This is a genomic window from Streptomyces lydicamycinicus, from assembly GCF_000829715.2.
Classification (GTDB): Bacteria; Actinomycetota; Actinomycetes; order Streptomycetales; family Streptomycetaceae; genus Streptomyces; species Streptomyces lydicamycinicus.
On the sequence record NZ_BBNO01000006.1, the window covers coordinates 226,924 to 283,974 of the forward strand.

At 70.6% G+C, this 57,051-nt stretch carries 52 protein-coding genes (2 of these 52 cut by a window edge); 14 read left to right on the forward strand and 38 right to left on the reverse strand.

The features are described from left to right. The 11 genes from TU31_RS21435 to TU31_RS21485 form a co-directional block, all read right to left on the reverse strand. Positions 1 to 481 carry the start of a DEAD/DEAH box helicase gene (locus tag TU31_RS21435; protein WP_042157121.1) on the reverse strand. It extends 2,336 nt beyond the left edge of the window, so only the first 481 of its 2,817 coding nucleotides appear in the window; it begins with the start codon at positions 479 to 481; the stop codon falls past the left edge of the window. Positions 482 to 1,148: 667 nt separating this feature from the next. After that, a complete protein-coding gene (gene tatC, locus TU31_RS21440; protein WP_042157123.1) occupies positions 1,149 to 2,108 on the reverse strand; it encodes a twin-arginine translocase subunit TatC in 960 nt (319 codons plus the stop codon). 63 nt (positions 2,109 to 2,171) lie between these two features. Then, positions 2,172 to 2,474 (reverse strand): Sec-independent protein translocase subunit TatA, encoded by a 303-nt coding sequence (tatA, locus tag TU31_RS21445; RefSeq protein ID WP_042157124.1) that lies wholly within the window; start codon positions 2,472 to 2,474, stop codon positions 2,172 to 2,174. 226 nt (positions 2,475 to 2,700) lie between these two features. Then, positions 2,701 to 2,904, reverse strand: coding sequence for a hypothetical protein (locus TU31_RS21450; protein WP_042157126.1), 204 nt, complete (start codon positions 2,902 to 2,904; stop codon positions 2,701 to 2,703). A 16-nt stretch (positions 2,905 to 2,920) separates the two neighbouring features. Beyond that, positions 2,921 to 3,175 carry a hypothetical protein gene (locus tag TU31_RS21455; protein WP_042157128.1) on the reverse strand — a complete coding sequence of 85 codons (255 nt, stop codon included), beginning with the start codon at positions 3,173 to 3,175 and terminating at the stop codon, positions 2,921 to 2,923. 55 nt (positions 3,176 to 3,230) lie between these two features. After that, positions 3,231 to 4,181, reverse strand: a complete 951-nt coding sequence (locus TU31_RS21460; RefSeq protein ID WP_042157131.1) for a helix-turn-helix transcriptional regulator — start codon at positions 4,179 to 4,181, stop codon at positions 3,231 to 3,233. A 16-nt stretch (positions 4,182 to 4,197) separates the two neighbouring features. Then, positions 4,198 to 5,166, reverse strand: coding sequence for a helix-turn-helix transcriptional regulator (locus TU31_RS21465; RefSeq protein ID WP_042157132.1), 969 nt, complete (start codon positions 5,164 to 5,166; stop codon positions 4,198 to 4,200). 145 nt (positions 5,167 to 5,311) lie between these two features. Beyond that, complete coding sequence (locus TU31_RS21470; RefSeq protein WP_042157134.1) at positions 5,312 to 5,686, reverse strand: FKBP-type peptidyl-prolyl cis-trans isomerase; 375 nt, start codon at positions 5,684 to 5,686, stop codon at positions 5,312 to 5,314. 57 nt (positions 5,687 to 5,743) lie between these two features. After that, entirely contained in the window at positions 5,744 to 6,652 is a 909-nt protein-coding gene (locus tag TU31_RS21475) for an FKBP-type peptidyl-prolyl cis-trans isomerase (RefSeq protein ID WP_063770815.1), read from the reverse strand. Positions 6,653 to 6,882: 230 nt separating this feature from the next. After that, entirely contained in the window at positions 6,883 to 8,244 is a 1,362-nt protein-coding gene (gene pafA / locus TU31_RS21480; protein WP_042157138.1) for a Pup--protein ligase, read from the reverse strand. Positions 8,245 to 8,253: 9 nt separating this feature from the next. Then, positions 8,254 to 9,513 carry an MFS transporter gene (locus TU31_RS21485; RefSeq protein ID WP_042157140.1) on the reverse strand — a complete coding sequence of 420 codons (1,260 nt, stop codon included), beginning with the start codon at positions 9,511 to 9,513 and terminating at the stop codon, positions 8,254 to 8,256. A gap of 121 nt (positions 9,514 to 9,634) precedes the next feature. Here TU31_RS21485 and TU31_RS21490 point away from each other — a divergent pair, with 121 nt between their 5' ends. Further along, positions 9,635 to 10,741, forward strand: a complete 1,107-nt coding sequence (locus tag TU31_RS21490) for a LacI family DNA-binding transcriptional regulator (RefSeq protein WP_042157142.1) — start codon at positions 9,635 to 9,637, stop codon at positions 10,739 to 10,741. Between the two features lie 42 nt (positions 10,742 to 10,783). Here TU31_RS21490 and prcA read toward each other — a convergent pair whose 3' ends face one another. The 6 genes from prcA to arc form a co-directional block, all read right to left on the reverse strand. Next, positions 10,784 to 11,620, reverse strand: coding sequence for a proteasome subunit alpha (gene prcA, locus TU31_RS21495; RefSeq protein ID WP_042157144.1), 837 nt, complete (start codon positions 11,618 to 11,620; stop codon positions 10,784 to 10,786). Between the two features lie 91 nt (positions 11,621 to 11,711). After that, the gene (gene prcB, locus TU31_RS21500; protein WP_042157146.1) at positions 11,712 to 12,557 is read right to left on the reverse strand and encodes a proteasome subunit beta; all 846 of its coding nucleotides are present in this window, start codon (positions 12,555 to 12,557) and stop codon (positions 11,712 to 11,714) included. Beyond that, entirely contained in the window at positions 12,509 to 12,766 is a 258-nt protein-coding gene (locus TU31_RS37000) for an endonuclease domain-containing protein (protein WP_042157148.1), read from the reverse strand. Before TU31_RS37000 ends, prcB begins: the two co-directional genes overlap by 49 nt. A 210-nt stretch (positions 12,767 to 12,976) precedes the next feature. Next, positions 12,977 to 13,195: a ubiquitin-like protein Pup gene (locus TU31_RS21510; RefSeq protein WP_042157149.1), complete on the reverse strand. Its 219-nt coding sequence runs from the start codon at positions 13,193 to 13,195 to the stop codon at positions 12,977 to 12,979. A gap of 189 nt (positions 13,196 to 13,384) precedes the next feature. Next, positions 13,385 to 14,896, reverse strand: a complete 1,512-nt coding sequence (dop, locus tag TU31_RS21515) for a depupylase/deamidase Dop (protein ID WP_078885885.1) — start codon at positions 14,894 to 14,896, stop codon at positions 13,385 to 13,387. Positions 14,897 to 15,172: 276 nt separating this feature from the next. Next, positions 15,173 to 16,939: a proteasome ATPase gene (gene arc / locus TU31_RS21520; protein WP_042157154.1), complete on the reverse strand. Its 1,767-nt coding sequence runs from the start codon at positions 16,937 to 16,939 to the stop codon at positions 15,173 to 15,175. Positions 16,940 to 17,188: 249 nt separating this feature from the next. Between arc and TU31_RS21525 the strand changes: the two genes are divergently transcribed. Beyond that, a complete protein-coding gene (locus TU31_RS21525; RefSeq protein WP_042157156.1) occupies positions 17,189 to 17,482 on the forward strand; it encodes a ferredoxin in 294 nt (97 codons plus the stop codon). A 45-nt stretch (positions 17,483 to 17,527) separates the two neighbouring features. Here the strand turns inward: TU31_RS21525 and TU31_RS21530 are convergent, their stop codons facing one another. The 3 genes from TU31_RS21530 to TU31_RS21540 form a co-directional block, all read right to left on the reverse strand. Next, entirely contained in the window at positions 17,528 to 18,100 is a 573-nt protein-coding gene (locus TU31_RS21530; RefSeq protein ID WP_078885886.1) for a hypothetical protein, read from the reverse strand. 202 nt (positions 18,101 to 18,302) lie between these two features. Continuing rightward, the gene (locus tag TU31_RS21535) at positions 18,303 to 19,229 is read right to left on the reverse strand and encodes a tRNA (adenine-N1)-methyltransferase (protein WP_042157160.1); all 927 of its coding nucleotides are present in this window, start codon (positions 19,227 to 19,229) and stop codon (positions 18,303 to 18,305) included. Positions 19,230 to 19,304: 75 nt separating this feature from the next. Then, a complete protein-coding gene (locus TU31_RS21540) occupies positions 19,305 to 20,570 on the reverse strand; it encodes a site-2 protease family protein (protein WP_107070728.1) in 1,266 nt (421 codons plus the stop codon). Between the two features lie 218 nt (positions 20,571 to 20,788). Here TU31_RS21540 and TU31_RS21545 point away from each other — a divergent pair, with 218 nt between their 5' ends. After that, positions 20,789 to 21,745 carry a RecB family exonuclease gene (locus TU31_RS21545; protein ID WP_042157161.1) on the forward strand — a complete coding sequence of 319 codons (957 nt, stop codon included), beginning with the start codon at positions 20,789 to 20,791 and terminating at the stop codon, positions 21,743 to 21,745. Between the two features lie 13 nt (positions 21,746 to 21,758). After that, positions 21,759 to 22,430 (forward strand): response regulator, encoded by a 672-nt coding sequence (locus TU31_RS21550; RefSeq protein WP_018087782.1) that lies wholly within the window; start codon positions 21,759 to 21,761, stop codon positions 22,428 to 22,430. Positions 22,431 to 22,525: 95 nt separating this feature from the next. On the opposite strand, the gene TU31_RS21555 is transcribed toward TU31_RS21550, so the two are convergent. From TU31_RS21555 to metH, 4 genes are all read right to left on the reverse strand, one after another. Then, positions 22,526 to 24,124, reverse strand: a complete 1,599-nt coding sequence (locus tag TU31_RS21555) for an ABC transporter substrate-binding protein (RefSeq protein ID WP_042157163.1) — start codon at positions 24,122 to 24,124, stop codon at positions 22,526 to 22,528. 89 nt (positions 24,125 to 24,213) lie between these two features. Then, positions 24,214 to 25,821: an ABC transporter substrate-binding protein gene (locus TU31_RS21560; RefSeq protein ID WP_042157164.1), complete on the reverse strand. Its 1,608-nt coding sequence runs from the start codon at positions 25,819 to 25,821 to the stop codon at positions 24,214 to 24,216. Positions 25,822 to 26,183: 362 nt separating this feature from the next. Further along, entirely contained in the window at positions 26,184 to 26,897 is a 714-nt protein-coding gene (locus tag TU31_RS21565) for an HAD family hydrolase (protein ID WP_042157166.1), read from the reverse strand. A gap of 245 nt (positions 26,898 to 27,142) precedes the next feature. Then, a complete protein-coding gene (metH, locus tag TU31_RS21570) occupies positions 27,143 to 30,652 on the reverse strand; it encodes a methionine synthase (RefSeq protein WP_042157168.1) in 3,510 nt (1,169 codons plus the stop codon). Between the two features lie 261 nt (positions 30,653 to 30,913). Here metH and TU31_RS21575 point away from each other — a divergent pair, with 261 nt between their 5' ends. The 6 genes from TU31_RS21575 to TU31_RS21600 all read left to right on the forward strand — a co-directional run bounded on the left by TU31_RS21575 (position 30,914) and on the right by TU31_RS21600 (position 37,880). Beyond that, positions 30,914 to 31,678 carry an IclR family transcriptional regulator gene (locus tag TU31_RS21575; protein ID WP_042157171.1) on the forward strand — a complete coding sequence of 255 codons (765 nt, stop codon included), beginning with the start codon at positions 30,914 to 30,916 and terminating at the stop codon, positions 31,676 to 31,678. Positions 31,679 to 31,907: 229 nt separating this feature from the next. Then, positions 31,908 to 32,696: an MIP/aquaporin family protein gene (locus tag TU31_RS21580; RefSeq protein ID WP_042157173.1), complete on the forward strand. Its 789-nt coding sequence runs from the start codon at positions 31,908 to 31,910 to the stop codon at positions 32,694 to 32,696. A 49-nt stretch (positions 32,697 to 32,745) separates the two neighbouring features. After that, positions 32,746 to 34,287 carry a glycerol kinase GlpK gene (gene glpK, locus TU31_RS21585; protein ID WP_042157174.1) on the forward strand — a complete coding sequence of 514 codons (1,542 nt, stop codon included), beginning with the start codon at positions 32,746 to 32,748 and terminating at the stop codon, positions 34,285 to 34,287. Positions 34,288 to 34,289: 2 nt separating this feature from the next. Continuing rightward, positions 34,290 to 35,894 carry a glycerol-3-phosphate dehydrogenase/oxidase gene (locus tag TU31_RS21590; protein WP_042157176.1) on the forward strand — a complete coding sequence of 535 codons (1,605 nt, stop codon included), beginning with the start codon at positions 34,290 to 34,292 and terminating at the stop codon, positions 35,892 to 35,894. Positions 35,895 to 36,086: 192 nt separating this feature from the next. Continuing rightward, entirely contained in the window at positions 36,087 to 37,148 is a 1,062-nt protein-coding gene (locus TU31_RS21595) for a glycoside hydrolase family 18 protein (protein WP_042157177.1), read from the forward strand. Positions 37,149 to 37,208: 60 nt separating this feature from the next. Beyond that, a complete protein-coding gene (locus tag TU31_RS21600; protein WP_042157180.1) occupies positions 37,209 to 37,880 on the forward strand; it encodes a FadR/GntR family transcriptional regulator in 672 nt (223 codons plus the stop codon). 83 nt (positions 37,881 to 37,963) lie between these two features. On the opposite strand, the gene TU31_RS21605 is transcribed toward TU31_RS21600, so the two are convergent. From TU31_RS21605 to TU31_RS21640, 8 genes are all read right to left on the reverse strand, one after another. Beyond that, complete coding sequence (locus tag TU31_RS21605; protein WP_042157182.1) at positions 37,964 to 38,749, reverse strand: 3-oxoacyl-ACP reductase family protein; 786 nt, start codon at positions 38,747 to 38,749, stop codon at positions 37,964 to 37,966. A gap of 156 nt (positions 38,750 to 38,905) precedes the next feature. After that, entirely contained in the window at positions 38,906 to 39,763 is an 858-nt protein-coding gene (locus tag TU31_RS21610) for an amidohydrolase family protein (protein ID WP_078885888.1), read from the reverse strand. Positions 39,764 to 39,785: 22 nt separating this feature from the next. Continuing rightward, positions 39,786 to 40,787, reverse strand: a complete 1,002-nt coding sequence (locus TU31_RS21615) for an aldo/keto reductase (RefSeq protein ID WP_042157186.1) — start codon at positions 40,785 to 40,787, stop codon at positions 39,786 to 39,788. A gap of 9 nt (positions 40,788 to 40,796) precedes the next feature. Further along, positions 40,797 to 41,831 carry an ABC transporter permease gene (locus TU31_RS21620; protein WP_078885889.1) on the reverse strand — a complete coding sequence of 345 codons (1,035 nt, stop codon included), beginning with the start codon at positions 41,829 to 41,831 and terminating at the stop codon, positions 40,797 to 40,799. Further along, a complete protein-coding gene (locus tag TU31_RS21625) occupies positions 41,828 to 43,420 on the reverse strand; it encodes a sugar ABC transporter ATP-binding protein (RefSeq protein ID WP_078885890.1) in 1,593 nt (530 codons plus the stop codon). The genes TU31_RS21620 and TU31_RS21625 overlap by 4 nt, the downstream gene beginning before the upstream one ends. A 4-nt stretch (positions 43,421 to 43,424) precedes the next feature. Beyond that, entirely contained in the window at positions 43,425 to 44,456 is a 1,032-nt protein-coding gene (locus tag TU31_RS21630; protein ID WP_042157190.1) for a sugar ABC transporter substrate-binding protein, read from the reverse strand. Between the two features lie 55 nt (positions 44,457 to 44,511). Next, the gene (locus TU31_RS21635; protein WP_042157193.1) at positions 44,512 to 45,309 is read right to left on the reverse strand and encodes an SDR family NAD(P)-dependent oxidoreductase; all 798 of its coding nucleotides are present in this window, start codon (positions 45,307 to 45,309) and stop codon (positions 44,512 to 44,514) included. Beyond that, complete coding sequence (locus tag TU31_RS21640; RefSeq protein WP_042157577.1) at positions 45,306 to 46,649, reverse strand: enolase C-terminal domain-like protein; 1,344 nt, start codon at positions 46,647 to 46,649, stop codon at positions 45,306 to 45,308. The genes TU31_RS21635 and TU31_RS21640 overlap by 4 nt, the downstream gene beginning before the upstream one ends. A gap of 261 nt (positions 46,650 to 46,910) precedes the next feature. Here TU31_RS21640 and TU31_RS21645 point away from each other — a divergent pair, with 261 nt between their 5' ends. Then, complete coding sequence (locus tag TU31_RS21645) at positions 46,911 to 48,029, forward strand: PAC2 family protein (RefSeq protein WP_078885891.1); 1,119 nt, start codon at positions 46,911 to 46,913, stop codon at positions 48,027 to 48,029. Positions 48,030 to 48,216: 187 nt separating this feature from the next. Here the strand turns inward: TU31_RS21645 and mshC are convergent, their stop codons facing one another. The 4 genes from mshC to TU31_RS21665 all read right to left on the reverse strand — a co-directional run bounded on the left by mshC (position 48,217) and on the right by TU31_RS21665 (position 51,872). After that, positions 48,217 to 49,446 (reverse strand): cysteine--1-D-myo-inosityl 2-amino-2-deoxy-alpha-D-glucopyranoside ligase, encoded by a 1,230-nt coding sequence (gene mshC, locus TU31_RS21650; RefSeq protein ID WP_042157195.1) that lies wholly within the window; start codon positions 49,444 to 49,446, stop codon positions 48,217 to 48,219. Between the two features lie 126 nt (positions 49,447 to 49,572). Continuing rightward, positions 49,573 to 50,457, reverse strand: a complete 885-nt coding sequence (locus tag TU31_RS21655) for an SCO1664 family protein (RefSeq protein WP_042157197.1) — start codon at positions 50,455 to 50,457, stop codon at positions 49,573 to 49,575. Positions 50,458 to 50,462: 5 nt separating this feature from the next. Beyond that, positions 50,463 to 51,053, reverse strand: a complete 591-nt coding sequence (locus TU31_RS21660; RefSeq protein WP_078885892.1) for a DUF3090 domain-containing protein — start codon at positions 51,051 to 51,053, stop codon at positions 50,463 to 50,465. A 120-nt stretch (positions 51,054 to 51,173) separates the two neighbouring features. After that, on the reverse strand, positions 51,174 to 51,872 hold the full coding sequence (locus TU31_RS21665; RefSeq protein WP_042157581.1) for a histidine phosphatase family protein: 699 nt from the start codon (positions 51,870 to 51,872) through the stop codon (positions 51,174 to 51,176). A 136-nt stretch (positions 51,873 to 52,008) separates the two neighbouring features. Here TU31_RS21665 and corA point away from each other — a divergent pair, with 136 nt between their 5' ends. Next, the gene (gene corA / locus TU31_RS21670) at positions 52,009 to 52,995 is read left to right on the forward strand and encodes a magnesium/cobalt transporter CorA (protein WP_042157582.1); all 987 of its coding nucleotides are present in this window, start codon (positions 52,009 to 52,011) and stop codon (positions 52,993 to 52,995) included. A gap of 33 nt (positions 52,996 to 53,028) precedes the next feature. On the opposite strand, the gene TU31_RS21675 is transcribed toward corA, so the two are convergent. Then, complete coding sequence (locus TU31_RS21675) at positions 53,029 to 53,817, reverse strand: hypothetical protein (RefSeq protein ID WP_042157201.1); 789 nt, start codon at positions 53,815 to 53,817, stop codon at positions 53,029 to 53,031. A 269-nt stretch (positions 53,818 to 54,086) separates the two neighbouring features. Then, positions 54,087 to 55,142 carry an LLM class F420-dependent oxidoreductase gene (locus TU31_RS21680; protein WP_042157203.1) on the reverse strand — a complete coding sequence of 352 codons (1,056 nt, stop codon included), beginning with the start codon at positions 55,140 to 55,142 and terminating at the stop codon, positions 54,087 to 54,089. Positions 55,143 to 55,269: 127 nt separating this feature from the next. Between TU31_RS21680 and TU31_RS21685 the strand changes: the two genes are divergently transcribed. After that, positions 55,270 to 56,253, forward strand: a complete 984-nt coding sequence (locus TU31_RS21685; protein WP_042157205.1) for an aldo/keto reductase — start codon at positions 55,270 to 55,272, stop codon at positions 56,251 to 56,253. After that, positions 56,250 to 57,051: the 5' end (the start) of a helix-hairpin-helix domain-containing protein gene (locus TU31_RS21690; protein ID WP_042157207.1), read on the forward strand. The gene runs 1,955 nt beyond the window's last position; the window shows 802 of its 2,757 coding nt (coding positions 1-802); it begins with the start codon at positions 56,250 to 56,252; its stop codon lies beyond the right edge, outside the window. Before TU31_RS21685 ends, TU31_RS21690 begins: the two co-directional genes overlap by 4 nt.

The following is a 57,051-nucleotide window of genomic DNA, read 5'->3' on the forward strand; positions in this document are numbered from 1 at the left end:
CACGGAAGCGGTCGGAGAGGTAGTGCACCTCGTCCATGACCACATAGCCGAGGCCGACCAGCGACTGCGAACCGGCATAGAGCATGTTCCGCAGCACCTCGGTGGTCATCACGACCACCGGAGCCTCGGAGTTGACGCTGTTGTCGCCGGTCAGCAGACCGACCTTCTCGGCACCGTAACGCCTGACCAGATCCTGGTACTTCTGGTTGGACAGCGCCTTGATGGGCGTGGTGTAGAAGCATTTTCGGCCCTGCTCCAGGGCCAGATGGACGGCGAATTCGCCGACGATCGTCTTGCCGGATCCAGTAGGAGCCGCGACCAGCACTCCCTGGCCGGCCTCCAAAGCCTGACACGCCTCGATCTGGAACGGATCCAGCCCGAAGTCGTACATTTCACGGAAAGGGGCGAGTGCGGTGGCCTGCTCGGCCGCCCGGAGCTTGGCGGCGGCATAGCGCTCAGCAGGGGACATGTCCTCGGTCATCGTGCTTACGAGCCTACCGGCCGCCTCTGACAACGACCCGATCTTTATGCCGCGCTTTTGCCGTGGGCTGGGCGCCGGGCGCCTACGCGTTGTGGGTGGCGGGTCGGAGGGGACGCCCGGTACCCCGTCCTCGGCGCGGGCGGCCCTGGTCCCAGAAGTTGGGAGCCCCGGCGTTCGCTCCGGTCCTGCGGGCGGGGCACCGGACATCCCCTCCGACCACCGTCCGTGCGCGGCCCTCCCGCCGTACCGATGACCGTTACGGCGGCCGTGCAGCGGCACCCCTTGGCAGGCATCTGGCCGAGCTGTCCGCCGCAGCTTGGGCGCGGGCCGAGGTGGTCTGTGACGGACGGTGCCACCGTCCGGCAGCCGGCAACGCTGGACGGTCGGAGGGGATGTACCGGGGCCCGCCCGCAGGACCGGAGCAAACACCGGGGCAATCAATCCCACGCACCCGCGTCGCCCGCGCCGAGGACGGGCCCCGGTGCGTCCCCTCCGACACCCGCGGCAACCACGCACCCCGCAACGACGCCAACCACAACGCGGCCGCACCAAACAACGCACGGCGCCCCCTTAGGGGCGCGGGGAACTGCGCGCCCAGCCACAAAACACCCGCAGCCAAACGACGGACCGATCACCCCCGACGCCGACTACGCCAAGCCACAACCCATCACGTGAAGTCGTCGTACCCGCCACGGCGCCCCGCACCGTTCTCGCCCGCCTCACCACTCGCCTGCTCCGGCAGCATCCGCCGGGAGGCAACCGGCTCGATCTCCCCGACCTCGTCGGGCGTCAGATCGAGCTCCGAGGCCTCGTCATCGCTCAGCCCCGCGTCCGGGTTGCCGAGCTTGCGGCGACGGTCGTTGAAGAGGCAGATGCCGACGGCGCCGAAGTACAGCACCACGATCGGCGCGGCCAGCAGCCCCATGGTCAGCGGATCACCGGTCGGCGTGGCGAGGGCCGCGAACACCGTGATGCCCAGCACCATGAACCGCCACCAGCTCAGGATCCGGCTGCCGGTGAGCACCCCGCCGAAGTTGAGCAGCACCAGGAGCAGCGGCAGCTCGAAGGCGAGGCCGAAGACCAGAACCATCCGCGTGACGATGTCGAAGAACTCGTCAGCGGGGAAGAAGTTGGCCCAGTCGCTGGGGGTCAGGCCGACCAGCGCGCCCGCGGTGGTCGGCAGGACCGCGTAGGCGAGGTACGCGCCGCCCAGGAAGAGCGGGGCACCGGCACCGACGAAGCCGAGGGCGTACTTCTTCTCGTGCCGGTGGAGACCCGGCGCGAGGAAAGCCCAGAGCTGGTAGAGCCACACCGGGGTGGCGATGACGACACCGGTGGTGAGGGACACCTTGAGCATGATCGTGAACGGTGCGAGCAGACCGTTCGCCACGACCTGGGCACAGGGGTGGGTGCGCGGGCCGGAGGGTTCCTTGGAGCAGCCGACCGATTCGATGACCGGGCCCGTGACGAAGTGGGCGATCGCGTCGTACTGCCACATCGCGATGACGGTGATCACCATGATCGCCAGCACCGATTTCAGCAGCCGGTTACGCAGCTCACGCAGATGCGCCGCGAGCGGCATCCGCCCCTCGGGGTCCTTCTCCTGCTTGCGGGCAGACTTGAGCAACCCACTTCCTCGTCTCGTACATCAGCCGCCGCCGACCGGGCCGGGGCGACTGGATCGGATCGGTCAGCTCTGGTTGGTGCGGTTCGGCTCGGCCACGGGGCGCGAGCTGCTCACATCACCGGGAGCCGCCTGAATCGTACGAGGAGCCTGCTGAGCAGCATCGGCGGAAGCCTCGGAGGAGGTGCCGGAGGTGGCGCCACCGTCCGCGTCGCCGCCCTCCTTCTTCATCGCCTTGGCCTCGCTCTTGAGGATGCGAGCGGACTTGCCGAGCGAACGCGCCATGTCCGGAAGCTTCTTCGCACCGAACAGCAGCACAATGACGACGAGGATCAGAATGATCTCGGGGGCCCTCAAGTTGCTCAACATCTGCGACTACCTTCTCGCCGGGGCGGCGTCTGCTGTGGTGCCTGCCGAATGGGGTCGGACTGGCGTCCTGGTGCTGGCTCGCTCGATCGTAACGTTCGGTGGTGAACGCCGGGCAATGCCCGTGCATCTTCCGAATTGCCTCGACTGTCGCGCGCCGTGAACCGCAGAGGAAAGCCTACCCTTCTGCTCTCCGGCGGAGCAGGGCGCGCATCCGGACCGCGACATCTCAGTCGCGGCCCGCCTCGTGCATCCGGGAGGCGAGCGGCACCGCCGCCCGTTCCAGGTCTTCGCTGGCCCGCTGGATCCGCTCCGAGGTGGCCCCGACCTGGCGGGCCAGCCGTCGCACTTCGACGAAGACGCGGACGGCGAGGATGCCGAGCACGGCGAGCCCGGCGAAGCCGAGGGCGATTGCGATCATGGGCCAGAGCATGGGACGAGCCTAACGGTCAGCCCGTGTGCAGCCGCAGCGTGCGGACCCCGCCGCCGGTGAGCAGCTCGATGATCCGCTCGCCGGCCGGTTTGCGCACCGCGCGGCGGCAGTCGGGGCAGGTGAAGGAGTAGAAGGTGGTGCGGCGGCTGGCGCCGATCGCCAGCCGGAACGCGTCCGAGGCCAGTTCGAAGCGGCCCCGGCAGTCCGGGCAGGCTGCCTTGTAGAGCACCGGAGCGGGCCGGCCCGGCAAGGTGGTGGTCACCATCGTCATCCTTCGCTGCCTCGTCCTTCGCCCCGGGCCGCACGGCGCGCCCGGCCCGCCGCGCTCACTCGCCGTACGCCGCGAGGGCCTGCTCGGCGGCCTGCCGCGCGCTGTCGGCGAGGGCCTGCGGCGCCACGATCCGGCCGTCCCGGCCCAGCCGCAGGGCCAGCCGCCGCAGGGAGGCCGGGTCGGGGGTGCGCAGGGTGATGCGCAGGCCGCCGTCGGGCAGTTCCTCGGCGCTGTCGTGCGGGTAGTACTCGGCGACCCAGCGGCCGCCGGGCCCGACCTCGACGGAGACCTCGGGGTCCTCGGCCGCGGGCTGCACCAGGCCCTCCGACAGGTCACGCAGCTCGACCGGGGGAGGGTCGGCGGGGGCGTCCAGCAGCTTGATCTCGGCGACCCGGTCGAGCCGGAAGGTGCGCCGGGCCTCCGAGAGCCGGCACCAGGCTTCCACGTACGTGTGGCCGACGGCGAAGAGCCGGATCGGGTCCACCTCGCGCTCGGTCAGCTCGTCGCGTGCCGGGGAGTAGTAGCGCAGCCACAGCCGCCGCCGCTCGGCGATGGCGCGGTCGACGTCGGCGAACACCCCGCCCTCGGATTCGAAGGTCACCGAGAGCCGGGAGCTGGCGCCGGCCGCCTCACCGGCCGCCGCCTCCAGCTTGGCGGTGGCCCGCAGCAGCGCCTGCCGGTCGCCCTCGCGGAGTCCGGGCAGGGTGGCCACCGCGCGGGCCGCGACCAGCAGGGCGGTGGCCTCGTCGGCGGCCAGCCGCAGCGGCTCGGCGACATCGTCGGGGTTGTGCCACCAGATACGGTCGCCGTCGGTGTCGATGTCCAGGAGGTCGCCGCCGCGGAAGCTGGTGCCGCACATCGGCAGGACGTCGAGGTCGGCGATCAGCTCGTCCTCGGTGATGCCGAAGGCGCGGGCGACGTCCCCGACGCGGGCGCCGGGGCGCTCACGCAGGTAGGTCACCAGGGACAGCATCCGGCGGGTCTGGTCGATGGCGTTCGTCGCCATGGGTCTCGTATCCCTCTCAGCCCTTGGCCACGGCACGCAGCCGGTCGATGACATCGGCGCGCAGTTCCGCGGGTTCCAGGACGACCACGTCGGGGCCGAACTCCACGAGCCAGGCGTCGAGTCCGTGCCCGTTGGGGATCTCCAGCTCGTCCCAGCCGTCGCCCAGCTCGCGGACGGTGAGCGCACGGGCGCGCAGCGGGTACCCGTGCTCGGCCCGCAGCCTGATCCGGGCGGTGCCGGTGGCGGTCTCGCCGGCCCAGCTCTCGACGGTCTCGCGGACGGTGACGTGATCGGGCACCGGCGCGGTGAACGCCCCTTGCCGGGAACGGACCTTGCCGGTGATCCGGGAGAGCCGGAAGACCCGCTCGGCCTGCCGCTCGCGGTCCCAGCCGGCGACGTACCAATGGCCCCGCCAGCATTCGAGGATCCAGGGTTCGACCTGCCGCTGCTCGGGGTGGGCGGCATTCGACTTGCGGTAGTCGAAGACGACCGGGCGGCGGTCGCGGCAGGCCAGCATCAGCGGCTCGAAGGCGGCCTCATGGGCAGGGATGCGGGGTTCCAGCGCGCTGTGCGGCTGTCCGGCGTCGTAGTCGGCACCGTCCCCGGCCAGCGGCATTCCGGCGGCGCGCAGCTTCTGGAGCGCGCCGCTGGCGGCGCCCGCCAGCCGGGCCTGCTGCCAGATCTTGGCGGCGAGCCCCAGGGCGGCGGCTTCCTCGGCGTCCAGGGTGATCGGGGGCAGGCGGTTGCTGTCGCGGCGGGCGAGATAGCCGATGTCGCCCTCGATGCCCTCGACGGTCTCGATGACCAGGCCCAGCTCGCGCAGATCGTCCTTGTCCCGCTCGAACATGCGGTTGAACGAGTCGTCGCTGTTCGCCTCGATATAGGCCTCGATGGACGACCGCAGTTCACGTTTGGTCAGCGGGCGTCGCGTCCCCAGCAGGCACAGCGCCAGATTCATCAGCCGCTCGGCCTTGGCAATGGCCATCGACGCCCTTTCTCGTTTGAACTTCCGATCGTTGACCGTACCGCTCGCGGTGGCCAGGGCAAAAGCCGGACGAGGGCCCGTGCCATCGCGGCACGGGCCCTCGGTCACGTCAGCAGCGGTCGCGCGGGGCGACCGGCACCTGGTCTCAGACGGACACCAGGTCGCAGACGAAGATCAGCGTCTCGCCGGGGGCGATCCGGCCGCCGCCGGCGCCACGGTCGCCGTACGCGAGGTGCGCGGGGATGGTCAGCCGGCGGCGGCCGCCGACCTTCATGCCCTGCACGCCCTGGTCCCAGCCGGCGATGACCTGGCCGGCGCCCAGCTGGAACTGGAGCGGCTTGCCGCGGTTCCAGCTGGCGTCGAACTCCTCGCCGGTGCTGAAGGACACGCCGACGTAGTGGACGGAGACGGTGTCCCCGGCCTTGGCGACCGGCCCGTCGCCCTCCCTCAGGTCCACGATCTCGAGCTCGGTGGGAGCCGGGCCCTCAGGAAAGTCGATCTCGGGCTTGTCGATGCTCACGGATGTGCTCCTACTTACGAATCTTTACGATTACGGCGCCAGTCTCGCAGATCAGCGTCAGTTCACGCTGAGGACATCCACCGAGAACACCACGTCGGAACCGATGGACTTCTGCTGGTCAGCGGTCAGCTTGCTCTTCGGCACCACGACCAGCACCCGGCTGCCGGCCTTCTTGCCCTTGAGCCCTTCCTTCCAGCCCGGCAGCTGTGCGACCGGCACGTCCTGCGCCCCGGGCTGCCCCGGCGCCCAGGTGTCGGCGACCACCTTGCCGTCCTTCCAGGTGACCGCCGTGTAGTGGGCCCGCACGGTGCTCTTCGCATCGACCGTCGCGCCCTTGCCCTTGATGATCGTCGCGCTCTCGACGTCCTTCGGCGCGTCCTGGCCCTTGGGGAGGGTGATCTTCGGCGCCTTGCCGTCGATGTTGGTGCCGACCTTGGGGAGATCGCTGTTGTCCTGCGCGACCGGCTTGCCGTCGATCTTGCTCGGCATGATCTTCTTGAGGTCGACGACGAAGACCAGCGTGGAGTTGGCCGGGATGTTCTGCTGGGCCTGCGCGCCGTAGCCCTTGTCCGGCGGGATGACCAACTCGACTCGGCTGCCGAGCTTCTGGCCCACCAAGCCCTCGTCCCAGCCCTTGATGACCTTGCCGCTGCCGATCTCGAAGGTCGCCGGCGCGCCGCGGTCCCAGCTGTTGTCGAAGGCCTTGCCCTCCCAGGTCTGGCCGAGGTAGTTGGCGTTGAGGGCCTCGCCCTTCTTCACCGCCGGCCCGTCGCCCTTTTTGAGGACCTTGACCTGAAGCTTCTTGGGCGGGGCGCCCTCACCCTTGTCGACCTTGGGCTTGGCATCCGCCTGCCCACTCACCTTCGGCGCTGAGCCGCCCTCGGATGAGTCGTCATTGCCGCAGGCCGCTGCGGAAACGAGGAGCAGGGGCACGGCGATCAGGGCTGCGATTCGGCGTCGGCGCACGTATATCCCTCAAAACGGGCTGCGATCAATGAATGGACGGAGCCACTCTAGCCACGCCACGGGAAAGTGGCGGGGCCGTGTCACACGGACCCCGCCACTTTCCCATCCGGTCAGCACTCTCACCGGCACCACACGCTCGGAACGCCGTCACTCGACCGGGTCGGATCCGCACTCTGAGTTACCCACGGAATCCTCTCCGATACCGGCAGCGGCATACGACCCGCAGCTGGTCACATTCCTGCGATCAGCTTCTCCACCCGGTCGTCCACCGAGCGGAACGGGTCCTTGCACAGCACCGTGCGCTGCGCCTGGTCATTGAGCTTGAGGTGCACCCAGTCGACCGTGAAATCGCGGCGCTGCTCCTGCGCCCGGCGAATGAAGTCGCCACGCAGCCTGGCACGGGTGGTCTGCGGCGGCACCGACTTGCCCTCGAAGATCTTCAAGTCATTGCAGATCCGCGCCGCTTGGCCCTTCCGCTCCAGGAGGTAATAGAGCCCCCGCCGACGGTGGATGTCGTGATACGCGAGGTCTATCTGCGCCACTCGGGGGTGCGACATGGTGATGTTGTTCTTCGTCCGGTACCGCTCGATGAGCTGATGTTTCATCACCCAGTCGATCTCGGTCGAGACACGGTCGAGGTCCTCGTCCCGGATCGCTTCGAGCGTACGGCCCCACAGCTCCAGGACCCGCTCGACGAGGCCGGTACGGATTCCGCGGCGGTCGCAGAAATCCACGGCCTTTTCGTAGTACTCCTGCTGGACCTCCAGCGCGGATGCCTCGCGCCCGCTGGCCAGCCGCACCTTGCGCTGCCCGGTGATGTCATGGCTGACCTCACGAATGGCCCGGATCGGGTTCTCCAGCGTCAGATCGCGCATGACCGTGCCCGCCTCGATCATGCGCAGCACGAGATCGGTGGCCCCGACCTTCAGCATCATGGTCGTCTCGGACATGTTGGAGTCACCGACGATGACATGGAGCCGGCGATAGCGCTCGGCGTCCGCATGCGGCTCATCGCGGGTATTGATGATCGGCCGGGAGCGGGTGGTCGCCGAGGAGACGCCCTCCCAGATGTGCTCCGCACGCTGGCTGACGCAGTAGACGGCGCCGCGCGGAGTCTGTAGCACCTTGCCCGCGCCGCACAGCAGCTGACGGGTGACGAGAAACGGAATGAGGATGTCCGCGAGCCGGGAGAACTCGCCGTGGCGGGCGACGAGATAATTCTCGTGGCAGCCGTAGGAGTTTCCCGCCGAATCGGTGTTGTTCTTGAAGAGATAGACGTCGCCCGCGATTCCCTCCTCATGCAGGCGGCGCTCGGCGTCGACGAGCAGGCCTTCGAGAATGCGCTCGCCGGCCTTGTCGTGGGTGACCAGCTCGGTCACGTTGTCGCACTCGGGAGTTGCGTATTCCGGGTGCGAACCCACGTCCAAGTACAGGCGGGCGCCGTTCCGCAGGAAGACATTGCTGCTGCGGCCCCATGACACGACACGGCGGAAGAGGTACCGCGCCACTTCGTCAGGCGACAGTCGGCGCTGTCCCCTGAACGTGCACGTGACGCCGTACTCGTTCTCCAGCCCGAAAATGCGGCGGTCCATGACTGAACATTACGCCTGACGGCCTGCTCTGAAACCGGGTTCGGCCGCACCGTTTCGATCATTTTCCGCCGTGGCGGTCCCGGCCGTCCCCCGTACGGGATCCCCGAGAAATCGCTTCGTCGACAAAAGCACGAGCATCGCGGCGATCCCGCCGGCCCCCGCCACCGCGAAGCCCGCGCCCGCGCCGCCGCTCTCCACCGCCGGGCCCACCACCGCGGATCCCACCGCCGCTCCGACGCCGAACGTCGTCACCAGCCAGGAAAACGCCTCCGTCACCGTGCCCTTGGGCGCGTGCCGGTCCACCACGACGAACGCACAGGCCAGCGCCGGCGCCAGGAACACACCGGCGACACCGGTCAGCACCGTCATCCCGACCACGTCCGGCACCAGCACCAGCGGCACATAGCCCACCGCCAGCAGACAGACCAGCAGCCGCAGCCGGCTCTCCGGCCGCCCCGGCCACTCCCGGGCGCCGTAGACGAGGCCGCCGGCCAGCGCGCCGACACCGAGCGCGGACAGCAGCGCGCTGGAGACCATTCCGCCGCCGTGCTCATCGGCGTACGCCACCGCCGCGACCGCGATCGCCCCCATGGCCAGCCCCACGAAGAGGAACGCCCCGATCAGCACCAGCATCCCGGCCGAGCGCAGCGCCCCCAGCCAGTGCGCCTCCCGGGGCCCGCTGCGCCACTGCCGGGAGGGCGCGGAGACGACGACGGAGAGCGCGCCGAGCACTCCGAGCAGATTGATCACCAGCAGTGCCGCCCCCTCCGACCAGGCCGCCACGCACAGCGTCACCAGCAAGGGCCCCACCGCGAACATGACTTCCTGGGCCACCGCATCCAGGGCGTAGGCGGCGTGCACCCGGTCCGCGCGCTTGAGGACCCCGGGCCACAGCGCCCGCAGACCGCCTTCCAGGGGCGGGGTGAAGAATCCGGCGATCACCATGGCGGCGTAGGCGAGCCACAGCACATCCAGGCCGACGGCCGCCAGCAGCACCATGCCGAGCGCGGAGAGCACCGAGGCGGGCAGCATCACCCGCGGCTGTCCGTGGAGGTCCACGGCCCGGCCGAGCAGCGGCTGACCCATGGCGTTACAGACGCCGTAGACGGCGGACAGCGCACCGGCCAGGGCGTAGCTGCCGCCCTCGGCGCGGACGAAGAGGACCACGGCCAGCGCCGCGGTGGCGTTCGGCAGCCTGCCGACCAGCGTCCCCGCCAGGAGCCGGGCCGCATGCCGGGTCCTGAGCAGCTCCGCGTATCCCGCGGCCATCCGCGCCCCTTTCCTGTCCGGCCGGACCGGACGTGTTACGTATAACCTTCGGCGTTATACGTACCATGACGCCAACCCGCGGTCCACTCGCGGTGGCCGAACGTGAGGAGCAAGACACCCGGTGAGCAGCAACGAGGCCGCACCGTCCCCCGGTGCGCACACGGCCGGCGCCGCGCGCCCCGGCGGCCCGGCAGCCGCCCGCGTCACCAGCCGGGACGTGGCCCGCGCCGCCGGGGTCTCCCAGGCCGCCGTCTCGCTCGTCCTGGGCGGCAAATGGCGCGGCCGGGTCTCCCCCGGCAAGGCGGAAGCCGTCCGCGCCGCCGCCCGCGAGCTGGGCTACCGGCCCAACCTCGCCGCCCGCAGCCTGCGGATGGGCCGCACCCGCACGGTGCTGCTGGTCGTCCCCGCCCTGACCACCGAGTTCTTCGCCCGCGTCTACACCGGCGCGGCCCGGGTCGCCGCCGAGCACGGCTTCGGCGTGGTCCTCTACCCCTCCCCCGAGGGCATCGGCCCCGCCCGCGACCCGTTCGACTCCGCCGCGGCCACCCTGGACGGGGTGATCGCCTCGTCCATGGCCGCCGAGGCGCTCACCGCGCTCCGGGACGCGGATCTGCCGCTGGTCATGCTGGACAGCGACCCCGCCGACGACCGGGCCGGCGCCACCGTCAACCTCGATATCGCCCACGGCGTACGACAGTTGACCGGCCATCTGACCGCCCTCGGCCACCGCCGCATCACCCACCTCGCGGCCGATGTCCGGTCCTGGACCTTCGAGGTGCGCGCCCGCGCCGTCGCCGAGAGCCTCCAGGGCGTCCCCGGCGCTCTGCTGCGCCGTCAGCCGGCCGCCCTCGGCGTGGACGCCGGGCTGCACGCCGCGCACGCCGCCCTCACCGGGCCCGGCCCCCGCCCCACGGCGCTCCTCTGCGACGACGACATCATCGCCGCTGGCGCCTGCAAGGCCGTCCGCCGCCTGGGCCTGCGCGTCCCCGAAGACGTCTCCGTCACCGGCTTCGACGACCTGGCCCTGGCCGTCGCCGTCGAACCCGAGCTGACGACCGTACGGCTGCCCGCCGAGGAGTTCGGCGAGGCCGGGATGCGGGCCCTGATGACGGTGCTCGACGGACGCCCGGCAAACGCCCCCACGCTGCCCGTGGAACTGGTCACCCGCGGCTCCACGGCCCCGCCCCAGGACGCCCCCGGACATGCCACACGCCCCGGCGGGCAGTGACCCACCGGGGCGCGTGAACCGGGCCTCGAAAGCGGTACCTCGTCAGAGCAGCGGGCCGGACTCCCCGTCGGAGTCGTCCTTGCCCTTGGCGCCCTTGCCGCCGGTTCCCTCGTCGGACGCCCCGGCCTCGCCGGCACCGGCGTCCGCGTCCGCCGCCGGCTCCTTGGCGCCCGCGGCTGCGTGCTCGTCCAGGAGCCGCGACAGCTGCCGCCCCAGGATCCGCTTGAACTTGCGCTGCTGCGGTCGCGTGCGGTCGAGCGTGGCGACCTCGAGCTGTTCGGCGGTCAGGGTGCGCTCACCGCCGTTGGTGTCCCGCGACAGCGACTCCACCGCCAGCTTCAGCGCCTCGGCCAGCGTCATGCCGTCGCGGTGCCGCTGGTCGAGATAGCTGCTGATCTGGTCGGCATTGCCACCGACGGCCACCGACCCGTGCTCGTCCACGATCGAGCCGTCGTGCGGCAGCCGGTAGATCTGGTCCTCCTCGGGCGCGCTGCCGACCTCGGCCACGATCAGCTCGACCTCGTACGGCTTCTCGGCGGCGCTGGAGAAGATCGTGCCGAGCGTCTGGGCGTAGACATTCGCCAGGCCCCGCGCGGTCACGTCCTCCCGGTCGTAGGTGTAACCCCGCAGATCGGCATAGCGCACACCGCCGATCCGCAGATTCTCGAACTCGTTGTATTTGCCGACGGCCGCGAAGGCGATCCGGTCATAGATCTCGCTGACCTTGTGCAGGGCGCGGGAGGGATTCTCGGCGACGAAGACCACGCCGTCGGTGTATTGCAGCACCACGACACTGCGGCCGCGCGCGATGCCCTTGCGGGCGTATTCGGCGCGATCGGCCATGGCCTGCTGGGGTGAGACATAGAACGGCGTCGACACCGGCTATCCGTCCCTTCCTGTCAAGAGCTCTCTCAGTGGCTGGGGGCACACCCAGCGGGAGCTGGGGGAGCATTGCGGAACATCCGTCCCGTCAGAGCAGCGCGGCGCGCGGACCGTCGGGCTGCTCCATGCGGCGCTCATGAATGGCACGGGCGACCTCCGCGACCTCGGATTCGGTCAGCTTCTTGAAGCCGTCCTCGGTGATCACCGTGACGATCGGGTAGATCCGCCGCGCCATGTCCGGTCCGCCGGTCGCCGAGTCGTCGTCCGCGGCGTCATAGAGCGCCTGGACGACGGCCGTGACCGTCTGATCCTCCGTGAAGTCCTCCTGGAAGAGCTTCTTCAGGGCGCTGCGCGCGAAGAGCGAGCCGGAACCCGTCGCCGCGAAACCATGCTCTTCCGAGCGCCCGCCGGTGACGTCGTACGAGAAGATACGGCCCTTCTCGCGGTCCAGGTCATAGCCGGCGAACAACGGCACCACGGCCAGGCCCTGCATGGCCATCCCGAGATTGCTGCGAATCATCGTCGACAGACGATTCGCCTTGCCCTCCAGGGAGAGTTGGGCACCTTCGACCTTCTCGAAGTGCTCCAGTTCCAGCTGGAAGAGCTTGACCATTTCCACCGCGAGGCCTGCCGTGCCCGCGATGCCGACCGCCGAATACTCGTCGGCCGGGAAAACCTTCTCGATGTCACGCTGCGCGATGACATTGCCCATGGTCGCCCGCCGGTCACCGGCGAGCACCACGCCCCCGGGGAACGCCGCGGCGACGATCGTCGTGCCGTGCGGCGCCTCGATGGCACCCTGTACCGGCGGCAGCGGGCGATTGCCCGGCAGCAGATCGGGCGAGTGCGCGCCGAGGAAATCCATGAACGACGAGGATCCAGGCGTCAGGAAGGCAGCTGGTAGACGCCCGGTGCTTCGAGTATTGGCTTCCACACGTTTCCTTCCGGATATGCGATGGCCCTGCGCATGGCGACGGGGTCATCCCTCAACTTGCCGAGTGCCGAGTTGCAGTTGATGCACCGTACGCCTCGGACCTTACCCGTATCGGGGGTGTGATCCACATGCCCGGGGCCCGGCTCGGGACGGATCGGGCGGAGACCGGGCGCTCCGTGATCATCGCGCCCGCCCGGCGGCGCCCGCACCCGCCGGGGCCGGCGGACCGGCTTTCGGTGTTCGGCATTCCCACCGCTGCGGCGGGCACGTGCCGTGGTGCGTTCCCGGGCGTACGAGGTGCCGCGGTCCTGGCGGCCGTCGCATCTCCCCGGCTGTCGCCCGAAGGCTGCGCGCGGTCATTCCCTTCCGCACCGCGCGCAACGCTTCGGCCCCCCTGCATCGAACGTCTCCGGTCCGCTCTACTCCCCGCCCTTTTGCACGAAGCTCCGAACGAAGTCCTCGGCGTTCTCTTCGAGCACATCGTCGATTTCGTCCAGGACGGAATCCACGTCGTCCGACAATTTTTCCTGGCGTTCCTTGAGGTCTTCCGAAGCCTCCGCGTCCTGCGTCTGCTCCTCGACCTCTTCGGTGGAACGCGTGGCCTTGGCCTGTCCGCCGCCGCTGTCCTTGGTCGCCATGTCCCTCACCCCGCTCGGTTCGCCCCGCTCGATGTGACCTTCAAGATCCGACCCTACAAGCAGGGTCCGACATCGGCCCTGCACTTGTTGCAACGCCCGGGAGTCACCTCGATGATTCCCGCCCCGCGACGATTTCAGCCGTGGATCGGCCGCGGATCGCCACGAAATTTGTCGTGCACCTGCCGCGGCTCAGCGACCGGAGAGCGTCCTGACCAGCTCCTCTGCGGTACGGCAGCGGTCAAGGAGCTCCTTGACGTGCTTACGGGTCCCCCGCAGCGGCTCCAGTGTGGGAACCCGTTGCAGGGAGTCACGACCGGGCAGATCGAAAATGACCGAATCCCAGGAGGCCGCCGCGACATCGTCCGCGTACTGCTCCAGGCAGCGGCCGCGGAAGTACGCCCTGGTGTCCTCCGGGGGCTTCTGCTCCGCCCGGGTGACGTCCGGCTCGTCCAGGAGCCGCTTCATCTTGCCGCGGGCCGCCAGACGGTTGTACAGGCCCTTGTCGGGGCGCACGTCGGCGTACTGGAGGTCGATGAGGTGCAGCCGCGCCGCGTCCCAGTCCAGGCCGTCCCGGCGCCGGTAGCCCTCCATGAGCTCACGCTTGGCGACCCAGTCCAGCTCGCCGGACAGGCTCATCGGATCGTTCTCCAGCCGGCCGAGCACGTCCTCCCACCTGGTCAGGACGTCCTTGGTCTGGTCGTCCGCATCCGCTCCGTAACGGTCCTCGATGTATTTGCGGGCCAGCTCGAAGTACTCCATCTGGAGCTGGACGGCGGTGAGCGTGCGGCCGCTGCGGAGCGTGATCAGATGTTGCAGGGTGGGGTCGTGGGAGACCTGGTGGAGGGTGCGGACGGGCTGGTCGACGGCCAGATCGACGGCGATGAACCCGTCCTCGATCATGGAGAGCACCAGCGAGGTGGTGCCCAGCTTCAGATAGGTCGAGATCTCGGAGAGGTTGGCGTCGCCGATGATCACGTGGAGCCGGCGGTATTTCTCCGCGTCCGCGTGCGGTTCGTCGCGGGTATTGATGATCGGCCGCTTGAGCGTCGTCTCCAGGCCGACCTCCACCTCGAAGTAGTCGGCGCGCTGGCTGAGCTGGAAGCCGTGCTCGTGGCCGTCCTGGCCGATACCGACCCGGCCGGCGCCGGTGACCACCTGGCGGGAGACGAAGAACGGCGTCAGGTGCCGCACGATGTCCGAGAACGGGGTCTCCCGTTTCATCAGATAGTTCTCGTGCGTGCCGTAGGAGGCGCCCTTGTTGTCGGTGTTGTTCTTGTAGAGGTGGATGGGCTGGGCGCCGGGGACCTGGGCGGCCCGATCGGCGGCCTCGGCCATGATCCGCTCGCCGGCCTTGTCCCACAGGACGGCGTCGCGCGGATTGGTGACCTCGGGGGCGCTGTATTCGGGGTGGGCGTGGTCGACGTAGAGCCTGGCGCCATTCGTGAGAATCACATTGGCCAGGCCGATGTCCTCGTCCGTGAGCTGGCTGGCGTCGGCGTTTTCCCGTGCGAGGTCGAAGCCGCGGGCGTCCCGCAGCGGGTTCTCCTCCTCGAAATCCCAGCGGGCACGGCGTGCCCGGTGCATCGCGGCCGCGTAGGCGTTGACGACCTGGGACGAGGTGAGCATGGCATTGGCGTTCGGGTGGCCGGGGACGGAGATCCCGTACTCCGTCTCGATTCCCATTACTCGCCGTACAGTCATGCGGCCCTCCTAGCCCGGCGGCGCCCCCGGATGGGGTCGGCGCTCAAGTACCGCTGTGCTTCCGGTCCGTGTGCGTGCCCCACGCCCGCACAGCGTGACGCAGCGGTACCGATGAGCCTAGAACGCCTTAGCGGCGCTGGGGAGATCATTACAGTCATTGCTCCAGTCCGGTTTTCCCTGGTTCACCGCGCCCTTATAGGGAGCGGTTCTGGCGCCCCCGGAAAAGCGTCCGGCTGCGGACGCCCCGTGCAGGACATCCGCAGCCGGAGAGCGGTGTTACAGGTATTGGCCGGTATTCGCCACCGTATCGATGGAGCGACCGGTGTCTGCGCCCTGCTTTCCGGTCACCAGCGTACGGATGTATACGATCCGCTCGCCCTTCTTTCCGGAGATCCGGGCCCAGTCGTCCGGGTTGGTGGTGTTGGGCAGGTCCTCGTTCTCCTTGAACTCATCCACGCATGCCTGGAGGAGGTGGGAAACCCGAAGCCCCTTCTGATTGTGTTCGAGGAAGGCCTTGATGGCCATCTTCTTCGCACGTCCTACGATGTTTTCGATCATCGCACCGGAGTTGAAGTCCTTGAAGTAAAGGACTTCCTTGTCACCATTGGCGTAGGTGACCTCCAGGAAGCGATTTTCCTCGGATTCCGCATACATCTGCTCGACGACCGACTGGATCATTCCGCTCACTGCGGCCTTCCGCGAGTCGCCGTGTTCGGCGAGATCGTCGGAGTGCAGCGGCAGCCTTTCCGTGAGGTACTTCGAGAAGATGTCCTTGGCGGCCTCCGCGTCCGGGCGCTCGATCTTGATCTTCACGTCGAGACGGCCGGGGCGCAGGATCGCCGGGTCGATCATGTCCTCGCGGTTCGAGGCGCCGATCACGATCACGTTTTCGAGGCCCTCGACACCGTCGATCTCGGAGAGCAGCTGCGGGACGATGGTGTTCTCCACGTCCGAGCTGACGCCGGAGCCACGGGTGCGGAAGAGGGAGTCCATCTCGTCGAAGAAGACGATGACGGGGGTGCCCTCGCTCGCCTTTTCCCTGGCGCGCTGGAAGACCAGCCGGATGTGCCGCTCCGTCTCACCGACGTACTTGTTGAGCAGCTCGGGGCCCTTGATGTTGAGGAAGAAGCTCTTCCCCGCGGGCTGCCCGGTCACCTCGGCGACCTTCTTGGCAAGGGAGTTGGCGACCGCCTTGGCGATGAGCGTCTTGCCGCAGCCGGGTGGGCCGTAGAGCAAGACACCCTTGGGCGGGCGGAGTTCGTGCTCCTTGAAGAGGTCGGGGTAGAGGTACGGAAGCTCGACCGCGTCCCGGATCAGTTCGATCTGGCCGCCCAGACCGCCGATCTTGGTGTAGTCGATGTCCGGGACCTCTTCGAGGACGAGTTCCTCGACCTCGCTCTTCGGGATGACCTCGTAGACGTAGCCGGAGCGGGGCTCGAGGAGCAGGGCGTCGCCGGGGCGGATGGTGATGTCCAGCAGCGGCTCGGCGAGCCTCACCACCCGCTCCTCGTCGGTGTGCCCGATCACCAGGGCGCGCTCGCCGTCCTCAAGGATCTCCTTGAGGGTGACGATGTCGCCGGCGCTCTCGAACTCCATGGCCTCGACCACGTTGAGCGCTTCATTGAGCATGACCTCTTGGCCGCGCCTGAGGTCCTCGGTCTCCACACTGGGGCTGACATTCACCCGGAGCTTTCTGCCGCCGGTGAAAATGTCGACCGTGCCGTCATCGTTCGTCTGAAGGAAGACCCCGAAGCCGGCCGGCGGCTGCGCGAGCCGGTCCACTTCCTCCTTCAGGGCGACGATCTGGTCGCGGGCCTCGCGGAGAGTATTGGCGAGACGCTCGTTCTGCGCCGAGACGCCGGCCAGGTTGGTCTGCAGCTCGACGATCCGCTCTTCGAGAATCCTCGTGTGACGCGGAGAGTCGGCGAGCTTGCGTCGCAGGACGGCGATCTCCTGCTCAAGATAGGCAACCTGGCCGGCGGGATCTTCAGACCCTCGCCCCGGCCGGATGCCGCGGTTGATGTCGTCGTCGTGGGCTGCCACGGTCCTCACCTCCTCCAAGGAGCTGGACGCTTCCTGACCCTACCTGGGCCGGTGCAGGTTGAAACCCCTAGATCGAAAAGACTGTCGGGGCGTGTCCGATCTTCACCCTTGCGCACGTCCTCACGCCAAGGGAATACCCACCCAACAACATCGGAAAGCGAGCGGTTGTATCGTCGACTTGGTCAACACCCGTCAGGGCTGGCGCCACTTAGACAAAAACGGTTCACGTACGCAGGAACGGCAGGCGAGATGACCGCGCAGGACGAAGCCCCAGAGCTGGAAGTATGGATCGACCAGGATCTGTGCACCGGGGACGGCATCTGTGCGCAGTACGCGCCGGAGGTCTTCGAGCTCGACATCGACGGTCTGGCCTACGTCAAGAGCACCGATGACGAGCTGCTCCAGGACAAGGGGGCCACAACGCCCGTCCCGCTGAAGCTGCTCGATGACGTGCGAGATTCCGCGAAGGAGTGCCCCGGGGACTGCATCCACGTCCGCCGCGTCAAGGACCTGGTCGAGGTCTACGGCCCGGACGCGGAGTAGCCCCGCCGGAGCGGAACGCTCCCGGCGCGCACACCGTGTGACCGGTCAGATGCGCCGGGTGCTCACGGCGGCGGGGAGTTCGCTCTGGACGAACTTCCCGCCCTTCCATTGCCACTTGACGCTCTTGCGCACGTCCGGGCAGCAGCGCGGGACGTCGCGTGTGGAGTAGCCCAGGACCGCCGCCGAGATCGCGCCATCCTTGACGGCGAGGGTTTGGACGCTGCGCTGCTGCGCGGGCGCGAGGAGTGTCGCCACGACCCGCGGGGCGGCCCGGCGCCCGGCCGGCTGCGCGAGGACGTAGACGCCGCTGGGCGGGGAGCCCATCCCGCTGTGGCAGCGGACCACCGCGACGGTCTCGGTCGTGCCGTCGCCGTCGAGGTCTCCGGAGGCCTTTTTCACCACGTCGAGGCGGTTGGGGCCGCAGTCGACCGGGAAGCTCACCTTGCTCGGGTCAGGGGCCGCGGCGGGGTGCCGGCCGGTGGCGGCGGGGGTGGTCGTGGCTGTGGCGTCGGAGGGCTGGACGAAGGACGCGGCCGCGACGACCGCCGAGATGGCGGTGGCGGTGGCGAGCCAGTGCATGGGGCGCGGCTGGGTGTGCAAGAGGTCCTGGCCTGCCATGGGCTGCACGCGGGCTAACTCCTGTGAAGTGCTGTGGCGGTGGGAGTGCCCAGCATCGTTCCACAGGAGGGGGCGGCAAGGAACCAGCAGGGCCGGAGTTTTCCGTGCAGATCCGGGGTGGAAACGGAGCGGCGCCGCCGGCGGATTCCCGTGCGGGAACTCGTCGGCGGCGCCTGGTGGTTCGGTGGCCGGTTCCGGCCGGTCAGCCGCGGTCGGTGGAGCCGCCGCCGGATGCCGCCGCCGCGTCCTTGCCGGGGCCCGTGTAGTCCTCGCCGTACGCGCCCTTGGCGGGGCGGCGGCGGCGCAGCGGGGGCTCGACGCCGTCGGCGAGGCGGCGGGCGGTCAGCAGGAAGCCGGTGTGGCCGATCATGCGGTGGTCCGGGCGGACGGCGAGGCCCTCGACGTGCCAGGTGCGGACCATGGTTTCCCAGGCCGACGGCTCGTTGAAGGTGCCGTGCTCGCGGATCGCCTCGACGGTGCGGGCCATCTGCGTCGTCGTCGCGACGTAGGCGCAGAGGATGCCACCGGGAACCAGGGCCTTGGAGACGGCCTCCAGGCACTCCCAGGGGGCGAGCATGTCGAGGATGACGCGGTCGACGTCGGTGTCGGAGAGGTTGTCCTGGAGGTCACCGACGGTGAGCGTCCACGCGGGGTGCGGACCGCCGAAGTAGCGCTCCACGTTCTGCGTGGCGATCTCGGCGAAGTCGGCGCGGCGCTCGTAGGAGTGCAGCATGCCGTCGTCGCCGATGGCGCGCAGCAGGAAGCTGCTGAGCGATCCGGAGCCCACACCTGCCTCGACGACGCGGGCGCCGGGGAAGATGTCGGCCATCGCCAGGATCTGCCCCGCGTCCTTGGGGTAGACCACGGCGGCACCGCGGGGCATGGACAGGACGTAGTCGGGGAGCAGCGGGCGCAGCGCGAGGTAGGCGACGTTCCCGGTGGTACGGACAACGCTGCCCTCGGGAGCACCGATCAGCTCGTCGTGGGGGAAGGCTCCCTTGTGGGTGTGGAAGCTTTTTCCCTCTTCGAGCGTGAAGGTGTAGTGGCGTCCCTTGGGGTCGGTGAGCTGGACCTGGTCCCCGACCTTGAAGGGCCCGCGACGGCGGGCGGCACCGGTCGGTTCGGACATGTGACCAGCCTACCGGCCCGTCGGGGCCGCGCCGACCAGTGGGCGGGCGCTGCGCGGCCGATGGGCGGCCGGGCCCTACGCCCCCACCTTCCGGGCCATGGCCGAGACGAAGGCCCGCTCGACGTCGCCGGTGGACAGCACGCCGTAGATCTCACCGGTCTCCTCGACGACGAGGTACTCGGTGGCGGGGGTGGCCCGCAGGTATTCCAGGAGGTCCTCGCCGGCGAGTTCGGCGGAGACCCGCATACCGTCCTTGAGGTCCTGGGAGAGGGTGCCCACGGGGACCCAGGGGCGCCGGTGGTCGGGGACACCGACGATGGCGGCCTCACGGACGAGGGCGGTGGGCGTGCCCTGGCGGTCGACGACGACCAGGGCGCGGGCGCCGGCGTCGTTGGCGCGGCGCAGCGCCTCGGAGAGCGGGGTGTCGGTCTCGACGGGGACGGCGCGCCGGGTCAGGGTGCGGGCGGTGAGGTCGGGGAGGCGTTCGCGCAGCCGGGCCATGCGCAGGCTGTTGCCGGCGCCGGTCCAGATGATGGCGGCGAGGATCGCGGCGAGCAGCGCGTCGGTGAGCGAGTCGGCGCCGCCGATCTCGGGGCGGGCGGTGCCGAGGGCGCCGGTGTGGGTGAGCAGCGGCAGTCCGATGAGGACGGTGACGGCGAGCGCGCGGCCGACCCAGGCGGCGGCGATGGTGCCGCTCATGGGCCGGCCGGTGATCTTCCAGACCAGGGCGCGCAGCATCCGGCCGCCGTCCAGCGGGAGGCCGGGCAGCAGATTGAAGACCGCGACGATGAGGTTGGAGATCATCAGGCCCGCGAGCAGGACCCCGGGGACGGTGCCGGGCTCGACCAGCTGCATGCCCGCGTAGAAGACCCCGGCGAGGACGAGGGAGAGCAGCGGGCCGACGAAGGCGAGGACGAACTCCCTGCCGGGGGTCTCGGTCTCCTTCTCGATCTCCGAGACGCCGCCGAAGAACTGGAGCTGGATGCGGCGTACGGGGAGCTTGAAGCGGATCGCGGCGACGGTGTGGGCCAGCTCGTGGACGAGCACCGAGGCGTAGAAGGCGACGGCGAAGAAGAGCGAGACCAGATAGCGCGCTACGCCGAGCTCGGGCAGCACGCGCTCCAGCTGGCCGCCGAAGACCCAGGTGATCAGGGCGGCGACGAGGAACCAGCTGGGCGCCACGTAGACGGGCACGCCGAAAGGACGGCCCATCAGGATGCCGCCGCCGCTCTTCTTCTTGCCCGGGGTGGGTCCCTTCGGTGCGTTGTTGCGCTCGGGCGGCTCGGGCGGCTGGGGCCGCACGGACTCCTCGGGGTCCTGCGACTTCCCGCTCTCGTCCACGGCGTCCCCTCATTGACTACGGCATTCGCCCCTGCGCGGCCTGATATCTCGATCATGCAGGGCGAAGGGGTCCGCCGTCGATGGTATGCGGAGCGGCCCGGCCCGGTCCGCCGCGGGGCCCCAGGGGGTGTCTCGCAGGCTCACGGAGACCGGAGAGACACCCCCTTCGCCCGTGACCCGTCCGCGCCTGTCAGTGGCGGGCCGTAGGGTTTTGTGGCATGGGATGGAGCACGGAGCAGGCCGGGGCGGACACGCAGAGCGGGCGGAGCGACGGCGAGCCGGGCGCGGCGGCGGCCGGGGCGGGGCCCGGCGACGGGGAGCGGGCGCGGCCGCCGGTGGCGCTGTCGCCGTCGCGGGCGAGCGATTTCATGCAGTGCCCGCTGCTGTACCGCTTCCGGGTGATCGATCGGCTGCCGGAGAAGCCGAGCGCGGCGGCGACCCGGGGCACGGTCGTCCATGCGGTGCTGGAGCGGCTCTTCGACGCTCCGGCGGCGGAGCGTACGGCGGCCGGGGCGCGGGCGATGGTGCCGGGCGAGTGGGAGAAGCTGCTCGCCAAGCGGCCGGAGCTGGCCGAGCTGTTCGCGGACGATGCGGAGGGCGTGCGGCTGGCGGGGTGGCTGGCGGAGGCCGAGGCGCTGGTGGAGCGGTGGTTCTCGCTGGAGGACCCGACGCGTCTGGAGCCGGCGGACCGTGAGCTGTATGTGGAGACCGTGCTGGATTCGGGGCTTCAGCTGCGGGGCTTCATCGACCGGGTGGATGTCGCGCCGACCGGCGAGGTGCGGATCGTCGACTACAAGACCGGCAAGGCACCGCGGCCGCAGTTCGCCGAGGGCGCGCTGTTCCAGATGAAGTTCTACGCCCTGGTGGTCTGGCGGCTGCGCGGTGTGGTGCCGCGGCGGCTTCAGCTGGTCTATCTGGGCAGCGGCGACGTGGTGACGTACGACCCGGTCGAGGCCGATCTGCGGGGCGTGGAGCGGAAGTTGCTGGCGCTGTGGGAGGCGATCCAGCAGGCGACGGTGAGCGGCGACTGGCGGCCGCGGCCGACGAAGCTGTGCGGCTGGTGCGACCACCAGGCGCACTGTCCGGAATTCGGCGGCACTCCCCCGGTGTATCCGCTCCGGGTGCGCCCGGCGGAGGGCGGTGTGCCGCCGCAGGGCAGAATGGGAGACATCTAACGAAGGAGAGCTCGTGGCCATCCGCGTCCTGCTGGTCGACGACCAGCCCCTGCTGCGTACGGGATTCCGGATGATTCTGGAGGCGGAGCAGGATCTGGCGGTCGTCGGGGAGGCCGGGGACGGCCTCCAGGCACTGGAGCAGGTGCGGGCACTTCAGCCCGATGTGGTGCTGATGGACATCCGGATGCCCCGGATGGACGGGGTCGAGGCGACCCGGCAGATCACCGGCCCGGCGAAGGACGGCCCGGCGAAGGTGCTGGTGCTGACGACCTTCGATCTGGACGAGTATGTCGTCGAGGCGCTGCGAGCGGGGGCGAGCGGCTTTCTGCTCAAGGACGCGCCGGCCAATGAGCTGGTGCAGGCGATCCGGGTGGTGGCGGCGGGCGAGGCGATGCTCGCGCCGAGCATCACCCGCCGGCTGCTGGACAAGTACGCGGGCCATCTGCCGTCGGGCGAGGAGCCGGTGCCGGACACCCTGCACACTCTCACCGAGCGCGAGGTGGAGGTGCTGAAGCTGGTGGCCCGCGGTTTGTCGAACGCGGAGATCGCCGCGGATCTGTTCGTGAGCGAGACGACCGTCAAGACGCATGTGGGGCATGTGCTGACGAAGCTGGGGCTGCGCGACCGGGTGCAGGCGGCGGTGTACGCGTACGAGAGCGGTCTGGTGCGCCCCGGCGCGCAGTAGTGCGGCGGGGCCTGACGGCCCGGCAGACGGACGACGGCGGGGCCGGCCCGGGGAGATTTCCCGGGCCGGCCCCGCCGTGGTGTGCAGACGTCCGGTCAGTCCTCGGCCGGCTTGCTGATCTCCCAGAAGCGGAAGACGGTCGACGGGTCCAGGGTCCATTCCAGACCGGAGACCCCTTCCCGGGCCACCGCGTACTGCTTGCCCTGCCAGATCGGGATCATCGGCACGTCCTCGGCGACGATGTCCTGGAGCTCCCGGAACTGGTCCTTGGTGGCGCCGCGGTTCGGCTGGTCGGCCGTCTTGGGCAGCAGCCGGCCGGTGATGGTGGGCGAGCTGTAGTTGTTGGCCACCACACTGTCCTTGCCGAAGAACGGCGCGGTGAAGTTGTCGGGGTCCGGATAGTCGGGGATCCAGCCCTTGACGTAGGCGCCGAACTTGCCGTCGGCCATGCCCTGCTCGTACTCCTCGGTGGGCAGGGTCCGCACCTTGGCGTTGAACAGCCCGCTGGCGTTGAGCTGTTGGGCGATCTCCTCGAAGGCCGGGACGGTGCCGGGGCCGTAGCGCTCGGGGGTGGCCCACAGCGTGAGCGGCACCTTGCCGTTGTAGCCGGCGGAGCGCAGCGCGTCCTTCGCCTTGTCGGGCTTCGGGCGGTCGCCGTAGGTGTTGAAGAAGGAGGTGCTGTGGCCCGTGATGCCGGCCGGGACGATCGAGTACAGCGGCACCGCGGTGCGCTGGTAGACGTCCCGGACCAGGGTCGAGCGGTCCAGGAGGTAGGCGATCGCCTTACGGACGCCGAGCTTGCCAGCGACCGGGTCCTTGAGGTTGAAGACCAGGTGCATGACCTCGGCGCTGGCGCCCTCGACGACCTGGGTGCCGTGCTGCTGCGACAGCGAGGCGTTGTTCAGCTCCGCGATGTCCTTCATGGCCAGACCGCGGTAGGCGACATCGACGTCGCCCTTCTCGACGGCCTTCTTGAGCGCGTCGGGAGCGTTGAAGAACTTCACGGTCATCCCGGAGTTCTTGACCTTGGCCGGGCCCTCGTAGGAGCCGTTGACGGCGAAGACGGCCTTCTGGGAGTTGTAGTCCTTGAGGGTGTAGACGCCCGAGCCGACGGCCTTGCCGTCGGTGCGCAGCCGGTCGGCGGGGTACTCCGCGTGGTCGACGATGGAGCCGGCGCCGGAGGCTATCTTCATGGGGAAGGTCGCGTCGGGCGTCTTCAGATGGAAGACCACGGTCTTGGTGTCCGGGGCCTCGACCTTGTCGAGCGCGGAGAACATCGGCGCGGGGCCGTCCTTGTCCTTGATGCGCAGGGTGCGGTCGAAGGAGTACTTGACGTCCTTGGACGTCAAGTGGTGGCCGTTGCTGAAGGTGAGACCGTCCTTCAGGGTGCAGCGGTAGACCTTGCTCTCCCTGTCGGTGAAGCCACAGCGCTCGGCGGCTTCCGGCTCGGGGGTGGTGCCTCCCTTGGGGAAGCTCAGCAGGGACTGGAAGACGTTGTTGAACAACAGCCAGGAGCCGGGCTCATAGCCCGACGCCGGGTCGGTGGACACGACCTTGTCCGTCATTCCCATGACCACGGGCTCGCCGTTGCCGGCCGCCCCCGAGTCGTCCGTGCCGCACCCGGCGACCGCGAGCAGAGCTGTGGTCAGCCCCGCCCCGATCGGGGCGGCCAGCCACTGGTCACGCTTCCTCACTAAACGGTCCTCACGTTCTGGGTCGTGCCTGTCGGGCCGCGGCGGGGACGCCACGGCGGTGGTGTGCTGCATGGGTGGAATCCGCCGGCTCAGTCGGCGACGCCGCGGCTGAGCTCCCAGATCTGGAGCCCCGATGCGGAGTTGAGGGCCCACTCGAGGCCGGTGATGTCATCGCGGGCGGCGACGTACTGCTTGCCCTGCCAGAGCGGGAGGAGCGGTACGTCGTCGGCGATGATGTCCTGCGCCTGCTTGAAGTCGGCCCCCGCGGCGTTGCGGTCGGACTGCTGGCGGCTGGACGGGATCAGCTGCGACTCGATCTTACCGTTGCGGTAAGGGGAGCCGAGGAAGTTCTGCTTGCCGATGAAGGGCGCGATGTAGTTGTCGGCATCCGGGATGTCCGGGAACCAGCCCATGTTGTAGACGGAGTACTTGCCGTCCAGGGCGTCGGTGCGGAACTGCTGCCAGCTGTCGATGCCCTTGATGCTGATGTCGAACAGCTTGGTGCGGTTGAGCTGGCTCTGTAGCGCACGGACCTCCTTGACGGTGCTGGATCCGTAGTGGTTCGTGGTGTACGTGAGGGTGAACTTCACCGGAGAGGTGATGTTCGCCTGCCGCAGCGTCTTGCGGGCGGCCGCGACATCGGGGTCCCCGTACTTGTTGAAGAACGAGTTGATGTGCCCGGTGAGGCCCGTGGGCACCATCGAGAACAGCGGGTCGCCGGTGTACGAGTAGACGTTCCGCACCAGGTCCGAGCGGTTGATGAGCTGCGCCATCGCCTGCCGTACGGCCTTGTTGGAGACGGCCGGGTCCTTGGTGTTGAAGGCCAGGTAGCGGATCTCCTGACCGGGCATCTCCTGGAGCATGATGCCCTTGTCGCGGGCGTTTTTCAGGCCCTTGACCTGGTCGGGCGCCAGACCGCGGTTCATCACGTCGATGCTGCCCCTGCGCAGCGCCTTCTCCGTGGTCACCGAGTCGTTGAAGAAGCGCATCTCGACCTTTTCGTTCCTCGCCTGCACCCCGCCCTTGTAGGAGGGGTTCCTGGTGAAGACGGCCTTGGTGATGCGGTTGTCGCTGCGCACGGTCTTGAGGGTGTACGGGCCGGAGCCGACCACGTCGAAGCCGCTGTAGAGGCGGCCCTTGGGGTACACCTCGGGGTCGACGATCGCCGCGGCGGGCGTGGTGAGCTTCTGCGGGAAGGTGGCGTCCGGCTTCTTGAGGTGGAAGACCACCTCGCTGTCGCTGGGCGCCTCGACCTTGTCGATGCCGTCGAGCAACGACACCGGACCATTGGTGTTGTTGATGGTCTTCATGCGGTCGATGGAGAACTTGACGTCCTGCGCCGTCAGGGCATGCCCGTTCGAAAACTTCAGGCCGTCGCGCAGGGTGCAGCGGTACTGCTCGTTCTGGGTGTCACGGAACCCGCAGGACCGGGCGGCCTCGGGCACCGGGGCGGTCCCGGACCGGGGCAGCCGCATCAGCGTCTGGAGCGTGCTGCGCATGACGTTCCACGCGTCGACGTCATAGGCCTGCGACGGGTCGAGCGGCGCGGGGGCCGCCTTCGTCGCCTCGATGTGGGTGGCGACACCCACGACGATCGGATCGACGCCCTCGCCGGCACCGTCCGAGCCGCCGCAGGCAGCAAGAACGGGGGCGAGGAGACCGGCCAGCGCCGGCAGCACCAGGGTCTTGCGATTCATCGTCGGCAGGTTCCTTATCAGCGCAGCAGTGTTGCTCGCGTCGACATTAGTAGGAACGGCCAGCCGCATTGGGACTCAATGGAGTTGTATCGATATGGCACCTGGATAACGATGGCAAGCTGCTCGATATCCGGACGGCGGAACGATTCACACGTTGCTCCACCAATCCGGACACTTACCCCCGCGGAAAGCACCCCGGAGACCCCCTGGAACACCTGTGGGGCCCGCTGTCGACGGCCCGGCACGTGAGAAACGTCACGCGTTCAAGGATCCATGGCGAAGCAACAATTCAGTCAGCGCATTCGTCACGGAAAATGAGCGGACCGCTCCCCTCGGTTCCCGTCGCCTTTCCCGGAGTACGCTCAGTGCACGATGCCGCGGCTTTCCGTGATGAGCGTCCGGAGAAATGGCAGATCAACTTCTTCCAGCGAAGGCACGACCGTACGCCCCAGGGCCGGCGGGATCGGCGTCACCGAGGGCACCGCGACGACCGGGCAGCCCGCCGCCTCCCCCGCCGTCACCCCGGTCAGGGTGTCCTCGATGACCGCACAGCAGGCCGGGTCCGCCCCCAGCCGCGCGGCGGCCGTCAGATACGGCTCGGGGTGCGGTTTGGTGCGCTCCAGGTCATCGCCGGCCAGGGTCAGCCGGAAGTTCTCCGGGCCGAGTGAGTGCAGCATCTGGTCGACGACGGCGCGGTGCGAGGCGGAGACCAGGGCGGTGGGGATCCCGTGCGCGGCCAGCTCGGCCAGCAGCCTGCGGGCGCCCGGCATCAGCGGGACACCGCGCCCGATCCGCGCCAGGAAGGCGGCGTTGAGCAGCACGCTGAGCTCGGTCAGGCTGATGTCGACGCCGGTGACCTGAATCAGATAGCCGGCGCTGCGGGTCATCGGGCCGCCCACCACGACCTCGCGGTGCGCGTCGTCGAGGATGTGCCCGAGCTCGGCGAAGACTTCCGCCTCCGCCTCCCACCAGAAGCCCTCGGTGTCGACGAGGGTGCCGTCCAGATCGAGGAATACGGCCTGGAGGGTCGCGGCTTCGGCCGTGCGGGTGCCGACTGCGGGGATGCTGCTGGTCATCCATCCACCTCCGTTACGACGTCCCCCAAGGGACGAAAGGGCCGGTCGCCATCCCCGGCTGGGGATACGACCGGCCGCCACCGGACCGATAAGTGTACGACGGTACGCGCCGGAATGCGTGGTGATACAGGTCAGGGCCGTCCCGGGAGTGCCCCGGGACGGCCCTGACCTGCTCACGCAGAGTTACCGTGTGGTGCTGCCGTGACCGGAGGCCATGGCTGGGCTCCGGTCAGGGCGTCCGCCCGTTACCGCGCGTTGAAGTACTTGGCTTCCGGGTGGTGGATGACGATGGCGTCGGTGGACTGCTCGGGGTGGAGCTGGAACTCCTCGGAGAGCTCGACACCGATCCGCGCCGGCTCCAGCAGGTCGGCGATCTTGGCGCGGTCCTCCAGGTCGGGGCAGGCACCGTAGCCCAGCGAGAAGCGCGCGCCCCGGTACTTGAGCGCGAACATGTCCTCGACGTCCGCGGGGTCCTCGCCGGCGAAGCCCAGCTCGGCGCGGACCCGGGCGTGCCAGTACTCGGCCAGCGCCTCGGCCAACTGGACGGACAGACCGTGAAGTTCGAGGTAGTCACGGTAGGAGTTGGCCTCGAAGAGCTCGGCGGTGGCGGCGCCGATCCTCGAACCGACGGTGACGACCTGGAGGCCGACGACATCGGTCTCGCCGGACTCCTCCGGGCGGAAGTAGTCGGCCAGGCACAGCCGCCGGCCGCGGCGCTGACGGGGGAAGGTGAAGCGGGTGCGCTCGGTGCCGTCCTCATGCAGCAGGATCAGGTCCTCGCCCTTGGACACGCAGGGGAAATAGCCGTGCACGACGGCGGCTTCGAGCAGGTTCTCGGTCTGGAGCTTGTCGAGCCAGCCGCGCAGCCGCGGGCGGCCCTCGGTCTCGACCAGCTCCTCGTACGTCGGCCCCTCGCCGGTGCGGGCCTGCTTCAGGCCCCACTGGCCCTTGAACAGCGCGCCCTCGTCCAGCCAGGAGGCGTAGTCGGCCAGCTGGATGCCCTTGACGACCCGGGTGCCCCAGAACGGCGGCGTCGGGACGGGATTGTCGACGGCCACGTCGGAACGCACCGCGCCCTCGGGCTCCTCGACCTCCGGCACGGCGGTGTCCCGCTTGGGCACCCGGCGCTGCTTGAGCTCGGGGAGGCTGGCGCCGGGCACCCCGCGCTTGACCGCGATCAGGGCGTCCATGAGGCGCAGCCCCTCGAAGGCGTCCCGGGCGTAGCGGACCTCGCCCTCGTAGATCTCGTGCAGGTCCTGCTCGACGTAGGCGCGGGTGAGGGCGGCGCCGCCCAGGATGACGGGGAAGTCGGCCGCCATCTTGCGCTGGTTGAGCTCCTCCAGGTTCTCCTTCATGATCACCGTGGACTTGACCAGGAGTCCGGACATCCCGATGACATCGGCCTTGTGCTCCTCGGCGGCTTCCAGGATCGCCGAAACCGGCTGCTTGATGCCGAGGTTGACGACGTTGTAGCCGTTGTTGGACAGGATGATGTCGACGAGGTTCTTGCCGATGTCATGGACGTCGCCGCGGACGGTGGCCAGCACGATGGTGCCCTTGCCCTCGTCGTCGGACTTCTCCATGTGCGGCTCCAGGTAGGCCACCGCGCTCTTCATGACCTCGGCGGACTGGAGCACGAACGGCAGCTGCATCTGACCGGATCCGAACAGCTCACCGACGACCTTCATGCCCGCCAGGAGGGTCTCGTTGACGATGTCGAGCGCGGGCCGCTCCCCCAGCGCCTCGTCGAGGTCCGTCTCCAGGCCGTTCTTCTCACCGTCGATGATGCGCCGCTGGAGGCGCTCGTCCAGCGGCAGGGCCAGCAGCTCCTCGGCCTTGCCGGCCTTCAGCGACTTGGCGGTGGCGCCCTCGAACAGCTCCATCAGCTTCTGGAGCGGGTCATAGCCCTCGCTGCGCCGGTCGTAGATCAGGTCGAGGGCGGTCTTGACCTGCTCCTCCTCCAGGCGCGCGATCGGCAGGATCTTGCTCGCGTGCACGATCGCCGAGTCCAGACCGGCCTTGACGCACTCGTCGAGGAACACGGAGTTCAGCACGATCCGGGCGGCCGGGTTGAGACCGAAGGAGATGTTCGACAGGCCCAGGGTCGTCTGGACGTCCGGGTGACGCTTCTTCAGCTCCCGGATCGCCTCGATGGTGGCGATGCCGTCCTTGCGGGACTCCTCCTGGCCGGTGCAGATGGTGAAGGTCAGACAGTCGATGAGGATGTCGCACTCATGAATGCCCCAGTTGCCGGTCAGATCGTCGATCAGCCGCTCGGCGATGGCGACCTTGTGCTCGGCGGTGCGGGCCTGGCCCTCCTCGTCGATGGTCAGCGCGATCAGCGCCGCACCGTGCTCCGCCGCCAGCGCCGTGACCTTCGCGAACCGCGACTCGGGCCCGTCCCCGTCCTCGTAGTTGACGGAGTTGATCACCGCACGGCCGCCGAGCTTCTCCAGGCCGGCCTGGATGACGTTCAGCTCCGTGGAGTCCAGCACCACGGGCAGGGTGGAGGCGGTGGCGAAACGGCCGGCCAGCTCCTCCATGTCCGCGACGCCGTCCCGGCCGACGTAGTCGACGCACAGGTCGAGCATGTGGGCGCCCTCGCGGATCTGGTCGCGGGCCATCTCCACACAGTCGTCCCAGCGCCCGTCCAGCATCGCCTCGCGGAACTTCTTCGACCCGTTGGCGTTGGTCCGCTCGCCGATCGCGAGGTAGGAGGTGTCCTGGCGGAAGGGCACGGTCTGGTAGAGCGAGGCGGCGCCCGGCTCGGGGCGCGGCTCGCGCGGCGGCGGGGCGATCCCGCGGACCCGCTCGACGACCTGGCGCAGATGCTCGGGGGTGGTGCCGCAGCAGCCGCCGACCAGCGACAGGCCGTACTCGCCGACGAAGGTCTCCTGGGCGTCGGCCAGCTCGGCGGCGGTCAGCGGGTAGTGCGCGCCGTCCTTGCCCAGTACGGGCAGGCCCGCGTTGGGCATGCAGGCGATCGGGACCCGGGAGTGCCGGGCCAGGTAGCGCAGGTGCTCGCTCATCTCGGCCGGGCCGGTGGCGCAGTTCAGGCCGATCATGTCGATGCCCAGCGGCTCCAGCGCCGTCAGCGCCGCGCCGATCTCGGAGCCCAGCAGCATCGTGCCGGTCGTCTCGACGGTGACCGAGCAGATGACCGGGAGGTCGCTGCCGGTGGCCTTCAGGGCGCGGCGGGCGCCGAGGATGGCGGCCTTGGTCTGCAGCAGGTCCTGGGTGGTCTCCACCAGCAGCGCGTCCGCACCACCGGCGATCATGCCCTCGGCGTTCTGCTGGTAGGCGTCACGCAAGGTGACGTAGGGGGCGTGGCCGAGGGTGGGGAGCTTGGTGCCGGGGCCCATCGAGCCGAGCACATAGCGCTGCTGCCCGGTCGAGGCGGTGAACTCGTCGGCGACCTCGCGGGCGATGCGGGCACCGGACTCCGACAGCTCGAAGACCCGCTCGGGGATGTCGTACTCGGCCAGCGCGGCGAAGTTCGCGCCGAAGGTGTTGGTCTCCACGCAGTCGACACCGACCGCGAAGTACTCCTCGTGCACGGACCGCACGATGTCGGGCCGGGTCACATTGAGGATCTCGTTGCAGCCCTCCAGCTGCTGGAAGTCCTCCATGGACGGGTCCTGTGCCTGAAGCATGGTGCCCATCGCGCCGTCGGCGACCACCACCCGCGAGGCCAGGGCCTCCCGCAGGGATGTGGCGCGGGACGTGCTGATGGACGTTGGCGTGTTCGAGGCCATGGAGATGCTCCCGTGGTTGCGACGGCTGTCGGCTTTGCACCCCCCTTGAGAGGGCGCACCCGGCCAGCGTAGCTGCCGGTCCGGTACACGTGTTCCCCGTTTCACGCCGTGGACAGCACCACTCCACCCCCCTGCCTGCACTATCTGTGTTCGTTGACAGACTCCGGTGCGTTTATCAAGAAACGCGAGATCGCTGACTCAAGTCGGCATGGGCCGATATCGTTCAGCATTGTCGAACCGCATACTTCCGGAGGTTGCCCGATGGCACGCACCATCCAGTCGCTGGAGCGCGCCGCAGCGATGCTGCGGCTGCTCGCAGGAGGGGAACGGCGGCTGGGGCTCTCCGACATCTCCTCCTCGCTGGGACTGGCCAAGGGCACCGCGCACGGAATCCTGCGCACGCTCCAGCAGGAGGGCTTCGTCGAGCAGGACGCCGCCTCCGGCCGCTATCAGCTGGGCGCGGAGCTGCTCCGGCTGGGCAACAGCTACCTGGACGTGCACGAGCTGCGCGCCCGCGCCCTCGTATGGACCGACGATCTGGCCCGCTCCAGCGGCGAGGCGGTCTATCTGGGCGTCCTGCACCAGCAGGGCGTGCTGATCGTCCATCACGTCTTCCGTCCGGACGACAGCCGGCAGGTGCTGGAGGTGGGCGCGATGCACCCGCTGCACAGCACCTCGCTGGGCAAGGTGCTGTGCGCGTACGACCCGGTCGCGCACAGCGAGGTCGTCGAGGCGGAGCGGGAGGCGATCACCCCGCGCACCGTGACCGGCCTGGGCGACATCGAGGGGCTGCTGGACCTGACCCGGGCGCGCGGCTGGGCGGCGGACGTGGAGGAGACCTGGGAGGGGGTGGCCTCGGTGGCCGCGCCGATCCATGACCGGCGGCGGATGCCGGTGGGCGCGGTGGGCATCACGGGGGCGGTGGAGCGGGTCTGCAACGACGGCGAACTACGGCCGGAAATCATCGCCGCTGTGAGGGATTGCGCACGCGCAGTATCCCGGGATCTTGGTGCAGGGCGATTCTGACCAGATTCACCCCTTAAGTTCACCTAAGTTTTTCGCCACGGAACCCTTGACGGGGTTCTACCGGTGAACAAAACTGCCGTTCGTCGGTCGGCATTGTCGAACACCTAACGGCAATATTCGCTATGGTGGGGCATTGCCGCGGGCCGACCACCGCCCTCTAGGAGGGCGCGGACCACCGGACGGGACCCGGGGTTCGCCTTCCCCTGGACGAAGGACAAAGGAGTCGCGGGTGTCCAGCTCCGACATCTTCATCAGCGAGACCATCGGTACCGCTGTTCTGCTGTTGCTCGGCGGTGGCGTCTGCGCCGCCGTCACGTTCAAGCGCTCCAAGGCGTTCAACGCCGGATGGGTCGCCATCGCCTTCGGGTGGGGCTTCGCCGTCCTCACGGGTGCCTACATCGCCGCGAAGTCCGGCGCACACCTCAACCCTGCGGTCACCATCGGCCTCGCCATCAAGGGCGGGATCCAGTGGAGCCAGGTGCCGGTCTACCTCGCCGGCGAGATGCTCGGCGCCATGATCGGCGCGGTCCTGGTGTGGGTCACCTACATGGGGCAGTTCCAGGCCCATCTGAGTGACCCCGAGGTCCTGGCCGACCACACCAGCGAGGAGGGCCTGGTCGACCAGTCGGCCGCGCCGAAGGCCGGACCGGTCCTCGGCATCTTCTCCACCGGTCCGGAGATCCGGAACGTGGCGCAGAACCTGCTCACCGAGATCATCGCCACCGTCGTGCTCGTGCTGTCGATCCTCACGCTCGGGCTGAGCGACAACGGCAAGGGCGTCGGCGTCATCGGCACGCTCCTGGTCGCCCTGGTCGTCACCGGCATCGGTCTGTCGCTGGGCGGTCCGACCGGGTACGCCATCAACCCGGTCCGTGACCTCGGTCCGCGCATCGTGCACGCACTTCTGCCGCTGCGGAACAAGGGCGGTTCAGACTGGGGCTACGCCTGGATCCCGGTCGTCGGCCCGCTCATCGGCGGAGCCCTCGCCGGAGGCATCTACCAGGTGGCGTTCGCCTGAGCCGCCGGACCGACCCGTCTCCGCCCGCACAGACTTCTTGGAGCAACCCATGAGCGACACCCCCAGCACCTCCTCGCACGGCCACGGCCCGTTCATCGCGGCCATCGACCAGGGCACCACGTCCAGCCGCTGCATCGTCTTCGACAAGGACGGCCGGATCGTCTCGGTCGACCAGAAGGAGCACGAGCAGATCTTCCCGAAGCCGGGCTGGGTGGAGCACGACGCCACCGAGATCTGGACCAACGTCCAGCAGGTCGTCGACAGCGCCGTCCACAAGGCCGGGCTGACCGCCGCCGACGTCAAGGCGATCGGTATCACCAACCAGCGCGAGACCACCGTCCTGTGGGACCGGACCACCGGTGAGCCGGTCCACAACGCCATCGTCTGGCAGGACACCCGCACCGACGCGCTCTGCAAGGAGCTCGGCCGCAACGTCGGCCAGGACCGCTTCCGCCGCGAGACCGGTCTGCCGCTGGCCTCGTACTTCGCCGGTCCGAAGATCCGCTGGCTGCTCGACAACGTCGAGGGCCTGCGCGAGCGCGCCGAGCGCGGCGACATCCTCTTCGGCACGATGGACTCCTGGGTCATCTGGAACCTCACCGGCGGCGTCGACGGCGGTGTGCACGTCACCGACGTCACCAACGCCTCGCGCACCATGCTGATGAACCTCCACCGCCTGGAGTGGGACCAGAAGATCCTCGCGTCGATGGAGATCCCGGCGGCGGTCCTGCCGGAGATCAAGTCCTCCTCCGAGGTCTACGGCCGCACCACCGGCGGTGTGCTGGCCGGCGTCCCGGTCGCCTCGGCGCTCGGTGACCAGCAGGCCGCGCTGTTCGGCCAGACCTGCTTCGAGCAGGGCGAGGCCAAGTCCACGTACGGCACCGGCACCTTCATGCTGATGAACACCGGCCACGAGCCGGTCAACTCGTACAACGGTCTGCTGACCACGGTCGGCTACCGCATCGGTGACCAGCAGCCGGTCTACGCCCTGGAAGGCTCCATCGCCGTCACCGGCTCGCTCGTCCAGTGGATGCGCGACCAGATGGGGCTCATCAACAGCGCGGCCGAGATCGAGACCCTGGCCAGCACGGTCGAGGACAACGGCGGCGCGTACTTCGTGCCGGCCTTCTCCGGCCTGTTCGCCCCCTACTGGCGCTCGGACGCGCGCGGTGTCATCGCGGGCCTGACCCGCTATGTCACCAAGGCGCACATCGCGCGTGCCGTACTTGAGGCCACCGCCTGGCAGACCCGCGAGATCACCGACGCCATGACCAAGGACTCCGGCGTCGAGCTGACCGCGCTCAAGGTCGACGGCGGGATGACCTCCAACAACCTGCTGATGCAGACCATCTCGGACTTCCTGGACGCCCCCGTGGTGCGCCCGATGGTCGCCGAGACCACCTGCCTCGGCGCTGCCTACGCGGCCGGACTGGCCGTCGGCTTCTGGTCCAGCACCGACGAACTGCGCGCCAACTGGCGCCGGGCCGCCGAGTGGACCCCCCGGATGGATGCGGCCACCCGTGACCGCGAGTACAAGAGCTGGCTCAAGGCCGTCGAGCGGACCATGGGCTGGATCGAGGACGAGGAGTAAACATGAGCACCCTGCAGAGCGTCCCGGCACTCGGGACGCACCCGGCCAGTGGTTCGCACGCGAGCCGTGCCGAGACCCGGGAGCAGCTTTCCCAGGCGACGTACGACCTCCTGGTGATCGGCGGCGGCATCCTGGGCATCTCCACCGCCTGGCACGCCGCACAGGCCGGACTGCGGGTGGCCCTGGTGGACGCCGGTGACTTCGCCGGCGCCACCTCCTCCGCCTCCTCCAAGCTGCTGCACGGCGGTCTGCGTTACCTCCAGACCGGCGCGGTCAAGCTGGTGGCGGAGAACCACTTCGAGCGGCGTGCGGTGTCCCGTCAGGTGGCACCGCACCTCGCCAACCCCCTGACCTTCTACCTGCCCGTCTACAAGGGCGGCCCGCACGGCGCGGCCAAGCTCGGTGCGGGCGTCTTCGCCTACTCGGCGCTGTCCGCGTTCGGCGACGGGGTCGGCCATGTCATATCCCCGGCCAAGGCGCAGCGCGACGTGCCGGAGCTGCGGACGGACAACCTCAAGGCCGTGGCCGTGTACGGCGACGACCAGATGAACGACTCCCGGATGGCCCTGATGACCGTCCGCGCGGCGGCCGCGGCCGGCGCCACGGTCCTCAACCACGCCGAGGTCACCGGACTGCGCTTCACCCAGGGCCGGGTCACCGGCGCGGAGCTCAAGGACCGTACGGACGGCCAGGAGTTCGGCGTCAACGCCCGCCTGGTGCTCAACGCCACCGGCCCGTGGGTGGACCACCTGCGCAAGATGGAGGACCCGAACGCGGCTCCCTCCATCCGGCTGTCGAAGGGCGCCCACCTGGTCCTCAAGCGGACCGCGCCCTGGAAGGCGGCGCTGGCCACCCCGATCGACAAGTACCGCATCACCTTCGCCCTCCCCTGGGAGGACATGCTGCTGCTGGGCACCACGGACGAGGAGTTCGAGGGCGACCCGGCGGATGTCGCGGTCACCGAGAAGGACACCGCCCAGATCCTGGACGAGGCGGCCTTCTCCGTACGTGACCAGCAGCTGTCGCGCGATCTGATCACCTACTCCTTCGCGGGTCTGCGGGTGCTGCCCGGCGGCCCCGGCGACACCTCCAAGGCCAAGCGCGAGACGGTCGTCACCGAGGGCAGCGGCGGCATGCTGTCGGTCGCCGGCGGCAAGTGGACGACCTTCCGGCACATCGGCCGTACGGTCATGAACAAGCTGGCGGCGCTGCCCGGCCACCCGCTGGCCGAGGACATGGAGCCGATCGCGCATCTGCCCAAGAAGCTCCCGCTGCCCGGTATCGCCAACCCGAACGCGGTCGCGCACCGGCTGCTCGTCGACGGCGGCACGCCCGGCCCCCGGATGGCCCCGGAGACCGCGCGGCACCTGGCCACCCACTACGGCTCGCTGTCCTTCGACATCGCCCGGCTGGCGAACGACAACCCGGCGCTGGCCGAGCGCATCCACCCCGACGCTCCGGAGATCTGGGCGCAGGTCGCCTACGCCCGCGACCACGAGTGGGCCGAGACGGTCGACGATGTGCTGCGCCGCCGTACGACCCTGATGATCCGCGGTCTCGACACGGAGGACGTCCGGGCCAAGGTGAAGGACATGCTGGCGGGCTGACGCCGGCACAGCACGGCTGACGGCACGCCACGGCGTGTGCAGTGAGTGACGATGGGGCGGTCCACGGGGCCGCCCCATCGCCATGTCCGCGTGCGGAGCAGGGGCGGGGCGGCCGTCGGCGGTGACTGTCAGTGGCGGCTGCGATGATGTGAGCAGGAATCAACGGGGGTTGGGGAACGGGGGGAGTCCGGCATGCGGCGGCGGGGGACGGCGAAGGCCCGGCCACGGTGGCGGCGGGCGGTGAAGTGGGCGGCCTGGACGGTCGCGGTGCTGATCGTGCTGCCGGTGACGCTGGCGGGCACGGCACTGCGCGCCCAGTACGCGGGCGAGGCCGCCCCGGAGGCCAGGACCCGCGGCCGCGACGCGCTCTGGCTCGGTCATGCCTGGGTGGACGGCCGGCGGGACGCCTCCGACGTGGCGGCGCTGCGCCGCCGCATCCAGGGCACCGGCATCCGTGATCTGTACGTCCACGCCGGGCCGTTGGAGCGCGACGGCACCCTGCCGCCGGCCCGCGATGCCTACCCGCGGGCCGGCCGGCTGATCTCCGCGATACACCGCGCGCTGCCGTCGGTGCGGGTGCACGCCTGGCTGGGCGACCGGCTGGTCTACGAACCGGGCGAGCGCGGCGGGCTCCGGCTGTCGGACGCCTCGGCCCGTGCGGCGATCGTGGCGAGCGCCCGTCAGGTGCTGGCGGCCGGGTTCGCCGGGGTCCATCTCGATCTGGAGCCGCTGCGTTCCGGCAATGCCGACTATCTGCGGCTGCTGGACCGGCTCGGGCCCGTGGTCCGGGGCCGGGGTGCGGTGCTGTCCGTCGCCGTCCACCAGATCGACCCGCTGCCCGGACTGCACAGCGTCAGCGGGGCGCTGACGGGCCACCGCAAGTGGATATCCCAGCGGTTCTTCGGGCAGGTGGCGCGCCGGGTCGACCAGATCGCCCTGATGTCGTACGACACCGGGCTGCCGGCCGAGAGCCTCTACGGCGGTTATGTGGCGCAGCAGACCCGGCTGGCGCTGGCGGCGACGGGGCCGCACACCGAGCTGCTGATGGGGCTGCCGTTCTTCCACACCGAGAGCATCGGCCATCACGCCTCCGCGGAGACGGTACGGGCCGCGGTGCGGGGCATACGTCTGGGGCTGACCCGTGAGGACCCTGGCCGCCGGCGGTTCGGAATGGCGCTGTATGTCGACTTCGCCGCCACGGACGAGGACTGGGCCGCGTACGGGAAGGGCTGGGGCCGACGGCACCGGTCATAATGAGCGCCCAGACATCGGATGTCTGAGCGGTATCCGGGCGGGTCCAGCGGGGAGGTCGGCATGGCGGTCACCGACGAGGCCATCGAGAAGATCAAGGGCATGATCGTCTCCGGGGCGCTGCGGCCGGGCGACCGGCTGCCGAAGGAGAGCGAGCTGGCGGCCGAGCTCGGACTGTCCCGCAACTCCCTGCGCGAGGCGGTGCGCGCGCTCTCGCTCATCCGCATCCTGGACGTGCGCCAGGGCGACGGCACCTATGTCACCAGCCTCGATCCGCAACTCCTGCTGGAGGCCATGAGTTTCGTGGTGGACTTCCACCGCGACGACACGGTGCTGGAGTTCCTCGCCGTCCGCCGCATCCTGGAGCCGGCCGCCACGGCGATGGCGGCCGGCCGGATCGGGACGGCGGAACTGGACGCCCTGGAGGCCCAGTTGGACGCGCTGGGGCCGAGCCCCTCGGTCGAGGATCTGGTCGCCTGCGATCTGGAGTTCCACCGGGGGATCGTCGCGGCGTCCGGCAACTCCGTGCTCTGCTCGCTGCTGGACGGACTGTCCGGGCCGACCACCCGGGCCCGGGTCTGGCGGGGGCTGACGCAGAAGGACGCGGTGGCCCGCACCCTGACCGAGCACCGGGCGATCCTCGGCGCGCTGCGCGACCGGGACGCGGAGGCGGCGCGGGCCTGGGCGACCGTGCACATCGCGAGCGTGGAGCAGTGGCTGCGCGCCTCGCTGTGAGGCCGGCCGGCATACGGGGCCGTGCCCGCCGGCACCGCACGCCCGCCGCCGCACGCCGGCCGGCGCCCGCCGCCGCGCCCGGGTCAGACCGCGAAGCCGCCGTCGACCGCGATCGAGGCGCCCGTGATGTACCGTCCGCCGTCGCCCGCCAGATGGGCCACGGTCGCCGCGACATCCGAGCCCCGGCCATAGGCCCCCAGCGCGGTGAGCCCGGCCTGCATCGCCGCGCTCTCGCCGTCGGCGGGGTTCATATCGGTGTCGATCGGGCCGGGGTGCACGAGGTTGGCGGTGATGCCGCGCGGCCCCAGCTCCTTGGCCAGGGTCTTGGTCAGGCCGGTGAGCGCGGCCTTGCTGGTGGCGTAGAGGGTGCCGCCGGGGAAGGCGACCCGCTCGGCCATACAGCTGCCGATGGAGATGATCCGCCCGCCCTCGGTCAGATGCGCCGCCGCGGCCTGCGCCGTCAGGAACGGCGCCCGGACATTGGTCCACAGCACCCGGTCGACATCGTCGAGGGAGATCCCCTCGAACGGTCCGAGCACGCCGATGCCCGCGTTGTTCACCAGGATGTCCAGCCGCCCGAACCGGTCCACGGCGCCGGCCACCGAAGCCCGGATCTCCTCCGCGTCAGCGCTGTCGGCCCGTACCGCCCAGGCATGTCCGCCGGCCCGCTCGATCTCCTTGACCACCTGGTCGGCCTGGTCCTGCCCGCTCCGGAAGGTCAGGGCCACCGCCGCGCCGTCGGCGGCCAGCCGCAGCGCGATCGCCCGGCCGATCCCCCGGCTGCCGCCGGTCACCAGGGCCGCCTTGCCGGCGAGCGGCCGGGGGCCGTTCGCCGCCGCCGTCGTCTCCGTCAGCACCGTCGCCGTCATCGTCATCACCTTCGCATCGAGTCGTCGTGGTCGGGCGCGGCCGTGCGGAATGCCCTGGCTTCCGTACGGGCGGCACCGTTCGCGGGTGTTTCCCCGCGGTACGACTCGATCTTCCGGCGCGGCGGGGGCCGGGGCTGGCGGAATCCGGACGCCACGTCAGCGGCCGGGCAATTCCGTCTCCGAACGCACCCCGACCCCGTAGACCCGCCCGGCCGTCCCCCCGAAGACATCCGACCGTTCCGCCGCCGAGAGCTGCCCGGTGGCCGCCTCGGCGAGCGCCACCACGTCCTCGTAGCCGGCGGCCAGGGTGCACACCGGCCAGTCGGAGCCGAACATCAACCGGCCGGGGCCGAAGGCGTCCAGGACGTGCCGGGCGTAGGGCAGGATCTGCTGCGGCCGCCAGGCGTCCCAGTCGGCCTCGGTGACCAGTCCGGACAGTTTGCAGCTGACGTTCGGCAGCGCGGCGAGGGCGGTGACGGCGTCCGCCCACGGCTGCCACTCCCCCGTGACGACCGGCGGTTTGGCGGCATGGTCCAGTACGAAGGCCAGCTGGGGCAGGGCGCGTACCGCGGTGTGTGCGGCGGGCAGTTCGCGCGGGGTGACCAGCAGGTCATAGACCAGTCCGGCGTCGGCCAGGACGGCCAGACCGCGCAGCACGTCCGGGCGGGTGAGCCAGTCGGGGTCCGGTTCGTCCTGCACCTGGTGCCGGATGCCGACCAGACCGGCGGGCAGCGCCGCGAGGACCTCGGCGAGCGCCGGGTCGCGGAGGTCTGCCCAGCCGATGACCCCGGTGACCGGGCCCTCCCCCGCGGCGACGGTGAGCAGTTCGGCGGTCTCTTCGTACGAGGACGACGACTGGACGAGGAGGGTGCCGTCGAGACCGTGCTCGGTCAGATGCGGGGTGAGGTCGGCCAGCGCGTAGCTGCGGCGGATCGGGTCGGCCCAGGGCCCGTCCATCCAGGGCTGTTCGCGCCGGCTGAGGTCCCACAGGTGGTGATGGGCGTCGATACGCATCAGGGGCGCGCTCCGGGCTCGCTCAGTCGTTCAGGGGCAGCGGCAGATCGGGGTCGAGCAGGCCGCGGGCGACGAGCGTATGCCACAGCCCGTCGGGGATGTCATGGGTGAACAGCCTTGCGTTCTCGGCCATTTCGTCCGGTGTGGCGGCTCCGACCACGGCCGCGGCGACGGCACGGTGCCCGAAGGGGAAGCGGAGCGCCGCCGCTTTGAGGGGCACATCGAACTCCGCGCAGACGTACGCAAGTTGACGCGCCCGGTCGAGCACCGCGCCAGGCGCCGGTGCGTAGTTGTAGGGCGCGCCGGGCGACGGGTCGGCCAGCAGACCGGAGTTGTAGACGCCGCCGACGACGACCGAGGTGCCGCGGCGGGCGCAGACCGGCAGCAGATCGTCGAGGGCAGTGCGCTCCAGCAGGGTCCAGCGGCCGGCGCACAGCACCACATCGACATCGAGGTCGGCGACCAGGCGGGCCAGCGCATCGCTGTGGTTCATGCCGAACCCGACGGCCCGGACCACTCCCTGTGCGCGCAGCTCGGCGAGGGCCGGGAAGCCGGTCTCGTACACCTCGCGCAGCCGGTCCTCGACATCGTGCAGATAGACGATGTCGACGGCGTCCACCCCGAGCCGGGTCAGGGACGCGTCGAGCGTGGCCCGGATGCCGTCGCGGGAGAGGTCCCACACACGGGCCCGCGCGGGGGTGTCCACGAAGCCCTCGCCCGCAGCCCGCTCCCCCGGGGCGAGCGGCCGCAGCCGGCGGCCGACCTTGGTGGAGAGGGTGTAGGTGGCGCGGTCCTGGCCGCGCAGCGCCCGGCCGAGGCGCTCCTCGGACAGGCCGACGCCGTAGTGGGGGGCGGTGTCGAAGTAGCCGGCACCGGTGGCGAGGGCGGTGCGGACGACCGCACGCGCCCGCGCCTCCGGGACGGCGCGGTAGAGGTTGCCGAGCGGCGCACAGCCCAGCCCCAGCGGCGGGACGGTGACGCCGGTACGCCCCAACTCCCTTGGCCGGTACGGTGGATGGCGCATGGCGGCCGCTCAGTCCTGCTTCTCGCCGCTGGTGAAGCGGGAGATCACCAGCGCGACGATGATGATCATGCCGTTGAGGAACTGGGTCCACAGCGGTGGCACCCCGCCCAGCGTCATCACATTGATCACCAGCTGAAGCGTCAGGACACCGGTGAGCGCGCCGAAGAGGGTGCCCCGGCCGCCCTTGAGGCCGATTCCGCCGATCACCGCGGCGGCGAAGACCTGGAAGATCCAGCCGTTGCCCTGGCTCGCGGAGACCGCGCCGTAGTGGCCGGTGTAGAGAATCCCGGCGAAGGCGGCGAGCACCCCGCCGACGGCCAGCACGATCCAGGTGAGGCGGTCCACCCGGATACCGGCCGCGCGGGCCGCCTCCGGGTTGCCGCCGATGGCGTACAGCGCCCGTCCGTGCCGGAGGTAGCCCAGGGCCGCGCCACCCAGCGCGAAGAGGGCGAGACAGATCCAGACGGCGGCCGGCACGCCCAGCCAGTCGGCCTTGCCCAGATAGGCGAAGGACTCCGGAACGTCACCGATGGACCGGCCCTCGGAGATCCCCACGTGCAGACCGCGGAGCATGGTGAGCATGCCGAGGGTGGCGATGAAGCCGTTGACCCGCAGGGTGAGCATGAGGAAGCCGTTGACGGCGCCGACCGCCGCGCCCACGGCCAGACAGAGCGGGAGCGCCGCCCAGGCGGGGAAGAGCTCCAGCCCGGCGAAGCGGGTGCCGTGCGCGGGCATCACCAGCCACAGGGCGAGCACCGGCGCCAGCCCGATGGTCGACTCCAGCGAGAGATCCATCCGCCCGGTGATGAGGATCAGCGCCTCGCCGAGCACCAGCAGGCCCAGTTCCGTGGACTGCTGGATGACGCCGATGAGGTTGTCCTGGGTGAGGAACGCGGGCGACACGATGAAGCCGATGACGCCCAGTACGAAGATCACCGGCACCAGGGAGAAGTCCCGCCATCGGGCCGGCTCGGCCCAGGGCCGGCGGCGCGGCGGCGGCCGGTCCGCCACGTCGGCGGCCGACGGCGTTGCGGTCTCGGTCATGGCGCGGTCCCTTCCGTTCCTTGCGTGTCCGGTGGGCCCGGTGCGGCCCGGCCGCGGGCCGCACCGGGCGGACCGCCCGGCGCGCGGCCGGCGACGGCCACCCCCTCCATCGCGGCGACCAGTTCGTGGTCGCGCCAGCCGGCCGGGAATTCGGCCGTCACCCGGCCGTGGAAGACGGCCAGTACCCGGTCGCAGACCCGTAGATCGTCCAGCTCGTCGGAGACGATCACGGCGCCGCTGCCGCCGTCCGCGACCTCCCGTACGACCCCCAGCAGCGCGTCCTTGGACTTGACGTCGACGCCGTTGGTGGGCCGGATGGCGACCAGCACCGCGGGCTCACGGGCCAGCGCGCGGGCGATCACGACCTTCTGCTGGTTCCCGCCGGACAGGCCGGACACCGGCTGGCCGGGCCCGGTGGTCCTGATGTCGAGTGCCGCGATCATCCGCCGGGCGAACGCACGGGTCCGGGAGGGCAGAACGGTCCCCATCGGCCCGAGCCGGCCGGTGACGGTGAGGGTGGCGTTCTCGGCGACGCTGCGGCCCGGGATCAGCCCCTCGCGATGGCGGTCCTCGGGGACATAGCCGATGCCCGCGTCGAGGGCGTGCGGGACGCTGCCCGTACGGACCGGGCGGCCGCGCACCGCGATCCGCCCCGCGTCCGGCGTCCGCAGCCCCACCAGGGTCTCGCCGATCGCGGTGCTCCCGCCGGCCGTGGCTCCCGCGAGCCCCACCACTTCACCGGCCCGTACGGTCAGGTCGAGCGGCGCGAAGTGCCCGTCCAGCGCCAGGGCTTCGGTCCGCAGCACCGGTTCACCCGCCGGGCGCGCGCCCGTCCGGGGCTTCCGTACGGCGGCCGTCTCCTCCCCCGTCATCGCCGCCACCAGCGCCTCCTTGGCCAGCCCGGGGACGGGTGCGGTCAGCACATGCCGGGCGTCGCGGAAGACGGTGACGGTGTCACAGAGCTCGTGGACCTCCTGGAGATGGTGCGAGATGAACAGAAAGGCCACGCCCTGGGCGCGCAGCCCGCGCAGTTTGGCGCAGAGCCGGTCGATGCCGCCCGCGTCGAGCCGGGCGGTGGGCTCATCGAGGATGACCAGCCGGGCGCCGCCGGACAGCGCGCGGGCGATCTCCACGAACTGCCGCTGCTCGACGCCGAGATCCCGGATCCGGGCGGCGGTGTCGACCTCGACACCGTATTCGGCGAGCAGCTCGCGGGCGCGGGTGTGCAACGCCCGCCAGCGGATGGTCCGGGTGCCCTGGAAGCGGCCCAGGTAGAGGTTCTCCGCGACGGTCAGCTCCGGCACGGTCATCGACTTCTGGTGGACACAGGCGACCTTGCGCTGCCAGGCGGCGGTGTCGCCCCAGTCGGGCGCCGGTGCGCCGCCGAAGGTGACCCGGCCGGCGTCCGGGCGTGCCATGCCGGTCAGCACGGACACCAGGGTGGATTTACCGGCGCCGTTGCGGCCGACGAGGGCGTGCGCCTCGCCGGGCGCTACGGTCAGCCGGGCGCCGTCCAGGGCGACGGTGGGCCCATAGCGTTTGACGATTCCCTCGGCATGCACCGCCGCCGCCCGGTCATGGGTCTCCACGGCGCTACTTCTTCCTCGCCGGCTGATTGGCCCACAGTTTCTTGTCGTCGACGGTGTCCTTGGTGACCAGGGGCGCCGGCAACTGGTCCTCCAGACCGTTCTTGATCTTCACGATGGTGGAGCCGTGATCGGTCGGTCCCGGCCGGAAGGTCTTGCCGTCCAGGCCGGCCTTGGCGTAGTAGAGCGCGTACTTGGCGTAGAGGTCGGCGGGCTGGGAGAGGGTGGCGTCGATCGTGCCGGCCCGGATCGCGTCCAGTTCGTCCGGGATGCCGTCGTTGGAGATGATGGTGATGTGCCCCTCGGAGCCGGCCGGTTCGAGCCGCTTCTGCTGCTCCAGGAGGGCGAGCGTGGGCCGGAGGAAGGCGCCGCCGGCCTGCATATAGATGCCGTCGAGGTCCGGGTGCTGGGCGAGCAGGCTCTGGAGCTTGCCGGAGGCGACCTCACCCTTCCAGTCCGTGGCCAGCTCATGCACGGTGATCTTCGGGAACTTCTTCCTCATGCAGGAGGCGAACGCCTCGGAGCGGTCCCGCCCGTTGATCGAGCTGAGGTCGCCCTGGAGTTCGGCGACCCGGCCCGTGCCGCCCAGCTTCCTGCCGAGGTAGTCGCAGGACTTCTCGCCGTAGGCCCGGTTGTCGGCGCGTACGACCATGTAGACCTTGCCCTCGTCGGGGCGGGTGTCCACGCTCACCACCGGGATCTTCTTCTCCGCCAGCCGTTGCAGCTCGGCGGTGATGGCTCCGGTGTCCTGCGGTGCCATGACGATCGCCTTGGCGCCCTGGTCCGTCAGGGCCTGCACATTGGAGACGACCTTCGCGATGTCGTTCTGCGAGTTGGACAACGGCAGCGCGGCCGGGCCGCCGTGGTCCAGGTCCTTTTCCAGGTACTGCTGGTAGGAGTTCCAGAAGTCGGTGTCCGTACGGGGCATATCGATGCCGATCCTGCCGCCCGCGGTGTCACTGCCGCGGTTGCAGCCGGCGAGCGCGGCGATGGCAAGCACCGCGATATAGGCCGCGGCGCCGGTCGTACGCAATCTCATGGTTGATCCCTCGGTCGTGGTGTGCGGCTCCTACGGCTCTCCCCGACAGCCCGCTTCACCCATCACCCCGCAAGCGCAGCCCCTGCATCCCCCCGTCCACCGCGAGCGCCGTTCCGGTGATGCCCGAGGCGGACGGGGAGGCCAGCGAGGCGATGGCGGCGGCCACTTCACCGGCGGTGACCATCCGGCCCATCGGCTGGCGGGCGTTGAGGGCGGCGCGTTCGGCGGCCGGGTCGTCGGCCTGGTCCAGCAGGCGGCCGACCCACGGGGTGTCGGCGGTGCCCGGGTTGACGCAGTTGACGCGGATGCCGTCGCGGAGGTGGTCGGCGGCCATCGCGAGGGTCAGTGCGAGCACCGCGCCCTTGCTGGCGGCGTACAGCGCGCGCTGGGGCAGGCCCGCGGTGGCGGCGATGGAGCAGGTGTGGGTGATGGAGACCCGGCCCGCGGCGCCGGCCGCGGTGTGGCGCAGGGCCGGCAGCGCGGCGCGGGCGGTGCGCACCAGGCCCAGCACATTGACGTCCAGGACCCGGCTCCACTCCGCGTCGTCGTTGTCCTCGACGGTGCCGATGGCGCCGGTCCCGGCGTTGCCGACGAGGGTGTGCAGGGCGCCCAGCTCCCCCACCGCCTCGGCGACGGCGGCCCGTACGGCGGCGTCGGAGGTCACATCGGCGGTGACCTCGATCGCCCCGGCGGGCGCGCCGGCCGGGTCCCGGTCCAGGACGGCGACCCGCGCGCCGCGCGCCAGCAGCAGCGCGGCGGTGGCCGCCCCGATGCCGGAGCCGCCGCCGGTGACGAGGGCGGCCATCCCCTCGAAGTCGGCCGGGTGGTGACCGGTCCGCGGTCCGTCGCTCATACGGTGACCTCCTGTTCGCCGTGGGGGTGCCGCGGCCGCTGACGGGCACGCCACACGGGCCCGTCGGGAAAGCGGTGGGCGGCGAGGGACCCGGGTTTCATCCGGGCCGAGAAGCCGGGCGCGGTCGGGGCGCGGTAGCGGCCGCGGTCGATGACGACGGGGTCGCTGAAGTGGTCGTGCAGATGGTCGACGTACTCGATGACCCGGTCCTCCCAACTCCCGGACACCGCCACGTAGTCGAACATCGCCAGATGCTGCACCAGCTCGCACAGCCCCACCCCGCCCGCGTGCGGGCACACCGGTACCCCGTACTTCGCGGCCAGCAGCAGGATCGCGAGGTTCTCGTTGACCCCGGCGACCCGGGCGGCGTCGATCTGTACGAAGTCCACGGCGCCGGCCTGGAGCAGCTGCTTGAAGACCACCCGGTTGGCGACATGCTCACCGGTGGCGACCTTCACGGGCTGTCCGGAGCGCACCGCGGCGTGCCCGAGGACGTCGTCGGGGCTGGTCGGCTCCTCGATCCAGTGCGGGGTCCAGGGCGCCAGCGCGGTCATCCAGCGGACCGCCTCGGCCACGTCCCAGCGCTGGTTGGCGTCGACGGCGATCCGTACGCCGGGGCCGACCGCGTCCCTCACCAGCCGCAGCCGCCGCTTGTCGTCGTCGAGGTCGGCGCCCACTTTCAGCTTGATCTGGCCGAAACCGTCGGCCACCGCTTCCCTGGCCAGCCGCACCAGCTTGCCGTCGTCGTAGCCGAGCCAGCCGGGCGAGGTGGTGTACGCGGGGTAGCCCTCGGCCTTGAGGCGGGCGGCGCGGGCGGCGCGGCCGGGTTCGGCGGCCCGCAGGAGGGCCAGCGCCTCCTGGGGGGTCAGGGCGTCGGAGAGGTAGCGGAAGTCGACGAGGGAGACCAGTTCCTCGGGGGTCAGCGCGGCGAGGAACTCCCACACCGGCAGCCCCGCCCGGCTCGCGGCCAGGTCCCAGGCGGCGTTGACCAGCGCCCCGGCCGCCATCTGCATCACCCCCTTCTCGGGGCCGAGCCAGCGCAGCTGGGAGTCGTGGGTGAGGTCGTGGTGCAGGGCGGCGAGATCGGCGGCGGTGGCGGGGGCGCGGCGGCCGACGACGTAGGGCGCGAGCGAGCGGATCGCGGCGGCCATGACCTCGTTGCCGCGTCCGATGGTGAAGCAGAGGCCGTGGCCCCGCGGTCCGGCGTCGGTGTGCAGGACGACGTAGGCGGCGGAGTAGTCGGGGTCCGGGTTCATGGCGTCCGAGCCGTCGAGCTGCTCCGAGGTGGGGAAGCGGACGTCGTGGACCTCGAGCTCGGTGACGGTGCCGGTCCCTGCCATGCGCATGCCCCCTGGGATGTTGCGGAAGAACATCGGACCTTTGCCGGACATCCGATGTATAGACCCGCGCGTAAGACCGCGTCCAGACCCCGTACGGAAGTTGAGCCAACGACTGTCGAGACAGGTCGGATGAATCGCTACCCCTTCCTGCAAAGGGGCTACGGACCGGCACCGCGGAAGCCGTAGTCTTGGGATCGCACGTAATGGAACTGCTGCCGGCGGTCGCCCCAGGCGGCCGGACCGGTCGGAAGGAGGCGCTGGGTGATCGAGCTCGAGGGGGTACCCGAGCTGATCGACCCGGTCATGGTGGCCGCGTTCGAAGGCTGGAACGACGCCGGCGACGCCGCCTCCGCCGCGGTCGCCCATCTCGACCGGGAATGGAAGGGCGAGGTCTTCGCCGCACTGGACGCGGAGGACTACTACGACTTCCAGGTGAACCGTCCCACCGTCTTCCTGGACGGCGGGGTACGCAAGATCACCTGGCCGACGACCCGGCTCTCCGTGGTGCGTGTCGGCGACACGAACGGCAAGGGGCGCACGCGCGACCTCGTCCTGGTCCGCGGGATCGAGCCCAGCATGCGCTGGCGCTCGTTCTGCAACGAAATCCTCGGCTTCGCCCATGAGTTGGGTGTGGAGATGCTGGTCGTGCTGGGCTCGCTGCTCGGCGACACCCCGCACACCCGCCCGGTGCCGGTCAGCGGGGTCACCTCCGACGCGGACCTGGCCGCCCGGCTCGATCTGGAGGAGTCCCGCTACGAGGGCCCCACGGGCATCGTCGGCATCCTCCAGGAGGCGTGCACCCATGCCGGTGTCCCCGCGGTGAGCCTGTGGGCCGCGGTGCCGCACTACGTCTCCCAGCCGCCCAACCCGAAGGCCAGCCTCGCCCTGCTCAACCGCCTGGAGGACCTCCTCGACGTCCGCATCCCACTGGGCGAGCTGACCGAGGACGCCCGCGCCTGGCAGCTGGGCGTGGACCAACTGGCGGCCGAGGACAGCGAGGTCGCCGAATACGTCCAGTCGCTGGAGGAGGCGCGGGACACCGCGGATCTGCCGGAGGCGTCCGGCGAGGCCATCGCCCGCGAGTTCGAGCGCTATCTGCGCCGCCGCGACCCGCAGTCCGGTCCGGGCGTCGCGACCGAGGGCGGGCTGGCCGACGGCCGCGACAGTTCCTACCTCCGCGACACCACCAGCGGGCGCACCCGTCCGCCCCGCCCGGTCTCCAAGGAGCCCCGCGAGCCGAAGTCCGGCGACGAGACGGCGACGGGACCGAAGGACACGGCCAAGGGCAACGGCACGTCGGAGAGCCCGGATTCCTCGGGCGGCACGGACCCGGCCGACTCCCCGGGGCCGGAGGACGGCCCGGAGGGCAGCGGAAGCTGAGCGCCGGGGACCCACTCCCCGCTACGCCAGGGGCGCCGGACGGCCTGCGGGCCGTTGCGGCGCCCCTGGCATTTCCCCTCCCGGTCCTCCCGGGCCTCCCGAGCCGTAAGTCCCGTGGCCCGTAAGGAGAAAGGGGCGCCTCCACCGGCCGGCGGAAGCGCCCCTGAGGGTCGGATATGACGGGTCGTTACAGGGCCACGCCGAGCAGCGCGTCGACCGCGCGGGAGACGAGACCGGGGGCTCCCTCGTCGGTGCCGCCCTCCGCCTGCTGCGCGGCGGCCCAGCGGTCCACGGCCGCGAGGGCGGCCGGGGAGTCCAGGTCGTCGGCGAGCGCCGTACGGATCTCCGCCAGGAGGGCGTCGGCGGACGGGCCGTCAGGACGGGAGACGGCGGCCCGCCAGCGCGCCAGCCGCTCCTCGGCCTCCGTCAGCACCGCGTCGGTCCACTCCCAGTCGGCCCGGTAGTGGTGCGCGAGCAGCGCCAGCCGGATCGCGACCGGGTCGGTGCCGTCGCGCCGCACCGTGGAGACGAAGACGAGGTTGCCCTTGGACTTGGACATCTTCTCGCCGTTCAGGGCCACCATCCCGGCGTGCACATACGCCTTGGCGAACGGGTGCTCACCGGTGAGCGCCTGGGCGTGCGAGGCGCCCATCTCGTGGTGCGGGAAGGCGAGGTCGGAGCCGCCGCCCTGGACGTCGAAGCCCATACCGAGGTGGTCCAGGGCGATGGCGACACACTCGATGTGCCAGCCGGGCCGGCCGCGGCCCAGCGAGGCGCCGTCCCAGCTCGGCTCGCCGTCGCGGGCCGCCATCCACAGCATCGGGTCGAGCGGGTTCTTCTTGCCCTCGCGCTCCGGGTCGCCGCCGCGCTCGGCGGACAGCAGCCGCATCGCCTCGGCGTCCAGCCCGGAGACCTCGCCGAAGTGCGGGTCGGAGGCGACCGAGAAGTAGATGTCACCGTCCAGCTCGTAGGCGGCGCCGGCGTCGCGCAACCGCTCCACCAGCGGGACGATGCGGGGTATCGACTCGACGGCGCCTATGTAGTGGCGGGGCGGCAGCATCCGCAGGGCCGTCATGTCCTCGCGGAAGAGGGCGGTCTCGCGCTCGGCGAGCGCCGTCCAGTCGTCGCCGGTGGCCACGGCCCGCGCCAGCAGCGGATCGTCGACATCGGTGACGTTCTGTACGTAGTGCACCTGACGCTTCGTGTCGAGCCACACGCGCTGAACCAGGTCGAACGCGTTGTAGGTCGCCGCGTGCCCCATGTGGGTGGCGTCGTAGGGCGTGATGCCGCAGACGTAGATACGGGCGACGGGACCGGGGTCGAGGGTTACCCGTCCGCCGGTCGCGGTGTCGTGGATCCTCAGGTCGCGGCCCTGGCCAGGCAGGGCGGGGACCTCAGAAGCGGGCCATGCATGCATGCCTTGAGCGTAACCGGACGGATGTTCCGCATACGAACCGGACCGGATGTCTGGCCGGAAAGGCGGTCTTGTGTTCGACGGTCGTACGTGCAAGCGCCCTGTCGCCACGCACACATTCCCGGCGGATCAGACGGGCGGCCAGGGGATCGCGGGCCATTCGCCGCTCGGCTCCGGGTGCCGGCCGCTGTGCAGCAGCCCCGCCACCCGCGTCCGCAGCGCCTCGGTCTCGGCGTCCGTGATCAGTTCGGCCAGTCGGGCGGCGAGCGGCCGGCCGGCCTCCAGCGCCCGCTCCAGGCCCCGCAGGACCTCCAGCGCCTCGTCGGTCAGCGGCTCCCCCGCCCACCCCCACAGCAGAGTGCGCAGCTTGTCCTCGGCGTTGAACGTCACGCCGTGATCGATGGCGAAGAACTCCCCGCCGGCGCCGGGCAGCAGATGACCGCCCTTGCGGTCCCCGTTGTTGATCACCGCGTCGAGCACCGCGAGCCGCCGCAGCCGCGGATGGTCGGCGTGCACCAGCAGCGCGGTGCGGCCCTCACCTATCTGGGCGAGCCCGACGGCCTTCCAGCCGGGCCCCGGCTCCTCGTCCTCCACCAGTGCCAGCAGTTCGGGCACCTCGTCGCTGCTCTCCGGCGGATCGATCCACTCCTGGACCATGCCGGTGCCGTACGGGCCGTCCCGCAGCACCGTCGGGGGGATCAGGTCCCAGCCGCAGGCCCGGGAGACCTCGTACGCGGCGACCTCACGCTGGGCGAGCGTGCCGTCGGGGAAGTCCCACAGCGGGCGCTCACCGGCGACCGGCTTGTAGACACAGGAGGCGCTGCGGCCGTCGTACGCGACCGTGCAGTAGAGCACCGCGTTGGAGGCTTCCTGGATGCGGCCGCGGACGGTCAGCTCCCCTTCGGCGAGCAGCGCGTCCGACGGGTTCCCGGCGGGCTCGGGCGCGGCCGCCGGCGGGTCCTGCGGCTTGGCGGGACCGGGCAGCGGCGCGGCGGGCTCTGCGGCGGACTCCATGGCGCTCAGGCGTCCCGCCGGTATCCGTTCTGGCGCGGGCATACGTGTCCCTCCGGGTCGAGCGGCAGGCTGCACAGCGGGCACGGCGGGCGGCCGGCGTTGACGACCTCCAGCGCCCGCTTGGCGAACGCCCTGGCCATGGTTCCGGTGAGGCGCACCCGCAGCATCGGGGGGCCGTTCTCGTCGTCCTGGAGCAGCCGCTCCTCCGCGTCGGCGAGGTCCTCGTCGCTGTCCGCCTCCAGCTCGACCAGGGCCTGGGCCTCGACGATCATCCGCTCGTCCTCGCCGTCCCACGCGAGCGCCATCGTGCCGACCCGGAATTCCTCCTCGACCGGCGATTCCAGCGGCGCGGTGTCGGACAGCTCGGCGGGCGAGACCGCGGGTACCGGGGCGTTGCCGCCGCTGCGCCGGACGACCTCGTCCAGCAATTCGTCGATCCGCTCGGCGAGGGCGGCGACCTGAGTCTTCTCCAGGGCGACGCTGGTGGTGCGGCCGGCCGCGGTGGCCTGGAGGTAGAAGCTACGGCGGCCAGGCAGCCCGACCGTACCGGCCACGAAGCGGTCCGGCGCGTCGTAGAAGAACACCTGACGGGACAACGTCCTGCTCCGATTGCTCGACTGCGGGGTCACTGCGGTCGCTGCACGTCCTGCGGTCACTGCGCGGATCGCAGGTGCGTGGCGGGCAGCGCCGTCGCACCACCCTACTGCGCCGACTGATCACGCTGCTCCCGCACCACCGCCGACTGCCGCGTCCCGCTCGGCCGCCGGGGCACCGCCTTCCTCCCGGGGCGCGAGCGATCCGAAATCACCGGTGTCCCCGAGCCGGACGAGGTAGGGGCGCAGCCGGGTGTAGCGGATCGCGGTGACCGAACAGGGCTCGACGGAAATCCGCTGAAAGAGGTCGAGGTGCATGCCCAGGGCGTCGGCGACCAGGGACTTGATGATGTCGCCGTGCGAGCACATGGCGTAGGTCGCCTCGGGGCCGTGCGCCTCCTCGATCCGGGCGTTCCAGTCCCGTACCGCGTCCACCGCGCGGGCCTGCATCGCGCGCATCGACTCTCCGCCGGGGAAGGCGGCCGCGGAGGGGTGCTGCTGGACGATCTCCATCAGCGGCTCGTCGCTCAGTTCGGCGAGTTTGCGGCCCGACCACTCGCCGTAGTCGCATTCGCTGATCCGGTCGTCGAGGTGCAGCGTGAGCCACGGCCGGGCGTCCAGCAGGGGCGCCAGGGTCTCCCGGCAGCGCTGGAGCGGGCTGGAGACGACGGCGGTCAGCGGCACCTGCGCCAGCCGCGCGGGCAGCTCGGCGGACTGGGCCGCGCCGCGCTCGTCGAGCGCGACTCCGGGCGCCCGCCCGGCGAGCACCCCGGCGGTATTGGCGGTGGAGCGGCCGTGCCGCACCAGGATCAGCGTGGGCATGACCGCCACCCTACGTTCCCCGTACGCCTTCCCGGCAGGTGGCCGGGCGTCTTCCCGGCGAGTGGCCGGGCGTCTTCCCGGCGAGTGGCCGGGCGTCTTCCTGGCAGGCGGCCGGGCAACGCGCGAGAATGCCGGTGTGATCGTCGACAGCGCCATCTACCGGGAGGGCCGTCGCACCGAGTGCACGACCGACTTCTCGCACGCCCTGGAAGAGGCCCGGGCCGAGGGGCACTCCTTCCTGTGGCTGGGGATGTACGAGCCGACGGAGGAGGAGTTCGCGCGCGTCCGGTCGGAATTCGCGCTGCACCCGCTGGCCGTCGAGGACGCGCTCAAGGCGCATCAGCGCCCCAAGCTGGAGGTCTACGACGACTCACTGTTCATGGTGCTGAAACCGGTCACCTACGACGACCAGGCGGACACGGTGACCGCGTCCGAGCTGATGGTGTTCGTGGGCGACGCGTTCGTCGTCACCGTCCGGCACGGTGAGGCCAGTCCGCTGGCGGCGGTGCGGCACCGGCTGGAGGAGCATCCGGAGATCCTGCGGCACGGCCCGGGGGCGGTGCTGTACGCGGTCAGTGACGCGGTGGTGGACCACTACATCGAGGTGGCCGCCGAACTCCAGCTGGATCTGGAGGAGTTGGAGGCGGAGGTGTTCGCTCCGGTGCGCGGCCGGGACACCCGGAACACCGCCGCCGAAATCTATGCGTTCAAGCGCGAGGTGCTCGAATTCCGCCGGGCGACCGGCCCGTTGGCGGAGCCGATGGCCCGGCTCCAGAACCCCGGGGTGCCATTCGTGCACGCGCACGCCCGGCCGTTCTTCCGCGATGTCGACGACCATCTCACCCGCGCCAACGAGTCGGTGGAGGGCCTGGACCGGCTGTTGTCGGACATTCTCTCCGCCCACCTCGCACAGATGGGCGTACGGCAGAACGACGACATGCGCAAGATCTCGGCCTGGGCGGCGCTGGCGGCCGTCCCCACCCTGATCGCGGGCGTCTACGGCATGAACTTCGACACCATGCCGGAGCTGAAGTGGGATCTGGGGTACCCGGTGATCCTGGGAGTGATGATCATCATCGAGGTGTCGCTGTACCGGCTGTTCAAGCGCCGCGGCTGGCTCTGACGCCGGGTTCCGCGGGCCGTGGGGCCGGTCCGTTCAGGCGAATTCCGGTGCGGAGGTGGCCGGTCCGCCCAGCGCGTTCCGCCGCTCGGGCATCCGGAGGCTGACCATCCGTCGCCAGCCGGCCAGCCGCTCATAGCCGTACACCGCGCGGATCCCGGCGGCGAGCGCGGCGGACTTCGCCGTCGGCCACTCCAGGATGCGGCCCATATGGGCCATCACCGCCAGACTGACCTCCCGGTAGACGACGATCTCGGCATGCGCGCACTCCCGCAGGGTCCGCTGGATGAAACGGCCGTGCCCGGCGCGGGCCAGCCGCAGCAGCTCCTCATGGCAGTACGCGAGGTGGTTGTCCTCGTCGTGGGAGATCATCCGGACCGCTTTGCCCAGCTCGGGGTGGTCGCCGAAGTGCTTGGTGAGCAGCACCATCTGGTCGGCGGCGCGCTGTTCGGTGACCCGGCTGTGGGAGAGGTAGACGACGATGTCGCGCTCGGTGAGCGGCTGGTCGCGGCGCAGCTTGTCGTGCGTCAGGCCGATGCCCCGCCGCTCCAGCAGCGCGGTGTAGTCGGTCTCCACGGGGACGTCGGTCGGCGTCAGTCCGCGCCTGCGCATCAGGGCCTGGAAGATCCGGCCGTGCTTGTCCTCGTCGGCACCGTGCCGGGTGACCTTGGGCGCCAGCTCCCGCATGGACGCGGGGAGCAGCGCGGCGATCCGGCCGTTCTCCCAGCCGCCCTGCGCCTCGCCGCTGGCCGCGATGGAACAGAACAAGCGGAAGGAGTCGTCGTTGTCGACGATCTCCTGGAACAGGCTTCGCGCCGAGAGCATCTTTGCCACCTCCGAACGGACACACCCGTAAAGGAAGAGTCAATTGGGGTGCTCCCCGGGCGGCAACCGGAGCGGCGGCCCGTTCGGCCGTTCGGGCGAGAGGTGTCCCCGTCGTGGGCGTAACCAGCGTGCCCGTGGCCGCGTTGTGCTGCTGACGGCCGTGGTGGGGAAGACCCCCGAGCCCCCACCACGGCCGCGGGGCCTCGCCGGCCCGGCGCTCCGGGCGCCGGGCCGGGTGCGGGGCCAAGGGGCCCGGCGCCGCGGTGGGGTTACGCCAGCCCGGCGCGCTCCAGGGCCTCGGTACCGGCCCGCAGCGACGCCAGCCGGTCCTCCAGGGAGAAGCCCGCCGGGGCGAGCGTCAGAGTGGTCACGCCGGCCGCCGCGTAGGCCTGCATCCGGTCGGCGATCCGCTCGACGGAGCCGAGCAGCGTGGTCTGGTCGATCAGCCGCTCCGGGATCGCGGCGGCGGCGCCTTCCTTGTCGCCGGACAGGTACTTCTCCTGGATCTCGGTGGCTTCCTTCCCGTACCCCATGCGCTGAGCGAGCTGGTTGTAGAAGTTCTGCTTGGGGCTGCCCATACCGCCGACGTAGAGCGCGGTGTACGGGCGGAACATGTCGGCCAGCGCGCTGACGTCCTTGTCCGCGCCGACGGCCAGCGGCAGCGTCGGGCAGACGTCGAAGCCGTCCAGCGTCTTGCCCGCCTTCTCGCGGCCGGCCCGGAGGTGCGCGATCGCGGTCTCCTCCAGGTGGTCGGCCGAGGGGAAGATCAGCAGCGCGCCGTCGGCGATCTCACCGGTCTGCTGGAGGTTCTTGGGGCCGATCGCGGCGATGTAGAGCGGGATGTACTCGCGCTGCGGGTGCACCGTGAGCTTCAGCGGCTTGCCCGGACCGCCCGGCAGCGGCAGCGTCCAGTGCTCGCCCTCGTAGGACAGCCGCTCGCGCGACATCGCCTTACGGACGATGTCCACGTACTCGCGGGTGCGGGCCAGCGGCTTGTCGAACTTGACGCCGTACCAGCCCTCGGAGACCTGCGGCCCCGAGACGCCGAGGCCCAGGCGGAACCGGCCCCCGGAGAGGGAGTCCAGGGTCGCGGCCGTCATCGCGGTCATCGCGGGCGTACGCGCCGGGATCTGGAAGATCGCCGAACCGATGTCGATCCGCTCGGTCTGCGCCGCGACCCAGGAGAGCACGGTGGCGGCGTCGGAGCCATAGGCCTCCGCCGCCCAGCAGACGGAGTAGCCGAGGCGATCGGCCTCCTGCGCCACCGCGAGATTGTCGGAGTCCATCCCGGCGCCCCAGTAGCCGAGGTTGATGCCAAGCCTCATGCCGCTCCCCTTACCCATCAGTAACGTCGCTGTTGCGGGGACTGTAGCCGCCGGCCGCGCCGGCTGTCATCGGCGGGTTGTCCACAGGTCCCCTGATGCCGGCTTCCGCCCAGTAATCTCAAGGCCCATGGAGCAAAGGCACCTCGGCCGTACGGGCCTGCGCGTGACCCGGCTCGGGCTCGGCACCCTGAACTGGGCGCGTGACACGGACGAGCAGGAAGCCGCCGACCAGCTCAAGGCGTTCTGGGAGGCCGGCGGAAGCCTCGTGGACACCGCCGACATCTACGCCGACGGCGGCGCCGAATACCTCCTCGGCCGGCTGACGGAAGAGCTCGTTCCGCGCGAGGACCTGGTGATCGCCACCAAGGCGGGCAGCGTCCTGGAGGCGGACCGCCGGGTCGACGGCTCCCGGCGCCATCTCCTCGCCGCCCTGGACGCCTCCCTGGAGCGGCTGGGCACCGACTACGTCGACCTGTGGCAGTTGCACGCCTTCGATCCGCACACCCCGCTGGAGGAGACACTCCAGGCCCTCGACCTCGCCGTCACCAGCGGCCGGGCGCGCTATGTGGGGCTGGCGAACTTCTCCGGCTGGCAACTCGCCCGGGCCGGCACCTGGCAGCTCGCGGCGCCCGGTGTACGCAACCGTCTCGCGAGCGCACAGATGGAGTACTCCCTCCTTCAGCGCGGCATCGAGCGGGAGGTGCTGCCCGCGGCCCTCGACCTCGGTATCGGCCTGCTGCCGTCGTCGCCGCTCGGCCGGGGGGTGCTGACGGGCAAGTACCGCCATGGGACACCGGCGGACTCCCGTGGTGCCTCGGAGCATCTGGCGGCGTTCGTCGCGCCCTATCTCGACGAGACGGCGAGCCGGGTCGTCGAAGCGGTCACCACCGCCGCCGACGGACTGGCCGTCACCCCGCTCCAGGTCGCGCTCTCCTGGGTCCGCGACCGCCCCGGCGTGACCGCGCCGATCCTGGGCGCCCGCACAGCGCAGCAGCTCAGAGCCGCATTGTCAGTGGAGACCCTTAGTCTTCCTGACGAGATCCGCCAGGCGCTGGACGATGTTTCGGCGCCGGTGCACCACTACCCCGATCACGACTGGAGCACGCTGTGAGCACCGACCGCCTCGCCGGCGAAACCCCGCCCGGGCAGGAGGCCGCACCCGGCACCGCGGAGGCCCGGACGCCCGATGAGGCGGCGGGGCCGGGAGACGCGGCGGCGCCGGAGGGTGCGGCGGCGCCCGGCGAGGAGGCGACGGGACGCGAGGAGGGCACCGAGGCGGCCGGGGCGGAGGCTTCCGGGGCGGAGGCTGGTGTTGCGGCGGCCGGCGCGGAGACCGGCGTGCCGTCTGCTGCGGCAGAGTCCGCCGCTCCGGCCTCCGGTGCGGAGACCGGAGCGCCCGCATCCGGGGTCGAGACCGCGGACCCCGGTGCGGCAAACGGAAGCCCTGCCTCCAGCCCGGAAACCGGCACGCCGTCTGCCGGCGCGGAGTCCGCAGCCCCGGTATCCGGAGCCGAGGCTGCGGCCCCCGGTGCGGCAAAGGGGACTCCGTCTTCCGGCTCGGCCAAGGCGACCGCCGACGCACTGGCGGCGGCCGTGCGGGCCGTGGAGAGCGGCGAGCGCTCGGCCGCTTCGTTCTTCAATGACGCCCCCCGCCCCGCCAGGCCGGCCGCACCCGCCGCCCAGCCGGCCAAGGCCGCGCCGCAGGGCGGGCAGCAGGGCGGACCCACGGGCCCGGGGCCGGAGGTGACCCGGCAGCGCACCGCGCAGGAGACCGGCGGACCGGCCCGTCCGGACGGGCCGGAAGGCGGTGCCACGGGCCCGGCCGCCGCAGCCGCACCGGCAGCCACCGGCCCCGCCCCCACTCCCCGACCCGCGGTGCGGGCCCTCCCCGGGGTCGAGGGCGTACGGC

Coding starts and splice junctions, on each gene's coding strand:
- tatA (WP_042157124.1), bottom strand. CDS start 2,474: ATGTTGAGCAACTTGAGGGCCCCCGAGATCATTCTGATCCTCGTCGTC.
- TU31_RS21450 (WP_042157126.1), bottom strand. CDS start 2,904: ATGCTCTGGCCCATGATCGCAATCGCCCTCGGCTTCGCCGGGCTCGCC.
- TU31_RS21455 (WP_042157128.1), bottom strand. CDS start 3,175: ATGACGATGGTGACCACCACCTTGCCGGGCCGGCCCGCTCCGGTGCTC.
- TU31_RS21460 (WP_042157131.1), bottom strand. CDS start 4,181: ATGGCGACGAACGCCATCGACCAGACCCGCCGGATGCTGTCCCTGGTG.
- TU31_RS21465 (WP_042157132.1), bottom strand. CDS start 5,166: ATGGCCATTGCCAAGGCCGAGCGGCTGATGAATCTGGCGCTGTGCCTG.
- pafA (WP_042157138.1), bottom strand. CDS start 8,244: ATGGACCGCCGCATTTTCGGGCTGGAGAACGAGTACGGCGTCACGTGC.
- TU31_RS21485 (WP_042157140.1), bottom strand. CDS start 9,513: ATGGCCGCGGGATACGCGGAGCTGCTCAGGACCCGGCATGCGGCCCGG.
- TU31_RS21510 (WP_042157149.1), bottom strand. CDS start 13,195: ATGGCGACCAAGGACAGCGGCGGCGGACAGGCCAAGGCCACGCGTTCC.
- dop (WP_078885885.1), bottom strand. CDS start 14,896: ATGACTGTACGGCGAGTAATGGGAATCGAGACGGAGTACGGGATCTCC.
- TU31_RS21525 (WP_042157156.1), top strand. CDS start 17,189: ATGACCGCGCAGGACGAAGCCCCAGAGCTGGAAGTATGGATCGACCAG.
- TU31_RS21530 (WP_078885886.1), bottom strand. CDS start 18,100: ATGGCAGGCCAGGACCTCTTGCACACCCAGCCGCGCCCCATGCACTGG.
- TU31_RS21535 (WP_042157160.1), bottom strand. CDS start 19,229: ATGTCCGAACCGACCGGTGCCGCCCGCCGTCGCGGGCCCTTCAAGGTC.
- TU31_RS21545 (WP_042157161.1), top strand. CDS start 20,789: ATGGGATGGAGCACGGAGCAGGCCGGGGCGGACACGCAGAGCGGGCGG.
- TU31_RS21560 (WP_042157164.1), bottom strand. CDS start 25,821: ATGAATCGCAAGACCCTGGTGCTGCCGGCGCTGGCCGGTCTCCTCGCC.
- TU31_RS21565 (WP_042157166.1), bottom strand. CDS start 26,897: ATGACCAGCAGCATCCCCGCAGTCGGCACCCGCACGGCCGAAGCCGCG.
- metH (WP_042157168.1), bottom strand. CDS start 30,652: ATGGCCTCGAACACGCCAACGTCCATCAGCACGTCCCGCGCCACATCC.
- TU31_RS21575 (WP_042157171.1), top strand. CDS start 30,914: ATGGCACGCACCATCCAGTCGCTGGAGCGCGCCGCAGCGATGCTGCGG.
- glpK (WP_042157174.1), top strand. CDS start 32,746: ATGAGCGACACCCCCAGCACCTCCTCGCACGGCCACGGCCCGTTCATC.
- TU31_RS21590 (WP_042157176.1), top strand. CDS start 34,290: ATGAGCACCCTGCAGAGCGTCCCGGCACTCGGGACGCACCCGGCCAGT.
- TU31_RS21595 (WP_042157177.1), top strand. CDS start 36,087: ATGCGGCGGCGGGGGACGGCGAAGGCCCGGCCACGGTGGCGGCGGGCG.
- TU31_RS21600 (WP_042157180.1), top strand. CDS start 37,209: ATGGCGGTCACCGACGAGGCCATCGAGAAGATCAAGGGCATGATCGTC.
- TU31_RS21605 (WP_042157182.1), bottom strand. CDS start 38,749: ATGACGGCGACGGTGCTGACGGAGACGACGGCGGCGGCGAACGGCCCC.
- TU31_RS21610 (WP_078885888.1), bottom strand. CDS start 39,763: ATGCGTATCGACGCCCATCACCACCTGTGGGACCTCAGCCGGCGCGAA.
- TU31_RS21615 (WP_042157186.1), bottom strand. CDS start 40,787: ATGCGCCATCCACCGTACCGGCCAAGGGAGTTGGGGCGTACCGGCGTC.
- TU31_RS21620 (WP_078885889.1), bottom strand. CDS start 41,831: ATGACCGAGACCGCAACGCCGTCGGCCGCCGACGTGGCGGACCGGCCG.
- TU31_RS21630 (WP_042157190.1), bottom strand. CDS start 44,456: ATGAGATTGCGTACGACCGGCGCCGCGGCCTATATCGCGGTGCTTGCC.
- TU31_RS21635 (WP_042157193.1), bottom strand. CDS start 45,309: ATGAGCGACGGACCGCGGACCGGTCACCACCCGGCCGACTTCGAGGGG.
- TU31_RS21640 (WP_042157577.1), bottom strand. CDS start 46,649: ATGGCAGGGACCGGCACCGTCACCGAGCTCGAGGTCCACGACGTCCGC.
- mshC (WP_042157195.1), bottom strand. CDS start 49,446: ATGCATGCATGGCCCGCTTCTGAGGTCCCCGCCCTGCCTGGCCAGGGC.
- TU31_RS21655 (WP_042157197.1), bottom strand. CDS start 50,457: ATGGAGTCCGCCGCAGAGCCCGCCGCGCCGCTGCCCGGTCCCGCCAAG.
- TU31_RS21665 (WP_042157581.1), bottom strand. CDS start 51,872: ATGCCCACGCTGATCCTGGTGCGGCACGGCCGCTCCACCGCCAATACC.
- TU31_RS21675 (WP_042157201.1), bottom strand. CDS start 53,817: ATGCTCTCGGCGCGAAGCCTGTTCCAGGAGATCGTCGACAACGACGAC.
- TU31_RS21680 (WP_042157203.1), bottom strand. CDS start 55,142: ATGAGGCTTGGCATCAACCTCGGCTACTGGGGCGCCGGGATGGACTCC.
- TU31_RS21685 (WP_042157205.1), top strand. CDS start 55,270: ATGGAGCAAAGGCACCTCGGCCGTACGGGCCTGCGCGTGACCCGGCTC.